Source organism: Cryptosporangium sp. NPDC051539 (assembly GCF_044454545.1).
Classification (GTDB): Bacteria; Actinomycetota; Actinomycetes; order Mycobacteriales; family Cryptosporangiaceae; genus Cryptosporangium.
Map to the genome: position 1 here is coordinate 297,722 of NZ_JBITDV010000005.1, position 57,671 is coordinate 355,392.

A 57,671-nucleotide genomic window follows, 5' to 3' on the forward strand; every position below is an offset into this window, starting at 1 on the left:
GGGGATCTCAGGACCTCCGCCAGCTCGTTGACCGTGAGTTTTCCGTTGCCGGTCTTCTCACTGATCGACCGTTGGGTGAACGTGATGTCGCGCGGGTCGACCATCCGGGCATACGGCTGGGCCAGCGCGATCTTCTCCGGGAGCCGCTCCTCCCGGTTGGCGCGCGGGACGTCGTCGATACCGCCGGGATAGCCGAAGTCGCTCCAGGTGGCCGCACGGGCGCCGACGGTCGCCAGCTCGGCCGAGGTCGCGGGCCGCATCATCCCCGCACCGCCCCGGAGCGACGGCGGTACATCCGCACCGAGGGAGTCGGGCGCGCCGGGCCGATCCCTGTCCGGGGTGGGATCGCCGTCCAGGGGCGGATCCCCGTCCGGGTTGGGATCGTCGTCCGGAGTGGAATCGTCCTCCGGGGCGGGGGCGCCGGCGGGGTCGGGGGCTGGGTTGGCGTCGGCGGGGGACGCGCCGGCCGGGGTGCTCGGGGGCGGTGACGCCGGGAGCCACATCACCGCCTGCCAGTCCGCGTCCATCATCGTCCGACGGCCGATCCAGTCCTGCCCGAGCCCGGACCGCCCAGCGATCGCGATGTCGTTCGGCGACGGGAACCCGCGCCGGCCGAACGACGAGATCGCGGCTCGCCGCAGCAGGTCGTTCGCCGCGTCCCGTTGACTCTCCAGGTCGGCCAGGACGTCCGCCGGCTGCACTCCCGGGTACGCCGCCGCCAGCGCGTTCAGCCGCTCCTCCGACACCGGCTGCCGGTCGAACCACGCCCGCACCAGCGCGATCTGCGCGTTCACGGCGTTCCGCTGGTACGCCAGCCGGTCCAGCAGCAGGTTGGCCGCCGCCGGGGAGCCCCAGTAGAAACCGGCCCGCGCCCACGCGTACGACCCGACCCTCGTCGCGCGCAGCTCGATCCGCGACACCCCGGACTCCACGTACCAGGACTTCAACATCGCGTTGAAGGCGGTCGCGAAGCCGCGGCCCTGCGTGCTCATCCGGATGTCGTCCAGCTTCGCGTGCAGCGACCCGCCGTACCGGCTGACCGAGAAGTGCACGTACCCCGCCGGGCCGCCGGAAGCGTCGGCCACGTTCACGTGCACGGTCAGGTGATCCAGCCCGACGATCACCCGGCTCAGCGAAACCGTGAAACCGGCGTACGACGGCCCCACCAGCCGGTTCTGCACGACGTCGGCGATCGCGTCCTGCAGCCGGGCGGCGTCCACCGCCGACCGCGGAACGAGATCGTCGATCAGTGGCGGACGGCCCTGCAGTTCCCACGCCGGAGCCGTGTCCGCGGCCGTCTCGTCGATCCACGGCTCCGACATCGCCCGGTCGTGGTCCGACACGAACGGCAGGTCGTCCGGTTGCGACGGCCGCTCGGGCAGCTGGTCGACATCGACCCCCCGTGTGCGCAGGTCGCTGTTCAGGTCGCTCAGCTCCTGCGTGAGGAACTGGTACGACACGATGCTGTCGGCGCTGCCGAGCGTCCGGATGAGGTAACGGCGCTCGGCCAGCCGCCCCTCGGCCACCGGATGACCCTGCTGCTGCAGGGTCCAGGCGATCTCGTGCACCCAGGCGCGGGTCAGGTGCTCCCCCGCGACGCGCGCGTTGACCGAAGTCAGGTGCGGGTCGCCCGAGGTGCCCGCGCGCAGCGCGGTGCCGGAGACGTCGGTCATCCCGTTCCCGACGTGCGCTTCGAACACGACCGGTGACCCGTCGGTCAGCTCGACCGTGACCGACGTGCCGTCGATCCGGATGCCCGCGACGCCCGGTCCGAAGTCCTCGGCCCGCAGCCGTTCGGCTGCCGCCACCAGCTCTCCCGGCACCAGGTCGGGCAGGTGCGCGCCCCGCCCGTCGGGCGTGAAGGTCGAGTGCGCGACCGACGGCGCTGCCGGGTCCAATGCGGGAGACGCCAATGCTGGGGACGTGGAGTCTGGGGACGTGGAGTCGGGTGCGGCCGCGGGCTGGGCGGCGGACGGGTTGAGCGGGTTGCCGTCGGGGTCGAGCGCGACCGACCAGACGCCGTCGGTGGTGCCGACGTAGAGCGGGTCGGTGGAGACCTCGCCGACCTGGGCGTCGACCCAGTAGATCGTGCCGTTGTGGTTGACCGCGTTCCAGGCGTGCGAGCCGCCGCCCTGCGACGGGTCGGTGCTGGTGATGATCGCCGCGGAGGCGCCGTGACCGGCGTTGCGGAGCTGGTCGGCGATCTGGTTGAACGCGTCGGTCGCGGTGGCGCCGTTGTACCGGAACGTCGCGCCGAGGGTCTCCTCGGCGCGCTGCCGGCCGTTCGACTCCCCGGCCGTCGAGGGGGTTCCGTCCGGGCCGGAATCGGGCGTGCGCGGCGCCGAGACCTGCGGATCACCGCGCCACGTGCGCAGAAAGCTCAGCGCGGTGTCGAGGCAGTTGTTGGCCCGCGACGGTGTCGCCGACGGACCGCCGTCGTTGACCAGCCCGAGCCATTTGGCCAGCGGATGCGGGAACCGCTCGGGGCGTCCGTCGCTGCCCGTGGGCACGGCGTCGGCCAGGGCCGCCTGATCCGAAGGATCCGGCTGGTCCAACCCACCCGGCTCCCCGTAGGGCCGCCCACCAGCAGGCGTCTCGGGTGCGGGCGGCGCCTGGGGGATCGCGCTGTCCCCGGAGGGAGTCGCCGTACCGTTGCCGTCGGATCTGTCCGTCGACGGCGCCGGGCCCGGGTCCACTGGCGTCACGCCCAGATCCGGAACGAGCTTGCTGCAGGTCGCCGGGCACGGGTCCGCGTAGACGCCGGTCCCCTGACCCCATCGGATCTGGACCGGGATCAGCTGACTGCCACGCAACGCTTTGAGCGCGGCCTCACGCGCCGCCTCCGGCGGCCCGTCGTAGTTCGCCTCGAACTCGTACAGAAAGTTCGAGAGGAGGGCCACCTCGGCACACTTGCCGTGACTTCTCGGAACGCCGCTCGGGTAGTTCGCCCTGTCGGCCCGGATAGCGGTCGCGATCGCGTCCAGCCTGGCTTGAATCGCCGGATGGGGGGTCGGCTGGCCGCCGATCATGCTGGTGTGGACGTGGATCGTCCCGTCCGGGGTGATCAACGCGCCCGCCATACCGGGCAGGTACTCACCACGCTGCGCCTTGTTCCAGCCGTTCGCCGTCGTATCGGCGCGGACCTGCGAACGCACCTGTTCGGCCAAGTCGCGGACCGCTGCCGCTGCCTGCGCGACCGGATCGCCGTTCGGGTCGACCTGCTGCGACGGGGCGCTGTAACTGACGCTGTTGCCGACCGCCGGTGCGGAAGAGAACGGCACGCGCGGCTGCGGGTTCGCGTCGGGATTGGACTCGGTCGACGGTGAGCCGGGGTCGGGTGCGGCCTGACCGTCACTCGGCGCGGTGTTGTTCGGCCGGTCGGCGTTCGGATCTGCTGAGGTCGATCCTGGCGACGCTGGAGCCAGCGGCGCTACGGCGAGCGGGACCGGCGTGGGGTTCTGGGTCTGGCCGGGGGACGGGTTGACGGCGGGGGTCGCCGGACCGGGTGCCGGCGCCGGTTGAGGAGTCGGGCCGGCCGGCTTGGTGTCCGGGCGTCCGGCGGTGGGTTGCTGGTTCTGCGGGGTCGACGTCGTGGGGGCGTTCGACGTCGGCGTCGCCGGGTTCTGCTGGGCGTTCGACGCCCCGCTCGGGTTCTGGCCCCCGGTCGGATTCTGGGGCCCGGTCGGATTCTGGGGCCCGGTCGGGTTGGGAGCCGCGGACGGGTTCGGGGTCGGGGCTCCTGCGGGGTTCGGGGCCAGTGGGGCCGCGTTGGGCTGGTAGGCGGGCACGCCACCTACCGGGACTCCGTACTGCGGCGCACTGGGACTCTGGGTCGGGTCCGGCGCCCGCGACTGGTCCAGCGACGGCCCCGCGTGGGACGGCGGCGTAGTCGTCGGCCCGGCCTCGGACGGCGGCGCGTTCGTCGGCCCGGCCTGGGCGGGCGCGCCCTGGTTCGTGTCGACCACAGGCGCGGCCGGAGATGGCGAGGCCGCGCTCGGGCCAGGCTCCGTGCCGAGCGGCGTCGACGTGTCCGTGCCGGGCGGCGGGCCGGTGTCCACGGAGACGGGGGCCGGGGTGCCGGTGCCGGTGCCGTCCGGAGTGAACGTCGACGCCGTCGGGTCGGGCGCGAACGCGGGGGGTGCGGTCGCCGGGCCCGGGTCGGGCGCTGCCGGCGCCGCGGTCGGGTCGCTCGTGGGCGGCGGCGCGAGCGCGGACGAGATCGTTCCTCCGCCGGACGGCGGATTCCCGTCGTTGCCCCCTCCGGTGTTCCCACCGGAGGTCGGATCGGACCCGCCACCGGCCAGCACGGAATCGCCACCGGGCCCACCCGGCCCACTCGGCCCGGAAGACCCCGAAGACCCGGAAGAACCCCCGTCCGAGCCACCCCCGTCCGAGCCACCACCGTCGGAGCCACCGCCGTCGGAGCCACCGCCGTCCGAGCCACCGCCGTCGGAGCCGCCCCCACCCACCACGACGCCGTTGTCCGAACCGCCGTTGTCGCCGCCACCGAAATCCAGGCTGTCGGGCGAAGGCGCGGTCAACGTTCCGCCGTCGGTACCGGCCAACGACAGATCCGGCCCGCCACCGGGATGCGACCCGAGCAACGTCTCCTTGAACCCCGTACCTCCGCCGGTGATCGCCGCCGACGCCAACTGCGGGGGCGAGATCGTGTTCGCCCGGCTCGCACCGGCCAGCGCCGAACTCGCGATCGAGTCGACCGGGTAGTCCCAGTTCCCGTAGACGACGCCGTTCCCGATCCAGCTCGCGGTCGGCGACGTCACGCTGTTGACCAGACCGACCGACACCGCCTGCCCCGGCGTCGCCAGCACGTGCTTGCCCAGCCCACCGACGTTCGTGGACGGCGAGTTGACCCGGGTGATCCCGCGGTTGATCCGGTCGATCGCCGAGTCCGACAGTCGCCCGGTGATCGCCCGCCCGACGCCCTTCTTCGCCCACTGCATCGCGGGCGCGACGCCCATCCCGATCGGCACACCGGCCGTCGCGCCGATCGCCGACGCCGCGGTCTTCCGGAAATCCCAGCTGTCTCGCTTGCCGGTCATCATCTGATAGGCCTGCGCCAGACCGTCGACCAGAACGACCTCTTCGATCAGCTCCTCGACGAGTTCTTCCGCGGCTTCTTTCGCGAGCTTCTTCAGCAGCTCCTTCCGGAGCTCCTTCTCGACGATCTTCCGCGCGATGTTCTTCAGCAGCTGCTTGAACGCCTGTTGGACGGCAAGCCGGCCGCCCATCATGATCGGCTGGATCGCGGCCGTCGAGCCGCCCGCGGTGAAGAACGCCGCCACCAGCGCGATGAAGACGCTGATGATCGTGATGATCACCGTGATCAGCGTCGTCAGCTTGTTGTACTGCAGCTCGAGCGCTGCGTTGTCGCTCATGCCGGCGAGCGACTGCGCCATGTCGGCGACCGCGCCCAGCCCCGACTCCGGCGACTGTCCGAGCGCCTCCCACAACCCGAGGAACGCGTACCCGGAGTCACCGCCCCATGCGTTCAGCAGGTTGTTGACCACCGGGCCGGCATCACCCAGCGCGTCGTTCAACGCCTTGCTGATCTGCCCCCACTCGTCGGCGAGGACCCACAGATCGTCCTCATTGCCTTCCGGCCACGGGTTACCGGCCGAGACTCCACAGATGAAGTCCCAGACGTAGTCGTATTCGCCGAAGTCCGGCTTCCAGACAGGCATGGGCCCCCGTTGCCCCCGGTCAGATCTCGGGCGGCGGAGCCACCGGCTGAGCCGTCAGCTTCTTGATCGCGTCGCCCAGCGCCTGGTCGACGTCGACCGTGCCCTCCACTGCTTTGCTGACCATCGGCCCGACGTCGGTGAGCACGTCGACGTAGCGGGTGGAGGCCTCCAGCGTCTTGCTGGCCGCGCCGTTGCCGCCCTTGTCGTAGTTCTCCACGAACTTGTGGCCGGGATCGTCGTCGCCCCAGACCGCGGCGCCCTTGCCGTGGATCGCCCGGATGCGCCCGACCGACACGCTGATCTTCCGCTCGAGTTCGTCGGCGATCGTCGTGAGCTGCCGCGCGGCCTCGGCCGCTTCCTTCGGACGCAGGAACGTGTTGCCATCGGTCATCGGAACGCGTCTCCGCCCATCACGTCGTTGTCGAGCCGCCGGAAGAACGAATCTAGGTCTCCGTCGAGCTGGGCCCGGACGTCCTGCTCGGGCAGGAACGGACGGCAGAGCTCGGCGGTCCGCTCCGCGACCTGCCGAGCACCCTCCTGGATCGTCTCGGTGATCGCCGCGGCCAGTTTGCGCGAGTTGGTCTCGCGGTAGATCCGCGGATCGAGATCCAGCTGGACGAGTTGACCGCGCGGGCCGACGGTGGCCGTGACCAGCCGGTCCTTGGAGTGCACGACGATCTTGATCGCCTGCAGTTGCTGCTGGAGCTCACCGACACCGGCACGCAGGCGATGGAACTCGTCCATCAGCTCGTCGGCGCGCGCTTGTAAGCCTCGTGGGTCCACGACGTGCTGCCTTCCCTCCGTGCTCGGCCCCTTCGAGACTCTCTCGCGTCCGGCCGACAGTACTGGACCGTTGACATCCGATGGATACGATCCGCCACGAAACGAGCGACGGACGGGGTGACCGGGCATGCGACGGCCGACGGCCTTTGTGCTGGTACTCGCCGCGGTCCTGGCGTCTGTCACGGTGGCTTCGCCTGCGGCCGCGGCGCCCGGCTGCTCCAACCCGGTGCGGCCCGGATCGGTCGTGAGCCAGGTTCCCTGGCAGCAGAAACTGTTCGGGCCCGAGCGCATCTGGCGGTTCAGCCGCGGCGGCGGGGTGACGGTCGCGGTCATCGACTCCGGCAGCGACGACGACCACCCGCAGCTCCGCAACGCGATCGTGCCCGGCCGAGACCTGCTCGATCCGGGTGACGACGGGACGCTGGACTGCGTCTCGCACGGCACCGCGGTCGCCAGCCTGATCGCCGCCCGGCCGGTCGACGGCGTCGGATTCCGCGGGCTGGCTCCGGACGCGAAAGTCATGCCGATCCGCATCACCGACCAGGAGCCGGGCGCCGAACCGGGCAGCGGAAACACGGTGTCCGAGGCCGGACTGGCCGAGGCGATCGACGACGCGGTCCAGGCCGACGTGAAGATCATCAACCTCTCCCTCGTGCTCTACCGGGACGACCGGAACGTACGGGCGGCCATCGAACGGGCCGTGGCCGCGAACATCCTGGTCGTGGCCGCGGCCGGGAACGGCCACAAGGACGGGCAGAACGACCCGACGCCGTACCCCGCCGCGTACGACGGGGTGATCGGGGTCGGTGCGGTCGGTCAGAACGGTCAGCTCCTCGCCGCGTCGCAGGTCGGTCCGTACGTCGACCTCGTCGCACCGGGCGACCAGGTTCTCGCCGCCACCCGGGTGAGCGGTCACGCGGTCGTCAGCGGCACCAGCTTCGCGACGCCGCTGGTCGCCGCCACCGCGGCGCTGGTCTGGGCGGCCTCGCCCCAACTGACCGCCGCGCAGGTCGCCCGCCAAGTCATCACGACCGCCGACCCCGGAGCCGGGGCCCCGGACGCCGGTTACGGCGCCGGTGTCGTCGACCCGTACCGCGCGGTCACCGAGCGCCTGGCCGACAAGAACACCGGCGCGCTCAGCACCCCGCTCTCGCCGCCTCCGCAGCCGACCGGCCGCGGCGACAACCGCGCGTCGACGCCGCCGATCGCATTGTGGATCACGCTCGCCGGCCTCGCGCTGTTGATCGGTCTCGGCGTCGCTGCCGTGGTGATCCCCAAGGGCCGCCGGCGCGGCTGGCGCGCCGAACGGCCTGCTCCCGTGGCGTCCACCAAAGAAAGTACGGAACCGGTGGGCAACCCGGAGGACCTCTTCGGTCCGGTCAGGCGATGACCCGGGGCGCGGACGCGCCCCGGACCGGAACGCGGAACTATGCGCCGCCGCCAAACATGTTGGTGTTCTGCTTCTCGCGGGCGTGCATGATCTCCGCGGACTTGAGGACCGCGCCCTTGATGCCGGTCAGCAGCTGAGCGAGGTCCTGCGACGCGCTGTCCCATTCCCGCTTGCGGGCCATGTAGGCGGCCTTGGCGTCGCCGTCCCACGTCGCGAGCAGCGGCTGGACGCCTTTTTCGAGACCGTCGAGCTCAGCGTTCATCTTGCCGATCGCGCTCTGGATGTCTTCCGCCGCTTTGGTGAGCGAGGCGAAGTTGACCGCGATCTCGTCGGAAGTCGGCATTGGATTTCTCCCCGTTCAGAGCTGCAGCGCAGCGGTGATCGAACCGGCGGAGGCGCCGGCTGCCTGCATCTCGGACTTCATCTCTTCGTCGCTGACCTCGTAGGTGCGACCGGACGTACCGACCGCCTCGGCCAGGGACCGCAGCGAGTGGTTGAGCTTCGCCATGTCCTGGTCGAACCGCTCACGGACCTGCTGGAACGACGTCCCGCCCTGACCGAGCCAAGCCGACTGCAACGGCGTCAGCTCGTTCATCAGCGAGGTCAGCGTGGAGGTGAGCCGGTCAGCGACGCCATCGACGTCCTTTTCGGTCTTCACCATCGTCGCGGTATTCGCGCGCATGTTGCTCATGGAAGCCTCACCCCGTCGGAATGTCCGGTGTCCCGTGCGTCTCGGGACTCTCTTGGCGTCGCTTTCGCAGCGACCGTAACCCCCGGTCGCCAGCCGGACCGAAAGAACGGCGGTAATTCACCGGTCCGCTGTAGCTACACGGCTGCCTGTGGAAATCAGTTCGACGGGACTTGTTTCGTGGCAGCTTTCGGATCGAGTGCGCTGCCGACGGGCAGCCGCGCCACGAGCGAAGAAGGGAGATCGACGGGCCGGACGCCGCCGTAGCCGAGCGTCGCGGCCACCTCGGTGCCGGCCAGCGGATGGGCGCGTCCGTCGTCGGTGACCAGGTAGGACGTTCCGTCGCTCGCCGTCGGCGAAGACAGCGCGCGCACCAGTGCGGCCCGGCCGGGCTCGACATCGATCCGGTCGGCCAGGGCCTCGCCGTCGGTCGAGGCCGGGACGGCTGAGGTCGCCGAGGACTTCAGCGGTTCGCTGCCGACGACGATCGTCGGCGTCTCGTCCGCGCTGCTGAACGTGGCGCAGGTCGCAGACCTCGGGCTGAGGTCGGTTTCGGCCGCGGGGGCGGTGGCCGGAGGGGCGTCGTCGCCACTGTCGACGGGTTTCGGCGCGGGCGCGTCGCTGACCGGGATCTCGAGCGCGGTCGGGGCCCCGTTGCGGTAGGCGGCCCGGGTCGCGTCGTCGGCCAGTTGGATGTCGGCCTGGAGCGAGGTGATCGACTGCAGATCGTCGGCCGTGGCGACGTAGAACGTCGGAGCGGCGTTGTTGGAGGGCTTCGCGACGAAGATCTGACCGATCCGGGCGTCGGGCCTGGCGTTCGAGGAGTTGCCGATGTCGGCGAGGCCGAGCGGTCCGATACCGCCACCGGCGGGGATCGCCCCCAGCCAGGCGCGGGTGACGGGTAGCGGCGTCTGCTGGCCCATGCCGAGCGCGTTCAGGACCACCGCGGACTTGGTGATCGGGTAGCGGTGATCGTTGGTGATCAGCCAGAAGTCACCGGAACCGCGTTCCTTGGCGACGACGGCCTTGCGTGCGAGCGGATGGCCACCGACCGGAGCGACGCCGACCCCGAGGACGCCGGCCGGCACGTCCGCGCCCGCTTTGTCTTTCTGTAACTGCATGCACAGCGACCACGGGCTGCCGAGCATCTGGTCCACGGCCGGGAGGGAGTCGGGCGCGTCGGCGATCCCGAGCCGCGCTCCGCGCGGATAACCGACGAGCGACTGCCGGGAGACCGAGTTCGTCTGCGTGTTGCCTTGGATCAGGACGGCGGACACGTAGTTCGCGACCGGATGCAGAGTGCCGTCGAGCACGACGAACTTGGTGCCGGTCTCCTTCTCGACGACGATCGCCTGACCGTTCTGCCAGGAGGTGTCGCCGCCGGGACGGAAGAGGCCGTAGATGCCGACGCCGGCCAGCGCGAGGACGGCGACCATGATGCTGGCGAACGCCGCGCCCGCGAGCCGCCGGAACGGGACCTGGGCCGGGTCGGTTTCGCGCATGATCAGCGCGGACACGAACCGTTGCACCAGGAACTGGTACGACTGGAGCTGGTCTTTCCTGGAAGCCATCGCCCTTCCCTGCCGGTCTGGCCCGGTGCTTACACCATAGAGATCCGGTGTCTGCACGGGCCGGGGGTGGTTCAGGTTCTGGATACTCGGTGAGTCCACGACGGTGAGGAGTTCGTCATAGTCAGCCGACAGGAAGCAGTGGAGCGGGCGATCCGGTGGCTCGGGGCGCCGGCCGACCGGATCGCGCTGCGGGAATTCGACCACGGGTGGGTGGCCTGGGTGGCCGCGCCGACGAGGGTGGATCCGGCGGTGCCACCGGATCGGGTGGGGGACGCGAGGGTGGTGGTGGATCGCGAGTCCGGCGAGGTGACGAGTTGGCCGCCGCTGCCGGTGGACGAGATCATCGCCCGCAGCACGCCGTCAACCCCCGGCCGCTTCCCCGAAGACGTGACCGCCCACCTGCGAAAAGCCGGCTGGTACCCGGGCCGGCGGATCGCCGAGGCAGACATCGAGCGGTTCGATCAGCGGATCCGGGAGCTCACCCGGGACGACCCTCCGGAGCTGAGGGTTTCGGCCGCCGCGCGACCGATCCTGGAGGAGTTCGGCGGGCTGACGATCGGCGTCCCGGGCAATACTTGGCGGGTGCACCCGATCGACACGGATCCTGACCCGGAACGCTTCGCCGCGATCTCGACCTGGCAGGACGAGCCCGTCACCCCCGTGGCGGAACTCGACCCGCCGGATCCCGGCGATGTCGTCGTCGGTCACGACGGTCGCGTCTTCATCGGCGACTTCAACGGCAGCTACTACCTCGCCGAGGACTTCGACTGGGCCGTCGTGCGCCTGATCCGCGGAGAGGAGCCGCTGCCCTCGGTACGCGCGGGCGCGGAGATTCACTTCACCGACTACGCCGGGCGGCCGATCGACCCGAGTACGACGCGGCGGCCCGAGGCGTAGACCCCGGCTCCCCTCAGCCGCCGAGGCCGCGGACGTAGCCGTAGAGGCCCAGCACCCCGCAGACCAGCGGCACGACCGCCAAAACCAGCACCACGTCCAGCACGTCCGACAGCCGCCCCAGATACGGCGACGGCGGACGGCGGCTGTACGCCAGCCCACCGGCCAGCACCAACGCGGCCACCAGCACCAGCACCGGCGTCACCACGGTCAGCCGCGTCGCCGACCCGCCCAACGACGGCGCGAACGCCATCGCGGTGAGCCCCACCAGCCCCGCGACCAGCAGCGGCACCCGCTGCCGGATCGTCGCCAGCAGCCGCGCCCGCAGCAGCACCGCCGCGGCCACCACGACCACCAGCACCGTCGCGGTGACATCCGCCGCCCGCAGCAGCACCAGCGACCCGAGGCCGAGAGCGACCGACACCCCCAGCAAAGCCCCGGTCAGAACGTCGTCCGACCGGGCGACCGCGGCGTACACCACCCGCCGCGAAGGCATCACCGTCTCGGTCATCAACTCGTCGGCCGACCGCGGCAGCGTCGGCAGCGGCACCCGCCCGAGCCGCATCGCGATCAGCGGCAACGTCGGCACGATCAGCAATGCCAGCCCGACCACCACCGCCGACGCCCCGACCGGCGAAGCCCCCGCGTACGGCAGCAGACCGCCGAGAACCCCCAGCAGCCCGGCCACCACCCCGCCCACGAACACGAACCCGGCGTCGCTCACCGCCAGGTAGCCGATCACCGCGACGAACACCATGCTGACCGACCCGACCAGCACCTGCCCCGCGCCGAACGTCAGCACCCGGGTCGAGTCGGCCAGCACCACCGCGCCGCCCACGAACCCGTACGGCAGCCCGACACCGGCCACCACCGCGCCGGCCACCGAGTCCGACAGCGCCCGCGACAGCACGCCGCCGACCACCGCGAACAGCGCGGCCATCGACAGCAGCACGATCCCCACCGAGCCCGCGGAGAGCCCCGAATACAGCACGGTCGCCAGCCCCAGGAGCAGCAACGCCGCCGTCACCGTGAGTCCGGTCACCCGCGTCGTGGCCGGTGACCACGCCCGGCCCTGCCGACGGGCGCCGGCCGCCACCGCGTCCGCCAGGTCGTCGTAGTCGAGCTCGGGCCATTCCGTGCGGCGGGGCACCAGGTGCAGGACCTCGCCGTCGCGGACGTCCTGGACGGCGAGGGGTTTCTCCGGATCCAGCGGCTCGCCGTCGGCACGCCGCAGCGACCATCCGCCGTGCGCCTGCCCGTCGTCCGCCAGGCCCTCACCCGCGTGCCGCAGCAGCACCGGCAGCAACTCGGCGAGCGGAGGCGCCTCGGGCAACGCGAGGTCCACCCGGCGCCGCGGAGCGGCCAGCGTCACACGCGCAAGGCCATCAGCGCTGGTCGTGGCCACAAACCGCTCCTTTATCCACAGCTGCGTTCGCGATCAGCTCGACCGTAGCGGCTCTTTCCCTACGATGGGCGGCAAGCATCCACGGGGAGGATCGGTTGGGAACGGTCATCGTCAAGCGGCCACCGCGTCGCCCTGCGCCGGACTTCCCGGAGGGCGAGTTGCTGCTCGAGTCACCGCCGACGATCCCCGCGCCCACCGGCCGCGCCTGGGGCCAGATGATGACGATGTTGCCGATGCTGGCGGGCTCGGCGGCGATGGCGCTGATGTTCGCGGGCACCGGAGGCGGCACCCTGCGTTACATCACTGGCGGCCTCTTCGGCTTGTCCGCGGTCGGCATGCTCGGCAGCCAGATGGGCTCCTACTCCGGTCAGCCCAGCAAGCAGGAGATGGCCGCGCAGCGCCGGGAGTACATGCGCCACCTGGCCCAGCTGCGGCGCAAGACCCGCCACACGGTCCGGGCCCAGCGCGAGGCGATGTTCTACCGCCACCCCGAGCCGGCCGCGCTCTGGACCTCCGCGGGCAGCTACCGGCTCTGGGAACGGCGTCCGGCCGACGAAGACTTCGCCGTCGTCCGGATCGGCCTCGGCCCGCAGGATCTCGCGACGCCGATGATCACCCCGCCGGTCCAGACGATGGACGACCTGGAACCGCTCTGCGCCCAGGCGCTCCGCCGTTTCGTCACCACCTACGCGGTGGTTTCCGACATGCCGGTCGCGCTCGCGTTGAACGGTTTCTCCCGCATCTACCTCCGAGGCGACGCCGAGGGCGTCCGCGGGGTGTCCCGCTCGCTGCTGGCTCAGGTCACTACCTTCCATGCTCCGGACGACGTCCGAGTGGTCGTTTGCGCAGCTCCGGAGCGGCTGGCCGCCTGGGAATGGGTCAAGTGGCTGCCCCACGCCCAGCACCCCGAGCGCACCGACGCCCTCGGTCCGGTGCGGCTGGTCGCACCGACCGTGCTGGCGGCCGAGGCGATGCTCGACGACGTGCTGTCCGGGCGCCCGCGGTTCAACCCGACCGGTGCCGGGCAGGAGGTCTCGCCCCACCTGGTGGTGATCCTCGACGGCGCCGACCCGGCCGGTTCCGACCACCTGGTCACCGACGGCGGCATCGAGGGCGTCACGCTGATCGACATCGGCAACCCACCGCCGCGCCTGCTCGACCCGACCTCGCTGGTCCTCGACGTCGATCGGGCCGGCCGGCTGCGCAGCGCCACGATGGACGGCGAGGCCGAGATCGGCACCGCCGACCGGATGGGCATCGTCCAGGCCGAGGCGCTGGCCCGGCAGCTCGCGCCGCTGCGGCTGTCCGCGGCCGGGCGCGGCGAGCGCCCGATGAGCACCGAGCTCGAGCTGGCCGAACTGCTCGGGATGGGCGATCCGCGCCTGCTCGACCCGTCGACGTCGTGGCGCCCGCGGCCCAACCGCGAGCAGCTGCGGGTGCCGATCGGCATCGGTTCCGACGGCAGCCCGGTCGAGCTCGACCTGAAGGAATCCGCGCAGGACGGGATGGGCCCGCACGGCCTGCTGATCGGCGCCACCGGCTCCGGTAAGAGCGAGCTGCTCCGCACGCTCGTCCTCGCGCTGGCCGCGACGCACTCGTCCGAGCTGCTGAACTTCGTGCTGGTCGACTTCAAGGGTGGCGCGACGTTCACCAAGCTCGACCGGCTGCCGCACACCAGCGCGGTGATCACGAACCTGGCCGACGAGTTACCTCTCGTCGACCGGATGACCGACGCGATCAACGGCGAGATCCTGCGCCGCCAGGAACTGCTGCGCAGCGCGGGCAACTACGCGTCCCTGCGCGACTACGAGCGGGCCCGCGCGGCCGGGGCGCCGCTGTCCCCCATGCCGAGCCTGCTGATCGTCTGTGACGAGTTCAGTGAGCTGCTCTCCGCCAAGCCCGACTTCATCGACATGTTCGTCCAGATCGGCCGGGTCGGCCGGTCGCTCGGCGTCCACCTGCTGCTCGCGTCGCAGCGCCTGGAGGAGGGCCGGCTGCGCGGCCTCGACACCCACCTCTCCTACCGGATCGGCCTGCGGACGTTCTCGTCGATGGAGAGCCGCGTCGTCCTCGGTGTGCCGGACGCCTACGAGCTGCCGCGCGCGCCCGGCCACGGGTACCTGAAGTTCGGCACCGAAGAGATGACGCGGTTCCGGGCCGCGTACGTCTCCGGCGTCTACCGCGAGGGCGGCCGGCGGGGCACCGGGCCGGGCGCCGAGCGCACCCCGGTCATGGCGTTCTCCACCACCTACCAGGCCCCCCGGCGTGACGACGAGCCGGCCAAGGAGGCCGCTCCCGACCCGGACGAGGGCATCGGCGAGAGCCTGCTCGACATCATGGTCGAGCGGCTGCAGGGCCGCGGCACACCGGCGCACCAGGTCTGGCTCCCGCCGCTGAAGGAGCCCGCGACGCTCGACCAGCTGCTTCCGCCGCTCACGGTCGAGCCCGGCCGCGGCCTCACGGTCGGCGACCCGGCGTGGCGCAGTTCGCTGCGCGCGGTGGTCGGCCTGGTCGACCGGCCGCTCGAGCAGCGGCGCGATCTGCTGACGCTCGACCTGTCCGGCGGTCTGGGGCACGCGGTCGTCGTCGGCGGCCCGCAGAGCGGTAAGAGCACGGCGCTGCGGTCGGTGGTCACCGCGCTCGCGCTCACCCACACTCCGGTCGAGGCCCAGTTCTACTGCCTCGACTTCGGTGGCGGGTCGCTGGCCGCGCTGCGCGAGCTGCCGCACGTCGGCGGCGTGGCCAGCCGGCTGGAGGCGGGTGAGGTCCGCCGCACGGTCGCCGAGCTGCGCACCCTCCTGCTCGAGCGCGAGCGGCGGTTCTCCCGCAACGCCATCGACGGCATGGCCACCTACCGCCGCCGCAAGGCCCGCGGCGAGTTCGCCGACGACCCGTTCGGTGACGTGTTCCTGGTCGTCGACAACTGGCTGACGCTCCGCAACGAGTTCGAAGAGCTCGAGGCGGGCGTCACCGACCTGGCGAACCGCGGGCTGTCCTACGGCATCCACGTCGTGGTGTCGGCGACCCGGTGGCTCGATCTGCGTCCGGCGCTGCGCGACATCCTCGGTACCCGTCTCGAGCTCCGGCTGGGCGAACCGTCCGACTCGTATCTCGACCGGCGTACCGCGGTGAACGTCCCGGAGAACACGCCGGGCCGGGGCATCACGGTCGACAAGTTCCACTTCCTGACCGCGCTCCCCCGTGCCGACAGCCGGGCCGAGTCCACCGACCTCTCCGACGGGGTCGCGAAACTCGTCCAGGACGTCGCGAACGCCTGGGCCGGGCCGCTGGCGCCGAAGGTCCGGCTGCTGCCGTCGACCGTGCCGTACGCGAACCTCACGGCGTCGGTCGCGGCCCAGGAGGTCCGCCCGGCCGGTGTGCCGATCGGCATCGCGGAGACCGACCTCCAGCCGGTCTTCGTCGACTTCGCCACCGACCCGCACTTCCTGCTGTTCGGCGACTCCGAGTCCGGCAAGACCGGGTTCCTGCGTCAGCTCGCCCGGCGCATCACCGACACGCACGACCCCGACCAGGCCCGGATGATCGTCGTCGACTACCGGCGCAGCCTGCTCGGCGCGGTCTCGCCCGAGCACCTGATCGGCTACGGCACGTCCGCGCCGGTCACCGAACAGATCATCAACGAGGTCGCGAACGTCATGCACAACCGGCTCCCGGGGCCCGACGTCACCCCGGAACAGCTGCGCGATCGCAGCTGGTGGCGCGGTCCCGACCTCTACGTCCTGGTCGACGACTACGACCTGGTCTCCTCCGGATCCACCAACCCGCTCGGCCCGCTGCTCGACGTCCTGGCGCAGGCCCGCGACATCGGCCTGCACCTGATCGTGGCCCGTCGCAGCGGTGGGGCCAGCCGGGCGCTGTACGAGTCGTTCGTCATGCGTCTGCGCGAACTCGGATCACCCGGCCTGGTGATGTCCGGAGACCGGGACGAAGGCGTTCTGCTCGGCAACATCCGGCCGCAGGCACTGCCGCCCGGCCGGGCCTGGATGGTCACCCGGAAGGACGGCGCCCGGCTCGTGCAACTGGGCTGGCTCGACCCGTCGGAGTGAACCCGTCCGGCCGCACAGCCGTGAGTACTCCACGAATGACGAGGAGGGGTAGCAGTTCACAGTTACCTCAATGCGCCCGTTAGCACTAGCGCACCTCGATACCCTTCGCACGAAACGCTCAGCAACCGCAGAAACGGGGAACGCGATGGCTGACCGCGACGGCAACATCCGCGCCAGCTTGCACGCAATTCGCGAGTTCGGCGCGAACGTGAAAGACGTGGGCCACAAAGACCTGGCCACCGGCCTGGGCAAGAACTTCGCCAACGAGATGTCGCAGGGCGCGCTCGCCTTCAGCGGACGGGGCGAAGGCGGCTGGGAGGGCTCGGTCCCTCCGCTCGGCGAAGCGATCTTCTTCGGCAGCCTGATGTCCAGCTACTCGATGGCCGCCGGGCAGTTCGCCGGCGACGCGATCCTCGGCCTGAGCGCACTCGGGTTCGCCGCTGAGGGCATCGCGACCGAATACAACGACGGTGACGCGTTGAGCGGCGCCACGATGGACAACGTCATCGACGCGTTCATCCCTCGGCCGGAAGACCAGCAGCCACCGGCTCCGGAGGCGACGCAGACCGACAACACCGACGAGAAGAGGGGCCCCGGCGGCCAGCCGGGCGACGCGGACGCACCGGCGCCGACCGGCACCGGCGAGCGCCCGACCCGGCCCGGCGGTGGACCCGGTATCCCGGATGCCGACGCCGACGGGTACAAGACCCCGGCATTGCAGATCTGACCAGGCCGTAGCGGAGGAGTACCCATGGGGGACAACTACTACGGCTACACGTGGGAGCCGGGCAGCGTCCGCGTAGCCGAGCACGACACCTACGTACCCGAAGGCCGGTACGCCAGCCTGAACGCGACCAACTGGGGCGACACCGACAACATCGCGCACATCCGCGCGCTGTGGCCGATGATCGCCGGGCTCGACCCGGAGAAGATCGCCAAGCTCGCCCAATCCTGGCGCACGCTGTCGACCCAGCTGACGGCCGCGAAGAACAACCTCAGCCGGCACGGCGGCCGGCTCGCCCCGGAGTGGACCGGCGACGCGGCCAACGCGTTCCTCGAGCGGGTCGGCGGTTCGTTGTACTCGCTCGACCAGTGGATCGAGGCCGCGACGAAGAACGCGGCGACGATCGACCGGATCGCCAACGACATCCGGACGACGAAACCCAAGGTCCAAAAGCTCTACAACGACTGGCTGGCCGAATCGAAGACCGAGAAGGCCAAGCGCGACGCCGACAAGACGTCGTCGAACCAGAGCCAGGACAGCAACGACATCATCGGCTTCCTGGGTAAGCACCACGTCATCCCGGGCAGCCTGGGCGACAAGGCCTACAAGTGGGCCCGCGACGCGGTGCCGCAGGAAGAGATCGACCAGAAGTACACCCAGCAGGCGTTACCGATGGTGAAGAACCTCGCGAACCACTTCACGTCGGCGGCGTCGACCGGGGTGAGCCTGCCCGGCAAGTTCAAGGGGCCGACGACGTTCAAGGTCGTCCAGCCCTCGTACGGCGGTCCGAAGCCCGGAGCGCCGGGCGCCGGCCCGGGTGCGCCGCCACCGGTTCCCGGCGGGACCGCGCCGGCTGCCCCGCCACCGGTCGCCGCGGTCGCGCCACCCCCTCCGCCTCTCCCGCCGGCCGCGAAGCTTCCGGGCACGCCGCCGGGGCCTCCGCCGGTGCAACTGGCCGGTGCGCCTCCGGCGCCGCCGGCGGTGCTGCCCGCACCGGCACCACCGCCGGTCGCGCCTCCGGGCACGCCTCCGATCGCACCCGGCCCACTCCCGGCGCCACTGCCGCCGGGTGCCCGCCGCACGCCGCCGACCCGTCCGACGCTGACTCCTCCCCGGCCGCCGGGCCAGGGCGCGACCGGACGTCCGAACCAGCCGACGCTGCCCGGCCGCACCGCGGGCCGGGGCGGTGGCGGCCCGAACCCGCCGAACACGCCCCGCCTGCCCGGTAACCCGCAGGCCAAGGGCGCCCGCGGCGGCGGGCCGGCCAAGCCGACGCTGCCCGGCCGCACGGGCGCACCCGGGTCGCCGGAAGCCGGCCGCGGTGCCCCCGGACGCTCGGCCGCGAACGGTGCCCGCCCCGGTCTCGACGGCCGCAAGGGCCGGCTGGGCCAGGGCGAGCGTCCCGGGGCGCCCGGTCGTTCCGCATCCGGTCGTCCCGCATCCGGCCGTCCCGGTGCCGGCCGTCCCGGTGCCGGGCAGCCGCGGCTGCCCGGCCGCACCGGCGGGCCGCCGATCCGGCGGTCGTCCGGCGTCACCGAGCCGCCGGAGTTCCGGCGGACGACGCCGAGCACGCTCCCCGACGCCGACGAGCCGCACGTCCGGCCACCGGCCAAGCCGTCGCTCGGCGGACGCCGTCAGCCGGGCGGTCCGACGTCGCACGAGCCTCTGAACGGCGAGCGCAGCCGCACGGTTCGGCAGGAGCTCACCGGCCGCGCCGGGCGGGAGGGCGGTCACCAGCTCGACACCCGCCCGGCCGTCGACGCGCCGCGAGGCCGGGCCGAGGCGGCGGCGGCCGAGGAGATGTTCGCGCCGGTGGAATCGGCGCCCGCCGTGATCGAACGTTCCGACGCGCCGGTCGCGCAGCATCCAGGGCCGGCGCTGGGCCGATCGTGAACCGCGCCGCGCGCGTGCTGGCCGCGGGCTTCCTGCTCGTGGTCAGCGCGCTCGTCGCGGTCGGGACGGCGCCTCCGGCGGCGCGGGCGGACTCGGTCCGGAGTGGCCAGTGGTACCTGTCCACGTTGCACGTCGCCGAGGCGCAACGCCTCACGAAAGGCCAGGGTGTGGTCGTCGCGGTCGTCGACACCGGCGTCGACCCCACCCACCGGGACATCGCCGGCAGCGTGCTGCCCGGCATCGACATCTACACCGGCAAGGCACCGGTCCGGGGCAAGTACTTCACCGATTACCACGGTACGGCGATGGCCGGGCTGATCGCCGGTCACGGCCACGGCGCCGGTGGACGCGACGGCATCCTCGGGATCGCTCCCGGGGCGAAGATCCTGCCGATCAAGGTGTCCCGGTCGACCGGCCTGTCCGGCGGCCGCGAGGTCGCGATCGGGATCGAGTGGGCGGTGAAGCTCGGCGCCGACGTCATCTCGGTCTCACTGCAGACGCCGTCGGACGACCGCCTGCGCGAGTCGGTGCGGGCGGCCTGGGACAAGGGGATTCCGGTCGTGGCGGCCACCGGGAACGACGGCCCCAGCAGCATGATCTTCTACGACGGGGCGCTGCCGGTGACGGCGATCGGCCCGGACGGCAAGTTCGAAGACAGCCTCCAGTGGATGGCCGAGCCGAAAGGTGTCGCGGGACCGGGCGGCGACGTCCCGTCCGCCATCGAGGGCGGGTACGAGACCAGCACCGGCACGAGCAACTGCACGGCGATCGTCGCCGGGGTGATGGCGCTGATCAAGGCGAAGTACCCGAGCGACGACACCGCCGGGCTCTTCCGCCGGATCCGCTGGACCGCCGACGACCGCGGTGAGCCGGGTCAGGACGGGCAGTACGGATACGGCGTCGTGAATCCGGTCGCGGCGCTGACGAAAAACGTGACCGCCTCGCCGTCCGCGACACCGGCGACGACGGCCGCCGCGGAGAAAGAGTCGAAGAGCACGTCGGACGTGCCGGCAGCCGTCGTGGTCGCGGGCGTGGGGTGCCTCGCGGTGCTGCTGCTGGGCGCGATCGTCGGGGGGTTCGTGTTCGTGGCGCGGAAGGTGTGACCAGATCCGGGGTCGGATTTCCGGACGTTCGCGGTCTGTCGGTGGCGTCCTTCGTAGGCTGGGGTGGGACCAGGAGTGAGGAGCGAGCATGACCGTCGATCCGGGAGCGCAGCCCGCTCGGGGCTCCGCCGCGCCCGGGCGGCACCATGCCGCCGGTCAGCCCGCGGAGAACCCGGGTGCCGCCGCGCCCGTTCCCGGCCGCCATGCCGTCCCGCCGGCCGCTCAGTTCCCGCCTGCCTCTCAGGTCCCCCCGGCCGCTCAGGTCCCCCCGGCCGCTCAGGTCCCGCCGGCCGCTCAGGTCCCGCCGGCATCGCAGTTCCCGCCGTACGGCGGCGCGGCGGCTCCTGCTCCGGCCGCCGTCCCGGTGGAAGACGAGGCCCCCGAACGGGTCACGCAGAGCATCCCCCGGGGGGTGATCCGCCCGCCGGGCCAGGCGGTTCCCCCGGCCGCGACCGCGCCGCCGGGTCCGGCGCCCGGCTGGGCCGGCCAGCAGACGCCCGCGCCGGGTGGCGCGACCCGGATCGGCACGGTCGCTCCGGGATGGAACCCGCCGTCACCGGCCGCCGGTCCGGGCAACGTCTTAGGCGGACGCCCGGCCGCGAGCCCGGCGTCCGGACCAGCCGCCGCCCAGGCCGCCGCCGACGCGCTGGCCACGCGGGAAACCGTCCGGATCCAAGCCCCTCCGGCCTCGGCGTCCCCGCCCCGCCCGGCCTGGCCCGCACCGGCACCGGCACCGGCACCGGCACCGGCCCAGCACTCCCAGCCGGCCCAGTCGGCATGGCCCCGGGCCCAGGCCCAGGCCCCGGCCTGGCCGGCGCAGCCCCAGCCCGTCCAGGCCCAGCCCGTCCAGGCCCAGCCCGCGCAGACCCAGCCCGCCCAGGCCCAGCCGGCCCAGGCCCAGCCGGCCCAGGCCCAGCCGGCCCAGGCACAGCCGGCCCAGGCACAGGCCGCCCAGCCCGCCCAGGGCGGGCCCTACCCGGGTGCGCAGGCTCAGGCGGCGGCCGGCCAGAGCTCAGCCGCAACGACCTACGGAACCGCGCCGCTGGGTGCGACCACCTACGGGTCGTCGGCAGCCGCCCGGCCCGCGCCCGCCCCGGGCGGAGCCACCACCTACGGAACGCCCGCCGCAGGCGGAGCCGCCACCTACGGAACGCCCGCCGCAGGCGGTGCCACCACCTACGGCACCGCGCCCTCGACTCACGCCGCCCCGAACTGGCCCCCCGCCACCGCCACACCCGCCGCCACCGCAACACCCCCCGGCGCCGCCACACCGTTCGATGCCGCCGCGCCGCCCGGCACCGCCGCGTTCCGTGGCACCGCCGCGCCCGCTGCCCCGCACCTCGGAGCCCCCACCCCCCACCTCGGAGCCGCGCCGCGTGGAGCGGCGGCCGCCGCTTCCCTCGGCACCCCGGCCCCCTTCGGCACCTCCGCCTCCCTCGGCACCCCGGCCCCCTTCGGCACCTCCGCCTCCCTCGGCACCTCCGCCTCCCTCGCCGCGGGCTCCACCGTCTCCGCCGCAGCACCCGCCGCCTCAGCCGCCTCAGCCTCGGCCGCGGTGGCCTACGCCCAGCCACGCGCCGCCACCGCCACTACCGCGACCCCGGCCGCCGAGCAGTACCGCGCCGCCCAAGCCGCCCCGGACTCCGTCCGCCCCCCGGGCCCGCGCGCCCGCGTTCCGCAGCCGACGCTCCGGCGCCCGGCCGGACGCATCGGCCCGCTCCACCTGGCCCAGGTCGCCTCCTGGCAAGCCGTCGCGGCCGCGATCGCCGCGACGATCGGCCGCGGCACGGTCGCCCTCGGTTCCGCGGCCGCGCTCGCCGTCGTCGTCCTCGCGCTCACCGCCGTCCGCGTCCGCGGCCGCTGGACCTACGAGTGGCTCGGCCTCGCCGCCCGCTACTCGTCCCGGCGACGCCGCTGGAGCGCCCGCACCGACCACGACCCGGCGCTCCTCACCGCGGTCGCCCCCGGCGCCCGCGTCGGCCGCCTGGAACTCGCCGACGGCACCGACGAGACGATCGGCGTGCTGACCCACGAAGCCGGCCTCACCGCGGTCCTCGAGGTCGACCCCGACATCGACGGGCTCCTCGGCGAGGGCAGCACCCCCCTGCCGTCCCCGCTCTCCCTGCTTCCGCTGGGCGAGGCCGGCGAACTCCCGATCACCGCGCAGGCGATCGTCGAGGTCGTCCCGGCCCCGGTCGACGCACTGGCCGGCACCGCGATCGACCGCGCCTACCGCGACCTGTTCGGCACTCCCCCGCCCGCCCGCCGCCAAGGCTGGATCGCGATCCAGGCCGTCCGCACGCTCGACGGCCCGCCGACCGACGTCAAGGAGCTCGGCGCCGCACTCACCAGCGCGGTCCGCCGCACCCAGCGCCGCCTCGCGAAGGCCGGGTTCGCCGCCCACGTCCTGACCCGGGAAGAACTCGCCACCACCGTCGAGGAACTCAGCTTCGACCGCCCCGACCCAGACACCGGCGCGCGCCCGAACGGCGCGATGGCCGAGGAGTGGGCGCACTGGCGCACGCCCACGTCGGCCCAGACCACGCTCTCGGTCTACGGCTGGCCCGACCTGTCCGATCCCGATGCCGCGCTCGCTTTCGACCGTCTCGCCGATGCCGCGAACAGCCCCACCGCGCTCTCGCTCGGCATCCGGCGCACCGACCGCGGCGTCGAGGTCGAGGCGGTCGTGCGTGTCGCCGCGGCCTCCCGCCGCGACGTCGACCAGGCCGTCACCGCGCTGCTGGTACAGGCCGACGCCGACCGTCTGCGGCTGCGCCGCCTCAACGGCGAGCAGGCCAACGGCATGGCCGCGACGCTCCCGCTCGGCGGGTTCCTCCGATGAGCAAGCGCCGCCCTCCGCTGGCCGAGCGGCGATCCGCGATCGCCATCGGTGAGTCCGGCCCGGGCCAGATCCCCTCCCACGTCTTCTCGGTCGATCCGGACGCCACGTCCGGCGTCACCGACCAGTCGGCAGGTCTCGCCGGGGCGCTGCCGCTACGGGTCGGCGGCGAAGGGACCGTGCTCGGCATCGATCCGCACGGCAAGCCGCTGGCCGTCCGGCTGTTCCGGCCCACCCAGACGCGGGTCGTGCTGGTCGGATCCCCGCGCTGCGCCCAGCTGATCGCGTTCCGGTCGCTGGCGTCCGGCGCCCGGGTGACGATCGGTACCGCGCGTCCACAGGTCTGGGCACCGATCACGGCGGCCGCGCCACCCGGCACGGTCGCGATCAGGCCGGTCGACGCCGAGCCCGCCGAGCAACCCGGCACCCGCACCCGGCCGCTGCTCTATCTCGACGACGCCCCGCCGTACGGGGTGCCGCCCGAACTGCCCTCCGGCCGCTGGACCACGGTCCTGACGATCCGGGAAGCCCTCACCCACCGCGAGGCCGAGTTGCTCGAACGCGCGGATCTGGTGGCCGCGCAGCCGCTCGTGCCGGCCGAGGTCGAGGTGCTCTCGTCAGCGCTGAAGGTCCCGGGCATCGACGACCGTCTCAGCCGGCTGCCCGCCGACGTCCTCACGGTTGCCCACCCCCGCGGCGTCCGCTTCGGCCGTCTGACCGTCACCCAGACCGAGCAGCACTTCTTCGGCCCCGCCTTACGCCGGTAGTGAGAGCTCGACCTCGTCCATGCCGACGCCGGTGAGTTCGGAGGCCCGGACCCGCACCTGGTAGACACCACGCTCGCCGGCGACGCAACCCACTCGCGCTGCTGCGGCGGCGTCACCGCCGGTGTACTCGAGGTGCGCCCAGCCGCCCTCCTGGGAGCGCAGCAGGAACGGCTCGCCGCGCCACGTCGCGACCGGCCGGAGGTACACCATCCGCTCGACCTCGGACGCCAGCACCACCCGCCGGTGCCGCCCGTCGCGGACCCGGTCGAAGCCGTCCCGGGGGCGCTCGGAGTACAGCCGGACCCACAGCCCCTCCGGCGTCGGCGCCGGGAACGCCTCGAACTCACTCGCGCGCCAGCGAGCCACGTACCCCGCCCGCATCAGGACGGCCCCCGCACCATCAGCCACCGCCGCTGGTCGGCGTCGAACACCGCGATGCGACGTTCCGGCCCGTCCTGGGACAGGTGGAAGATCTCGCTGCCGTGCGGCGGCGCCACCCCGTCGACCTTGTACTCGCGGATCACCAGCTCGGGGCCGGCGACGAACCCGGTACCGCGGAACGGCGGCGCCTCCACGACCCACCCGTCGAGCTCGGCGGCGTAGGGCACCCGGTACAGCTCCGGCCCCACCATCGCCCAGCGCAGCAGGTACACCTCGTCGGTGGCTGCGGGTAGTCCCAACGCGTTCAGCAGCGAGGTCGAGTCGTCCGGCAGCGGAGCGTCGTCGAGCCGGTGGGCGAACCCGCTGATCGCGAAGTGCTCGCCGCCGAGGTACCTGGTCACCAGATCCAGCGAGATGACCTGCTGCAGCACCGGCATCTCGGCCGGGTCGGCCGGCTCGTCCCGGGCGAGGCGCACCACGGTCGCGGCCTCCAGCAACAGCTGCGAGGGCAACCCGGGGTCGACCGCGAGGTACCACTCCGGGTCGGGCCAGAACGCCGCCAGCTGCCGGAACGCCACCGGCCGGGCCACCGCACCCGGTGCCGCACCGACCTGCGAGAACGCGTCTCCGGACGTGAAGGCCAGCAGCCAGGTACGGCCGTTCACGGTCGTCGTGGCCCAGGAGAGCGGCTCGTGCCCGGCCGCCGCCGCCGCGGACACCGGCACCACCAGATCCGCGTCGCGCAACTCCGCGAGCGCGGCCCCGAGGACGCCCGCGTCCACTAGTCGCAGCCCTGCGTGCTGACCTTCTCGTCGGACTGCTTACCCTTCACGATCGCCTCGGAGATCTCGTCGTAGCTGAGCGCGAACCCGGTCTCCTTGTCGTCGACCGCCGCCGCGAACACCACGCCGTAGACCGTGCCGTCGGACGCCAGCAGCGGCCCGCCCGAGTTGCCGCTGCGCACCTCGGCCCGGAGCATCAGCACCTCGCGCTGGACGTCGACCGACCCGTAGATGTTCGGACCCTTGATCTGCCGCTCGTCGCGGATGCGCGCCGGGGTGGCGGTGTACGGCCCGTCCTCGGGGTAGCCGACGACGATCGCGTCGGCACCGGCCGCCGCGCGTGGGTTGAACCGCAGCAGCGGAGCGTTCAGGTTCTCGACGTCGAGCACCGCGATGTCGGTGTTGGGGTCGTACCAGACGACCTTGGCCTGGTACCGCTCGCCGAGCGACTCCACGGCCACCTCTTCGGTGCCGGCGACCACGTGCGCGTTGGTCATGACCCGGCCCTGCGAGAACAGGAAGCCCGTGCCCTCCAGCCGCCGGTCGCAGGACGGCGCCTGTCCGATCACCTTCACGACCGACGCCTGCGCGGCCTTGACCACCTCGGAGTTCGCCAGCGCGGTGTTCGGCGGCGCCACCGGCCGCACCTCGGTCGGCGTCAGCGGCCCCAGAACCTGCGGGAAATCGCCCTGCTCGACGACGTCACCAAAGCGGTCGTAAAGCGAACGAACCGTGTTGGGAACCGCGTTGTTGACGGCGGGGATGATGGCGGAGCGCCGGACCTGGCTGCTCAGCCACGGCGACGAGGAGTTCCCCAGCGGGGTCGCCACCATCCACGCGACCAGCAGCAGCGCGACGACCGACACGATCGAGCCGCCGAAACCGTCGACGACCCGCAGGCCGGACGACCGCATGCTGGCCCGCACCCGGCTGCCGATCGCCACCGCGAGGACCTGACCGATGAGCGCGGCGCCGAACGCGACGCCGAGCGCGATCGCGACCCGGCTGGTTTGGCTGTCGAACTGGTTGGCAATGACCGGAGCTAACTGGACCCCGAACAGAGCTCCGCCGAAGAACCCGACGAACGACAAGGCCCCGACGACGAATCCCTGGCGGTATCCGCTCACTGCGAAGCCCAGGATTCCGACAACGAGAGCGATGTCGAGAAGGCTTCCGTTCACTCGAGGTCCTTCCGGTCATGCGTTGCGGCGCGCTATCTCAACTCACGTCGATCATGCCGACCATGTTCGACGTGAAGTGGAACGTACTGACGAAGTCATAGCGTCCGTGACTGAGCGTGACCTCGGTTGACCATTCGTGTTCGCGGAGGACCCGTGAACACACCGTCACCGTAGCTGGCCGGTACCAACCGCCTGCTAACGGATCGCATCCGGTGGGCGGGTCGGCCGGGCCAGCGCGAGCGCGTCGGCGGGCAGGTCTTCCATCCGGTTGCGGTTCCACGGTTGGGCCCAGCCCCCGAGGTCGAGAACGAACGAGATCAGCCCGGCCGTGAAGCCCCAGACGAACATGTCGCTGACGCCGAACCCGGGCCCGATGACGCCGCTCGGGTGCCGGACGCGGAACCGGTTGCCGGCGTCGGCCAGAGCGGAGATCGGCACCCGCGCCACGGTGGCGACCTCACCGGCGTCGACCGGCCCGACCGGGTGCGGCCGCTCCCACCACCCGAGCACGCCGGTGACGATGAAGCCCGACACCGGGATCAGCACCGGCGGCAGCTCGCCGATCACCCGCACCGAGCCGGGCTCGAGCCCGACCTCCTCGTTGGCCTCCCGCAGCGCGGTGCCGATCGGGCCGTCGTCGCCCGGATCGGTCGCGCCGCCCGGGAACGCCGGCTGGCCGGCGTGGCTGCGCAGCGTCGCCGCGCGCTCGAGCAGCAGCAGGTCGGGGCCGTCGGGGCCGTCGCCGAACAAGATCAGCACCGCGGACGGACGGCCGCTGCCGTCCGGCGGCGGCACGAACCGCGAGATCTGGTCGCTACGGACCTGCGGCAGCGCGCCGACCAGCGTGTGCAGCCAGGACGGCAGGGTTTCGACGCCGGGCTCCGGATGGCCGGCCGGGTTCTCGTTCATGCCACGCGTACTCCGAGATATCGCCCGGCCAGTGCGGACAGAGTCTGGTCGGTGAGAGGGCTGCCGCGGTAAACGTGGACGACTTCGCCGTCGGCCGAGACGAATGCGGTGGCCGGCAGCGTGTTCACCTTCAGGGCGTGCAGGACCTCGCGGGCGCGGTCGTAGACGTTGGCGAACGTGACGCCGACGTCGTCGGCCGCCAGGACCGCGTTCGGGGCGTCGTCGCCGGTGTTCACGCCCACGACCGCGACCCGGGTGCCCGCGGCGGTGGCGAACCGCTCCATCACCGGCATCTCGTCCTTGCAGGGCAGGCACCAGGACGCCCACAGGTTGAGCACCAGCGGACGCCCGATCGGTGCGCCGATCGTCACCCGCGCCCCGGTCGGCTCCATGCACGGCAGCGGCCGGACGCCCTTCAGCGGGCTCTTCGCGGGCACCTGCCCGGTCGGCGCCGGGCAGGTCGCGAACTTGCTCTTCGCGAACGCGCCGGAACTCGGGCCCGGTGTGGGCGCCGCCGCCTCAGGCGTGTCGGTGGTACACCCGGCCAGCAGAACCAGCACGGCCACCACGAGCCCGAAATACTTCATGCCCCTACCAGTGCCGCCAGTTCATCGGCTCGCGGGCCTTTGAGGAGCTTCACCGCGGCCGGCAGGTCGGTCGGCCCGGTGCCGTACGACGGGCAGAGCGCCGACAGCGTGCACGCGCCGCACGCCGGTTTCCGCGCGTGACAGACGCGCCGCCCGTGGAAGATCAGCCGGTGCGAGAGCATCGTCCAGTCTTTGCGATCGAACAGTGCGCCGACCTCGTGCTCGACCTTCACCGGATCTTCTTCCGTGGTCCAGCCGAAGCGGCGGGCCAGGCGGCCGAAGTGCGTGTCGACCGTGATACCCGGGACGCCGAACGCGTTGCCGAGCACGACGTTGGCGGTCTTGCGGCCGATGCCCGGCAGCGTGACCAACTCGTCGAGCGTGCGTGGCAGCTCGCCGTCGAACCGCTCGACCAGCGCCTGCCCGAGCCCGATCAGCGAGCTCGTCTTCGCCCGGAAGAAACCGGTCGGCTTGAGGATGCTCTCCATCTCGGCACGATCGGCCCCGGCGTAGTCTTCCGCCGTCTCGTACTTCGCGAACAGCGTCGGCGTCGTCAGGTTCACCCGGACGTCGGTGGTCTGTGCGGAGAGGATCGTCGCGACCGCCAGCTCGAGCGGCGTCGTGAAGTCGAGCTCGCAGTGGGCGTCGGGATGGGTCTCGGTGAGGATCCGGTGCATCCGGCGGGCCCGTCGTTTCAGCGCGAGCGGGCTCTCCAGGGCGGCGACAGTCACGGGGAAACCCTAGCCCTCCCGTCCGACAGTCGGACGGAGCCGCGGAAGGCGAGCGGTGGGCTGGTCGGCGAGATCGTGGTCGGCGCCAGGAGCGCCCGGGTCCGAGAACCGCTCGGACGCCCGGCCGAGCGCGGACCGCTCGGCCCGCAGCGCGTCCCGGAGCGCACCGGCGGTGGGCAGGCGGTTCTCCGGCTCCCTGGCCATGCCCGCGCGCAAGACGGCGACCACGGACTCCGGTACACCGGGTATCCCCGGGACCGACGCCGAGTGCAGCGCCTCGATCTCGGCGTCGGTCAGGTTCATTTCCCCGGTCGGCCAGCGCGGCGCGCGCCCGGTCAGCAGCGAGTACAGCGTCGCCGAGAGCCCGTAGACGTCGACCGCGGGCGTCGGGCGCCGCGACCAGAACATCTCCGGCGCCGCGTAGGCCGGGGTGAGCAGCTCCAGCGTCTCGGTCGACTCCGTCGTCGGGTCGTACCGGGCGGCCAGACCGAAGTCGGCGAGTTCGGGGTGGCCGTAGCGGTCGTAGAGCACGTTGGCCGGTTTCACGTCGCGGTGGACGACCCCGACCCGGTGCGCGGCTGCCAGCGCGTCGGCGATCGCGACGCCGACGTCGAGCACGTCGACGAGCGGCATCGGACCGTGGCTGCGGAGGTAGTCGGCCAGCGACCCGGCCGGGCACAGCTCCATCACGAGATAGGCGCGTCCGTCGGCGGTGATGCCGGCGTCGTGGATGTCGATCACGTTCGGGTGACCGGAGACCTGGCCGGCGGCCCGCACCTCGGCGAAGAACCGGGCCCGGTCGCCCTCGTCGAGCAGCACGCGGTGGTCGATCTTGAGCGCGACCTCGCGCCCGATCGATTCCTGGAGCGCTCGGTATACCGTGGAGAAACCGCCGCTACCCAGCACGGACAGGATCGGGAAGCCCGGGACCGGGGTACTTTCCGCCACCCCGCCTCCCCCTGTAAGCCGAGCTGTCAGCCTACGATGAAGCGATCTCCGCGCGAGTCGCCGATCGGACAGCCGACGCCCTCGAAACGCCGTTTCCTGGCGTCGGGAGCGGGTCATTGCCCACCCCACCCCACCGGCCCCATAGACTCACCGACAGTCTGCCGCTGCTGGAGGTGGGGTCATGGACGAGGTACTTGCCCGGTCAGGGCTGTTTCAGGGGGTCGAGCCGGAGTCAGCTGAGGCTCTCGCGGCCCACCTGGAGTACCTCGACATCCCGAAGGGTCACACGATTTTCTCCGAGGGAGAACTTGGTGACTCGCTTTATATCGTGATGTCCGGGAAAATTAAGGTCGGTCGGCGCGCTGCCGACGGTCGCGAAAACATGATCGCCGTGATGGGCCCGTCCGACTTGTTCGGCGAGCTCTCGTTGTTCGACCCTGGCCCGCGAACGGCGAGCGCGGTCGCGGTGACCGACGCCAAAGTCGCACGGATGCGGCAGCAGTCGCTCCGGCCGTGGATCACCAACCGGCCCGAGATCGCCGAGCAGCTGCTCCGGGTGCTCGCCCGGCGCCTGCGCCGGACGAACGACGCGCTCGCCGACCTGATCTTCACCGACGTGCCCGGTCGCGTCGCGAAGAACCTGTTGCAGCTCGCCAAGCGGTTCGGGACCCGTGAGGGTAGCGCTCTGCGCCTCACTCACGACCTGACGCAGGAAGAGATCGCGCAGCTCGTCGGGGCTTCCCGGGAGACCGTGAACAAGGCGCTGGCCGACTTCACGTCCCGCGGCTGGCTCCGCCTCGAGGGCAAGAGCGTGGTCCTGATCGACCCCGAGCGTCTGTCCCGCCGGGCCCGCTGACCACGAAATACCACCGTGCGGACGCTGCGCCTGCTGGCGCAACGTCCGCACGGTGCGGTTCGCCCGCTGGTGAACGCTCCCGATGAATCTACTGTGGACCCGGTCGACCGCGACCGCGCCGGGGATCGGACGACCCGGTCGCCGGCCGACGCCTTACGTCACGAAGACCGGGGCCTTCAGCGCGTCGTCGCCCTTGCCGGCCAGGCAGCGGAACTTGTCGCCGCCGTAGGCCGAGACGGACGTGCGCCAGCCGTTGGTCTCCAGGCCGCTCGCGGCCAACACGGCCTGGAGCACGCTGTCCGAGCAGAGGAACTGGACGTTCTTGTCCTTGCGCAGCGCGGAGGAGTCCGCGCCGCTCTCGCTCGAAGACAGCTGGCCGACGACGTACGTCTCCCAGGTGTGTTTGTTCGTGCACCCGCGCGAGCCGTACGAGCCGTCGGACTTGCCGCGCCAGCACTCCGGGCTCGACGGGCACTGGGCGTTGATGCCGGCCCCGGTACCGGCCAGCACCGCCACCTCGCACGGGCTGCCGAACGCGCTCCCGGCCTCGGTACCGGTCGGCAGCCCGTCGAGCGGGAAGCCGGGCAGCTCGCCGCTCTGTGACGGCAGCGGCTGACCCGACGGCGCCTTGGTCGGGGTCGGCTGGGGTCCGGTACTCGGGTCGGCCGTCGTCGGGCCGGACGGCGTCTCGTTGCCGAGGATGCCGACCGCGGCGGCGCCGATACCGCCGAGGACGAGCAGAACCGCCACGACGACGCCGACGATCACCAGGACGCGTTTGCTGCTGTTGCCCGAACCGCCGGGCCGGCCGCTGGGAGGCGCGTTGAAGCTGCTCGGCGGCGGCGGGTACGGCGGCGGGCTCCCGGGCGGCTGGCCTCCGGGCCGCTGGGCGCCGGGCGGGCCGCTCGCGTACGCGTTGGCCGGGAACACCGAGGTCTGGCTCAATGGCGGCCGACCGCTCGACCCCGAGGTCGGGGTCCCGTACACGGTCGGCCCGGACCTGGTCGCCGAGCCGCTCGGAGGCCCGCTGTGCGGGGCCGGAGGCCCGCTGTACAGCGACGGCGGCCCGGTCGTCTGACCGGGAGTGCCGCCGTACGGCGACGTGTGCGGGGAGCTGCCGTACGGTGCGGGCGCGCCTCCGCTCACCGGAGCACTGCCCGAGGCGGACGCGGACGCACTGCCCGACGCCGACGCGGCGCCCCAGACTCCGCCCGACGCGGCGGCGGACCCGTACACGCCACCCCCGGACGACGGCGGGGACGACGGCGGGCCCGACGGTTGACCGGCCGGACCCGGGCTCACCGGCGGCGCGGCTCCGAAACCCGCCGACCGCGACCCGGTGTCGTCGTCCAGATCCAGCGACGACAGAGCGTCGCGCAGTTCCGCCGAGGACGGATACCGATCTTCGGCGTACGGCGCCATCGCCCGGCGCAACACCGCCGACAGCCCCGGCGGCACGCCCGGAATGTCGGGGATCGGATCGTCGAGAATCATGACCATCGTGGCTAGGCTCGGCGTCCCGGTCTCCGGCCACCGCGGCGGACGCCCGGCCAGCAGCGCGTACAGCGACGCCCCGAGCGAGAACTGGTCGCCGAGCGGCGACGGCGCCTCCATCCGGAAGACCTCGGGTGGCGCGTAGGCCGGGGTCAGCGCCTCGATCGTCACCGAGAGCTCCCGGTTCGGATCGGGCAGCGCGGCCAGCCCGAAGTCGGCCAGCCCCGGCACCCCGTACCGGTTGATCAGGATGTTCCCCGGCTTCACGTCCCGGTGCAGGATCCCGTTGTCGTGCGCGGCCTGCAGCGCGTCCGCGATCTTGACGCCGACGTCGCGCACCTCGACCGGCGAGAGCGGGCCGCGCTCCCGCAGCCGCGCCGCGTACGAACCACCGGTGCAGAGCTCCATGACCAGGTAAGGGTGGTTGTCTTGCGTCACGCCCGCGTCGTAGATGTTGACGACGTTCGGGTGCCCCGACATCCGCCCGGCCGCCTCGGCCTCGCGGACGAACCGACGACGGTCGCGCTCGGACTCCAGCGAGCGGGTGTCGATCTTGAGGGCGACCTCGCGTCCGATCGAATCCTGACGGGCGCGGTAAACGGTCGAGTACCCTCCGCGAGCAAGAACGGTCAGATCGGACAGACCAGCCACCGGGGATGCCGGTTGGGCCCCGGACGGCTCACTTCGCACGTGGACGACCGTACCGACTTCGCGCGATCCGTGGGTCTACTCCGGCCGGGCGAGAGCTGCGGCAAGTGCCACTCGGTCACGCACCGTGTCGCTGGCAGCCCGCTCCGAAGCCTGTTCGGACCCGTACGCGAGCGTGACGGCCTCGTTCGCGGCACTCAGCGCCTCGGCCAGCGAGCCGTTGGCGCCCAGCGAGACGGCCAGCACCCGGCGGGCCAGGATCCGGCTGCGGATGTCTTCGGCCGGTACCCGGGACGCCCGCCGTGCCCACTCCAGCGCCTCCTCGACCTTCCCTGCCTCCAGCAGCACACCGGAGTAGTGCGCGAGCGCCTGCCGCCGGGGGAACAGCAACGACGGCCCGCTGGCGTCGTTCACGACCTCGCCCAGCAGCTCCATCGCGCCGTCCCGGTCGCCGAGCAGACGCCGGGCCTGGGCCCGCAGCACGAGCGGCCCCACCCGGGTCGACGGATCGACCTCCAGCGGCGTGATGAGCTCGAGCGTCCGCACCGCGTCCGCCTCCGCCGCGGCGATCTCACCGGTCGCGAGGCGGCAGTAGCCGCGGACGGTCAGCGCGATCCCGGCGGTCAGCGGGTGACCGATCTCGCGGCCGACGACCAGCGCCTCGGTGAGCAGGTCGACGGCCTCGTCCATCCGGTCGTAGCCGCGGGCGATCACGCCCCGCACGGTCAGCGCCAGGCTGGCACCCCAGGGGTCGTCGCCGGCCCGGAACGCGGCGTGTGCCAGGTCGGCCTGGCGGGTCGCGTAGGTGAGCTCGCCCAGTTCCGCGGCCGCGAACGCGTCGACGATGCGCAGCGCGGCGACCGCCCAGCCGTCCGCGATCCGCTCGGCGTACGGGACGAACTTCTCGGCCAGCCGCCTGGCCTCGTGCAGCCGTCCCTCGAGCAGGCGGACGAACGCGGTCGTGCCCCGGACCCAGGAGCGACCGGCCGGGTCGTCCAGCCGCGCGAACACGGCCCTGGCCTCCTCGAGCACGCGGTCGGCCCGGGTGAAATCGCCCCGGGTCGTCGCCGACCAGGCCAGGTGCTGCAGCGCCCAGGCGGTGCCCGGCCCGTCGTCGGACGCGGACGCCACCCGATAGGCGGCGGTGAACCGACGCTCGGCCAGCGGCAGGCGTCCGCCCAGGTAGTCGAGCATCCCGAGTCGCCGGAGCGCCTCGCTCTCGCAGCTCGGTAGCTGCGCGGCCCTGGACTTGCGCAGTGCCGAGCTCCAGGCCGCGATCGCGCCCCGGGAGTCACCGCCCGCGCGCAGGGCCTCGCCCTTGACCAGCAGCGCGGCGACCGCCACCGGCCCGGTACCGGCCGCCACCGCGGACGCCAGCTCCCCGGCGTCCCCTGCGCGCCCGCTGACCAGCAGCGCCCGGGCCCGGAGCAGCCGGAGGTCGTCCGCACGAGCCGCGGACGCGTCGGGAAGCAGCGCGGTGGCTCGATCGAGGAGGTCCAGGGCCCGGCTCGGCTCGCCGAGAGCGATGGCCCGCTCGGCCAGGCGGTACAGCGCGGCGACGCCGATCGGGGCGACCTCCCGGGCCTCGTGCTGGGGCGGCAGCGACATCTGGTTCGCCAGACCCAGCGCCCGCACGACGTGCCGGGCCGTGAACTCGTCCCGCTCGACGTCGGAGAGGCCGCGCACCGGCTCGGCGTCGGCCCAGCGAGCGATGCGGGCGTGCCGGGTCGCCAGGTCGGCCTTGCCGATCGCGCTGTAGGCGGCCTCGCGCATGAGCGCGGTCACGAACGCGAAGCCGCCGCTGGCGGTGCGCCGCAGCATGCGTCGGCTGATCAGATCGGCCAGCGCCCGGTCGAGGTCGGCCGCCGCGGTCGCCGGCGAGTGCCCGGCACCGCGGATCTCCTCCAGCGCTCCCGGCGGCACCCGGTCGCCGACCACGGCGGCGTCCCGGAGCACCGACCGCGGATAGGGCGGCAGCGCGTCGATCCGGGCCGTCAGCACCGCCGCGAGGTCGGAGGAGAGCAGCCGACCGCGGAACCCGCCCGGCGCGAGCCGCCAGCCGTCGGTACCGCCGGTCAGCCGCCCCTGCTCGACCAGCAGCGAGACGAGTTCGGCCAGGTAGAACGGGTTGCCCTGGGCGGTGGCCAGCAGCCGGGTCTCGTCCGCCCGGTCGAGCGGCCCACCGAGGTACGAGCGGAGCAGCCGGGAGACCGCGGCACCGGTCAGCGGCGGCAGCGGCAACGGCTCCGCGGCCGGTAGCCGGGTCAGGAGGCCGCGCGTCCGCACCAGCTCCGGACGGCCCAGCAGCAGCACGAGGACCGCGCTCTCCAGGTGGTCGACGAGCGCCCCGAGCGCGTCCAGCGTGTCCGGCGACGCGTTGTGGACGTCGTCCACCACCACGAGCACGGGTTCGACCGCGGCCAGCCCGTTGAGCAGCGCGGCCAGGACCTGCGGGGTCCGCTCCCGGCGGCCACCCGCGGCCGGCACGCCCGGTACGCCGGGCAGCGCATCCACGTCGGACTCGACGCCGACCAGGTCGAACAGCACCTCGACGCCACCGGGGCCGAGGCCGGGATCGGGGATCGCGGTCGCGACCCGACGGATGCTCTCGGCGATCCGCTCGGGCGAGTCGTCCGGCTCGACGCCGCACGCCTGCCGCACCAGGTCGGCCAGCGCCGCCGAGCCTCCGACCTGGCCGAACGCCGGGCAGCGGGTCGACAGCGCCCGGGCACTGAACGCGTCGCCGACCGCACGGGCCACTTCGGCGCCGAGCCGGGTCTTGCCCGCACCGGCCTCCGCGGTGACGACGACGACCCGCGGCTCGCCCTGCTCGGCCACCTCGGCGAACCGTCCGAGCAGACGTCCGGACTCCACCTCGCGGCCGACGAACGGGGCCTCGTCACCGAGCCCGGGACGGATACCCGGGGCGTCCCGCAGCCCGAGCAACTCGTAGGCCTCGACCGGCTGACGCTTGCCCTTGAGCCGCAGCGGCGGCAGCCGCCGCCAGGCCGCCCGGTCTCGGGTGGCGCGCTGGGTCCGGGCTCCGGCGTAGACCGCGCCCATGCCGGCCGCGTCGGAGAGCCGGGCCGCGGTGTTCACCGTGTCGCCGATGACCGTGTAGGACAGTGCGGCCTGGACGCCGGCGACGACCTCGCCGGTGTTCACCCCGACCCGCAGCCCGAGACGGCGTCCGCCTCCCAGTTCGTCCTCGATGACGCGCTTGACCGCGCGCTGCATGGCCAGCGCGGAACGGACGGCGCGCTCCGGATCGTCCTCATGGGCGACCGGAGCCCCGAAAACGGCCATGATGCCGTCGCCGGTCAGTTTGTCGACGTGGCCGCCGAAGGCGGTGACGGCCTGCGCGCAGGCCGCCAGGACCCGGTCGGTGAGCCGGCCGACGCGTTCCGGGTCGAGGTCCTCCGACCAGGCGGTGAAATCGGTGAGGTCCCCGAACAAGACCGTCACGACCCGTCGTTCGGTCTCGAAGCCGGTCGGTTCGACGTCCGGCAGGCGGGTGCCGCAGTGATGGCAGTACCGCCCGCCGGGAACCGCGACCGTGCCGCAGACCGGGCAGGTCATGGCCGGCCGTTCGCTCGCAAATAGTCCAGCTGGGCCCGCACCGAGAGCGAGGCCGCGGGCCAGACCGACCGGTCGACATCGGCGTAGACGGTCTGGACGACGTCCATCGGCGTGGACGCCCCGGCGGCGACCGCGGCCTCGACCTGCGCCAGCCGCTCGGCGCGGTGCCGCAGGTAGAACGCGGCGACCGCCCCGGCGTCGGGCAGCACCGGCCCGTGCCCGGGGAGCACCGGGATCGAGCCCAGGCCACGGATCCGTTCCAGGCTGGTCAGGTAGTCGCCGAGCGCGCCGTCCGGCCAGGCGACGACCGTGGTGCCCCGGCCCAGGATCGTGTCGCCGGTGAGAACGGCCTCGTCCTCGATGACGAACGAGACCGAGTCGGCGGTGTGCCCTGGCGTCGCGAACGTCCGCAGCGACAGCCCGGCGACCTCCAGCGGCTCGCCGTCGGCGATCAGCGCCTGGCCGCCGACCGCGTGGACCGGATCCGCCGCGAGCACGTCCGAGCCGGTCATCTCGGCGAACCGGGCGGCGCCCTCGGAGTGATCGGGGTGACCGTGCGTGAGCAGCGTGGCCACGACCGGACCGTGGGCGGCGACCCGCTCCAGATGCTCGGGCAGCAGCGGCCCGGGGTCGATCACGACGCACCCGGTCGAGCCCGGCGCCCGGAGGACCCAGGTGTTGGTGCCGTCGAGCGTCATCGGGCCGGGGTTGTCGGCGCGCACGAGCGTCGCCCAGTCCGGAACCCACTCGGGCAGCGTCACGCCTTCGATCCTTCCCCGTCGACCGCCGGTGGACGTCCGTGCCGGGCGATACCGGCCATCAGGCCGGCGATGAACTCCGCGGTGACGCCCGGGGGCAGCAGCTCCCGCACGTCGTCCGGCACCGTGATCCGCGGGCCGTCCGGCGACGGGTGGTAGACCGGCCTGATCGGGCGGATCGGGCGGCCCTCGGCGGCGGCGAACACGTCGGCGAGCGTGCCGAACTCGGTGAGGCCGAGCAACGTGGAGGCGGTCGGCGGCAGCATGCCGAACTCTCCGCGCTCGACCGCGGCCAACGCGTCCGCCGGGCTCATCCACAGCCCGCGGGTGGCCTCGGCGGACGGCTCCTGCGGCTCCTGACCGGCCGGTAGACCGGCGACGAAGAACCGGGTGTCGAAACGGCGTTTCTCGGCTTCGGGAGTGATCCAGTGCGCCCAGGGCCGCACCAGGTCGGTCCGGAGGACCAGCCCGCGCCGCGCGAGCAGATCCGGCAGCGTGGTGTTCCCCGCTTCCAGGGCGGCCCGGTCGTCGGCCAGCTCGTCCGCACCGGGGAACGGCGCCGTGCCGTCCGGCTCCGCGAGCAGGACGCCGATCTCCTCGAACGTCTCCCTGACCGCGGCGGTGACGAGCGCCCTGGACAGACCGGCGTCGGCGGAGAGCGGCCAGTGCGCGGGGTCGGGACCCCGCCAGGCACCCTCCGGGACGTGGTCGCCGGGGTCGACCGAACCACCGGGGAAGACGGTGAGACCGGCGAACGCGCGCAGCGTCGTCGCGCGGACGAGCAGGTAGGCCTCGAGACCGCCGGGCGCGTCCCGCAGGAGGATCGTGGTAGAGGCGTCCCGCATGAGGGCATCGTAAGTCGTCCGGGGTGGTCGTCGACCTGCTGTCGGCGATCTACTGTGCCGTCTCGGCGCATCGGCTGCGTGGAGTACGGTGCCTGCTGTGACGGGGCGCCACCGCGGAGAATACGGAGAGTCGGGCACGGACCTCATGATGTCTACAGGCCCGACGACCGGGAACGGCGACGGCGTCCGGGAACGAACGGTGCTGGAACCGGCGTTACAGGCCGACCTGACCGTGGATCAGCTGGCCGAGCACTGCCGGGTGAGCGTGCGGCTGGTACGTGCACACCAGTCCCGGCGGCTGCTCCACCCGCCGCGCCGGGTCGGGCGCCGCAGCGTCTACGACCACTCGCACATCGACCGGCTCGAGCTGATCCAGCGGCTGCAGCGGGCCGGCTTCTCGCTCGCGGCGATCCGCGCGCTGCTGCAGACCGGTCACAACGCGCCCGAGCTCGCGCTGGCCTGGCACGCCGAGGGCCTGGCCATGCGGTTCCCGTCGCTGGCCGACACGTCCGACCCGTCGCTGCAGGTCGAGCCGGAGGGCGTGGCCGACCTGCACGCCCAGCCCGGTGCCTGGGAGGCACTGGAGTCGTACGGGCTGGTCAGCCGCGACTCGGACGGCAACTGGTACGGGACGCACCCGGTGCTGGTGGCCGTGGGCCGCCGGGCCAGGGAGCTGGGCATGCCCTCCACCGAGATCACCCGGCTGCAGTTGCGGGTGGCGGCGGCCGCACTGGAACTCTCGCGGGAGATCATCGAGTCGTTCAACGGGATCTTCGCGGCCACCGAGGTCGGCGCCGAGCGCACGCTCGAGGACTACGCGAGCATGAGTTCGGTGGCCACGGCCCTGATCACGGCCACGTTCGAGGTGCAGCTCTCCAGGCTGGTGCGGGGCGTCGTCGGTATACCGTCCGACGCCCCGAACGACTAGCGGACCTCGACGATCAGTTCGACCTCGACCGGCGCATCGAGCGGCAGGGCCGCGACGCCGACCGCGCTGCGGGCGTGCTTGCCCGCTTCGCCGAACACCGCGCCGAACAGCTCGCTGGCGCCGTTCACCACGCCCGGTTGCCCGGTGAAGCCCGGCGCGGAGGCGACGAAGCCGACGGCCTTCACGATCCGCACGACATCGTCCAGATCGACGACGGACGCGACCGCGGCCAGCGCGTTCAGGCCGCAGAGACGGGCCTGCTCGTACCCGACCTCGGGGGTGACCTCGGCGCCGAGCAGCCCGGTGACGGTGAGCTTGCCCTCGACGAGCGGGAGCTGACCGGAGGTGTAGACGAACGAGCCGGTGCGCACGGCCGGGACGTAGGCCGCCACCGGGGTGGCCACGGCCGGCAGCGTCAGACCGAGTTCGGCGAGCCGGTCAGCGACGTTGCTCACTGGCCGTCCTTCGGGCGCTTGAGGTACGCGACGAGCTGCTCGGAGTTGGGACCGGGGATGACCGAGACGAGTTCCCATCCGTCTTCGCCCCAGTTGTCCAGGATCTGCTTCGTGGCGTGCACCAGCAGCGGAACCGTCACGTACTCCCACTTCGTCATGGCCAGAACCCTACTGGGAGAGGCGGCTACTCCCCGACCGTGGTTACGCTCGTGGAGTGCCCGAGGAATCGACTTCGTTCCCCCAGGCGCGGCTGCACGTAGTCACCGGAAAGGGCGGAACCGGCAAGACCACGGTCGCCGCCGCGCTGGCGCTCGCGCTGGCCGCCGGAGGCCGCCGCACCCTGCTCGTCGAGGTGGAGGGCCGGCAGGGCATCGCGCCGCTGTTCGGGCTGGATCCGCTTCCGTACAGCGAGCGGCCGGTCGCGGTCGCCCCCGAGGGCGGTGAGGTCCGCGCGCTGGCCGTGGACGCCGAGGAGGCGCTCCTCGACTACCTGGAGATGTTCTACAAGCTCGGCCGGGCCGGCCGGATGCTCAAGAAGCTCGGTGCGATCGACTTCGCCACGACGATCGCGCCCGGTATGCGCGACGTCCTGCTCACCGGCAAGGTCAAGGAGGCGGTGACCCGCGCCGACCGCGGCCGGCGCGTCTACGACGCGGTCGTGATGGACGCGCCGCCGACCGGCCGGGTGGCCCGCTTCCTCAACGTCAACTCCGAGGTCGCCGGGCTCGCGAAGGTCGGTCCGATCAAATCCCAGTCCGACGGTGTGATGGCCGTTCTCCGCTCGCCGATGACCGCCGTCCATCTGGTGACGCTGCTCGAGGAGATGCCGGTCCAGGAGACGACGGACGCGGTGACCGAACTGGCCGGGATCGGGCTGCCGATCGGCGCGGTGCTGGTCAACTCCGTGCGGAGCGCGTCGCTGGTCGACGCGAAGATCACCCAGGCCGAGCTGAAGCGGGGGCTGGCCGCGGCCGGTCTGCCGAGCGACCGGGTGACCGTGAAGGGCCTCGCCGACGAGGTCGGCGACCACGTCCGGCGGGCCGCGCTGGAGCAGCGCCTGCGGTCGGACCTGACCGAGCTCGGGCCGCCGGTCGTCGACCTGCCGTTCCTGCCGGGCGGGATGGACTCGGACGGGCTGTACGAGCTGGCCGACGTGCTACGGAAAGCGGGGGTGCGAGCGCCGTGACGGTACTGGACATCGAGGCGCTGCTGACCGATCCCGCGACGCGGATCATCGTCTGCTGCGGTTCCGGCGGTGTGGGGAAGACCACGACCGCCGCCGCGCTCGGTCTACGGGCCGCTGAGGCCGGTAGAAAGACCGTCGTGCTCACGATCGACCCCGCGCGGCGGCTGGCGCAGTCGATGGGGCTCTCCGAGCTCGACAACGTCCCGCGCCGGGTGAAGGGCGTGGCCGGCGGCGAAGACGGCAGCGGCGGCGAGCTGCACGCGATGATGCTCGACATGAAACGGACGTTCGACGAGGTCGTGCTCGCGCACACCGACCCCGAGCGGGCCGAGGAGATCTTCGCCAACCCCTTCTACCAGGCCATGTCGTCCTCGTTCTCCGGGACGCAGGAGTACATGGCGATGGAGAAGCTGAGCCAGCTGCGGGCCGCCGACGAGTGGGACCTGATCATCGTCGACACGCCGCCGAGCCGGTCGGCACTCGACTTCCTGGACGCTCCGCAGAACCTGGCCCGGTTCCTGGACGGCCGGCTGCTCCGCCTGCTGCTGGCGCCCGCGAAGTCCGGCGGGCGTGGCGTCATGAAGGTGATGTCGGCGTCGTTCTCGCTGTTCAGCCGGGTCATCACGAAGATCCTCGGTGCCCAGCTGCTGAACGACGTCTCGACGTTCGTCGGAGCGCTGGATTCGATGTTCGGCGGGTTCCGGGAGCGGGCGCAGCGCACCTACGACCTGCTGAAGACGCCAGGCACGGCGTTCGTCGTGGTGGCGGCACCGGAGCCGGACGCCGTCCGGGAGGCGTCGTACTTCGCCGATCGCCTGATCGCGGAAGACATGCCGCTGGCCGGCCTGGTGCTCAACCGGGTGCATGCGACCGAGGCACCGGAGCTGTCGGCCGCCGATGCCCAGGCGGGCGCCGAGGAGCTGGACCGTGCCGGCACGTCTCCGTTGACCGCCGAGGTACTGCGCCTGCACGCCGACCTGTCGAGGCTGGTGGAGCGCGAGCGGCGGATCGCGGCGGGGTTCACCACCGCGCACCCGGACGTGCCGGTGGTCGAGGTGCCTGCCGAGGCCGAAGACGTCCACGACCTCGACGGACTCCGCCGAGTCGGCAGCGCGCTAACCGGTGGGTTGTAGCTCGTGCGCCTTTCGGGCCGCCTCGAGCAGCTTCCACCACGAGGTGACGTCTGGACGGCGCCGTAACAACGCGCGCCGCTCACGCTCGGTCATGCCTCCCCAGACACCGAACTCGACCCGATTGTCGAGGGCATCAGCGAGACATTCCGTCCGAACCGGACAACCCATACACACCGTCTTGGCACGGTTTTGCGCCGCACCCTGGACGAAGAGCGAGTCCGGATCGCTGGCACGACAGGCCGCACGTCCAGCCCAGTCAGCGATCATTCCCATCTCCGGCCCCCTTCAGCGTCACGCCGTCCGGCAAGACTCGTCAGGCACGCATATCCGTGTGGGCGACGCCGTGTCGGTCCGGCATGCCTGCCCCAGGACGGTAAGAAAGGGGCAGTGGCAGTTGGCAGCGGCTATTCGGGTGGTCTTTCACCAGTACTAATGGCCAGTGGCCATCCACCGTTCGTACGGGGTATCGCAGCTCAGGGCCGGTGCCCCCTGTCACACCAACTCACGAGTAACCACGCGGCCAGGGATTCTGGAGAACGCTGCGTACTCTGTTGCCCGTGAAGTTGCCTCAGGACCGCACGATCGCCAACGTCGTCTCACTGGTGCTCTGTGGAATCCTCGCCGGTGTGGTGATCGCCGCGGCCGCCTTCCCTGCGGTCGGCGTGTCTGGATTAACCGCTAAGTCGGCTTCGGATTCCTTCAGTGATCTTCCGGCAGACCTCAAGATTCCGCCGGTGCCGCAGAACTCCGTGCTCTACGCGGCCGACGGCAAGAACGTCATCGCGCAGTTCTACGACGAGAACCGGCGGAACGTCGAGCTGACCGACATCGCCCCGGTGATGCGGCAGGCGATCGTCGCGGCTGAGGACAACCGGTTCTACCAGCACCAGGGCGTCGACGGCCGCGGCGTGATCCGTGCGTTCGTCAAGAACCAGGCGAACGGCGACGTGTCGCAGGGCGCCTCGACGCTGACCCAGCAGTACGTGCGTTCGATCCTGAAGTACGGCGCGACCAACTCCGAGGAGTACCGGCTGGCCACTGAAGACACGGCCGGCCGCAAGCTGCGCGAGATGCGGTACGCGATCGCTCTGGAGAAGCAGCTCACGAAAGACCAGATCCTGCAGAACTACCTGAACATCACGTTCTTCGGGAACAGCGGCTACGGCATCTACTCGGCGTCGTACGCGTACTTCAGCAAGCCTCCGTCGCAGCTCACGCTGCCCGAGGCCGCGATGATCGCCGGAATGGCGCAGAACCCGACGCAGTACAACCCGGTCGGCGGCCAGTTCGGCCAGAAGCCGGCGTTGGACCGCCGCGAGTACGTGCTGAACCAGATGGTGAAGCTGAAGTACGTCACCCCGGCCCAGGCCGCCGCGGCGAAGAAGACCGACCTCGGCCTCAAGCCCAAGCCGACGTCGCAGTCGTGCGAGAACGGCAACACGAAGTTCGGTTTCTTCTGCGGCTGGTTCCTCGACTGGTGGAAGTCGAACCCGGCGTTCGGCAAGACCCGCACCGAGCGTGAGGACAACCTCAAAAAGGGCGGCTACAAGATCGTCTCGTCGCTCGACCTGCGGATGCAGACCGCCGCGCAGAAGAACGTCGACGAGGAGCTGAGCGTCAGCAACCCGTTCGCGACCGGCGTCGTGCTGGTCGAACCCGGCACCGGCCGGGTGAAGGCGATGGCGATCAACCGGAAGTACGGCCTCGGCAAGGGCCAGGGGCGGAACACCTACCCGTACACGGTCAACCCGCTGCTGTCGGGTTCGTCGGTCTCCCCGGGTTTCCAGGCCGGGTCGACGTTCAAGATGTTCACCGCGGTCGCCGCGCTGGAGAAGAACATCCCGCTGAGCCACACGATCTTCGCCCAGCCGCGGTACACCTCGCAGTACCCCGGCCCCTGCAAAGAGGGCGGCGACAAGTGGTGTCCGAAGAACGCGGGCAAGAACATGACCGGCCTGCAGACGATGTCCAGTGCGTTCGGCGAGTCGGCGAACACGTACTTCATCCCGCTGGAAGAGCAGGTTTCGGTCAAGTCGGCGATCACCGCGGCCGAGCAGGCCGGCATCGAGCTGCGCGCGAAGCTCGACCTGGAGCAGAAGGCCAGCGCGCAGAAGGACCCGGGCGCGTGGGGCGCGTTCACTCTGGGCGTCGCCCAGGTGTCGCCGCTCGACATGGCGACCGCCTACGCGACGATCGCGGCCCGCGGTAAATACTGCGCGCCGCTGCCGCTGAAGTCGATCACCGACCAGGACGGCAAGCAGCTCACCGACGTCGCCAACCCGAGCTGCAAACAGACGATCCCGCAGCAGGTTGCGGACGCCGCGGCCGACATGGCGCGGTGCCCGGTCGGCGACAATTCGATGGTCGGCGTCGCCTGCACGCACCCCGGCGGCACCCGCACCGCGGCCAGCGTCGGAGGCACCATCGACCGGCCGGTCGCCGGCAAGACCGGTACCACCGACGACAACGCGACCGCGTGGTTCGTCGGTTTCACGCCGAACTTGGCGGCGGCGTCGTTCATCGCCAACCCGGACAGCCCGACCAAGGAAGTCCCGGACACGAACATCCCGATCCACGTCGCCCGCGACACGCTCAACACCGCGGTGTCGAAGCTGCCGGTCAAGCAGTTCGTGGCGCCGACGAACAAGCTGGCGTACGGCGTCCGGGTGACCGTGCCCGACACGACCGGCGACTCGGTGGACGCGGCGACGAGCAAGCTCCGGTACGCCGGCTTCGAGGTTCGGTTGTCTCCGACCAGGGAGAACTCCGAGCAGGGCGAGGGCCGCGTCTCCCGCAGCGAGCCGGCCGGCGGCACCTCGAGCACGAAGGGCGGCGTCGTCACGCTGGTCTTGAGCAACGGCACCCCGAAGGCGCCTGATCCGACGAAGCCCGGCGAGGAAGACGGCAACGGGATGAAGGAACAGATCTGCGCGGCCAACCCCGATCTGCCGTTGTGCCAGAACCAGGACGGCGGCGGCAACTAGCGGCCCACGACGACGGCCCCCGGATCACCGGGGGCCGTTCTCGTGTTCGGGCGGTGCCCGTCCGACGGTGGCGCGTCGCAGATCGTCGAAAAAGATCTAGGCCGACAGCTGGCGCTTGACCTCAGCCGCCACCCGACCGCCGGGCGCGCGCCCGGCGACGGCGGTCTGGACCGCCTTCATGGCCTGACCCATCTGCTTGACGTCGGTGACGCCGGCGTCCGAGAGGGCGGACGCGACGACCGCGGCCAGTTCCTCGTCGGTGAGCTGCTTCGGCAGGTACCGGGCGAGGACCTCGCCCTCGGCACGCTCGCGGTCGGCACGATCGGCCCGTCCACCCGATGCAAAGGCCTCAGCGGCCTCGGTTCGCTTCTTGGCTTCCCGGGTGAGCACCCGGAGCACTTCGTCGTCAGAGAGCTCACGAGCGGCCTTACCGGCCACCTCCTCGGTGCGGATGGCGGTGAGCGCCATCCGCAGCGTCGCGGTGACGAGTTCGTCCCGTGACTTCATCGCAGTCGTGAGGTCGGTCGTGAGGCGGGTCTTCAGGCCGCCTGCAGCAGTGCTCATGGTGGTCGACCGTACTCCCGGCGGGTGGGGTAGCCGGTCGAAATTCGACGGGTACGCTCCTCACCCATGAGGTGGGGTACGCGCGTGTTCCTGGGGATGGTCGGCGCGGGTGCGGCGACGCTGGCCTATTCGGCGTTGTACGAGCGGGTCCACTGGACGCTCCGCCGGTTCGACGTGCCGGTGCTCGCCCAAGAGGCCGAGCCGCTCCGCGTCCTGCACATATCCGACCTGCACATGCTGCCGGGGCAGCACAGCAAGCAGGAGTGGGTCCGCAGCCTGGACGCGCTCGATCCCGACTTCGTGGCGTTGACGGGAGACAACCTGTCGTCGGCAGACGCGGTGCCGTCGGTGCTCGACGCGCTGGGCCCGCTGCTGCGGCGCCCGGGAGCCTTCGTCTTCGGGTCGAACGACTACTACGGGCCGGTCCCGAAGAACCCGTTCAAGTACTTCAACCAGCACCACAAGCGGTCGCACGGCCCGTCGCTGCCGTGGACCGATCTCCGCGACGCGCTGGCCGACTCCGGCTGGACGGATCTCACGAACGCCCGAGGCAGCGTGACCGCCGGCGGCCGGGTCCTCTCCCTGGGCGGGGTGGACGACCCGCACCTGAAACTGGACCGCTACGTGTCCGGACCGCTGGAACCCGCTGATCTCCATCTGGGGCTGGTGCACGCGCCGGAGCCGGACGTGCTGGACATGTTCGCGGCCGACGGATACGACCTGGTGCTGGCCGGCCACACCCACGGCGGGCAGCTCCGGGTGCCGGGGTACGGGGCGCTGGTGACGAACTGTGGCATCGAACGTGATCTCGCTCGCGGTGCGCACCGCTGGAGCGGTGACACGTGGCTGCACGTTTCGGCAGGTATGGGCACGTCGCCGTACGCGCCGATCCGGTTCGCCTGCCCGCCGGAGGTGAGCCTGCTCACGCTGGTGCCGAGGCCCGAGCACGGGGTGCGGGATACCCGTGCGCACGAGTCCGCGGGAGTCGGCTAGTATTTGCTCCGTGCCGCCGGGGTGTGGCGCAGCTTGGTAGCGCGCTTCGTTCGGGACGAAGAGGCCGTGGGTTCGAATCCCGCCACCCCGACCACGTTGGTGCAGCTAGATGGCCAGTTTCCTTTATGGGGAAGCTGGTCATTTTGCTGTTTGACCGTCGTTTGACCGTGGACTGTGCGGCCGTGGTCGTCAGCCATCGGCCTGCCAGGGGTCGATGATCTCCACGCCGGTGGCCGCGAAACCGGACACGTTACGGGTCACGACCGGCATCCCGTGCACGAGTGCGGTCGCCGCGATGAGCGAATCACGGATCGGTTGCGGGTCAGGGACATGAAGCGCGGCGCTACGAAGGGCAACCGTGGTGTCCACCGGCAGGATCCGCTCGGCGAACACCGGCAGAACCTGCGTATCCAGCCAGCGACGCAGCACCACTCCCTGCGCCGCTGCCCGCCGTTCGACCAGGAGAATCCCGATCTCCAGTTCCTGGATCGTGATCGCCGAAATGAACATGCTGCTCGCCGCAGCGCTAGAGGCCCACTCAACGACGTTCTTGTCGGCCTTGCCCGTCTTGGCCTTTCGGAGTTCCGAGACCACGTTCGTGTCGAGCAGAAACATCAGCTGAAGTCCGCCGGCCGAGCGAGGTCACGCGAAGACCTGGTTTCCAGCTCGATGTCCGCCTCGTCCACAGGGACGCCGAGCAAGTCGACGATGCTGTCCTGGCTACCGGTCAACCGCTGATAGTCGTCGAAGGTCAGCAGAACATGCGCCGGGCGACCGCGGTCGGTGATGAAGACCGGACCGCTCCGAGCAGCGTTCTTGGCCCCGCCGGTGTCTTGGTTGAACTCGCGACTCGACAACGTGGTGATGGCCATCGGTACCACCCCTTTCGGCCTGTAGCAATGTTACTACTTTTGGCGGGCTGACGGCTCGGCTTGGTCGCGGGTAAGTTGGAACGATCCCCTACCCGGCTCGGTTGGAGACGCATGACGCCGAACCCCCAGCCCCCGTCCTTCGGGCTGGACGACTTCGGACTGGACGACCGGCTCCGCCTCTTCGGTTACGTCACCGCTGACAACCGCCACGCCTACCTATGGGTGCTGCGCGCCTTCGGCGCAGCCCGCTCCAGCTATCACGTCGTCCTCCACACCACCGAGGTCGGCTCTGCGCTGGCCGGGTTGGCCGCAGCACACGCCGAGTGCCCGGATCCGGCGACGCTGGAGCTCCCGAGGCTGCTGGATGCGTTGGTCGACTGGGGTGTGTTGGATCGCGGCCAAGACGGCACGCGGGCTACCACTGTCGCCGAATATCGCAATCGCCACTCGGTTTACCAATTCACCGAGGCGGGCTACCGCGCACATCGGGCAGTGGAAAGCGTGTTAGCGGCGAACGTGCAGGACAGCACACTCTCCCGCTTGGTCTTCGCCGACCTGCTCGCCGACTTGAAAGCGTTGGCAGCTGCGAACGAGGCCGGTGACGCCGAAGAGGTCTATCGGAAGCTGAACCGGCTCGACCGCGCGCTGGCGGACGTCGCCGAGCGGGCCGCCCGCTTCTACCACATGCTCGGCGATCTGAGCCGCACCCCCGAGGTCCGCCCCGAGGCCTTCCTCTCGCACAAGGACGCCCTCCTAGCGCACCTGCGTGACTTCCACGACGAGTTGCAGCGGTACACCCCGCGGCTACGCGAAGCGGTATTCGAGGTGGAGGCGACCGGCCTGGATCGTCTGATCGAGGCCACCGCGGAGGCGGACGAGCGGCTCTTCTCGACGCCGGCCGAGCGGCTCGCGGACTGGCAGCGACGGTGGGCCGGACTGCGGTCGTGGCTGGCCCCTCCGAGTGCGGACTCGCTCAGCGAGGCCGACCGGCTCTCCGGGGCGACGATGGCCGCGATCGGTGACGTTCTCGCACTCCTGCGGCGGGTCACCGAGGCCCGCCGCGGCGGGGTCAGCCGGGAGTCGCAGCTACGGCACCTGGCGGCCTGGTTCGCGAACGTGGGCTCGGAAGAAGCGGCACACGCCCTGTTCGACGTGGTGTTCAGCCTGGGCGCGCCGCGGCACGTCGGCGTGGCGCACCCGGACCCGGAGGCGATCCCAGGGCGCCTGTCCTGGTGGGATGCACCGGCCGTTGAGCTTTCCCGAACGCTCGTGCAGTCCGGGCGAGCACCGGGCCAGGGCAACGGCCGCCCAGCGCGGGTAGAGCGATCCGAGGCGACGCGGCGGATCCTCCGGGAGCGGCAGGTCGCCGAGGAACGCCGTCAGTCCGAGGCCGCGGGCCGGTTGGTCGACGCGGAGAAGGATCTCGACGAATCGCAGGTCGCCGTGTTGCGGCGGCTGCTGGACATCGCGCTGTCCACGCGGGTCGCCGGACGCCGGGACGTGCCGCTGGCCGCGGCGGCATTCGGCGTGCGTCTGACGTTGACCCCCTGCCCGGGCCAGTTCACCACCGTGCAGACCGAGACCGGCCGGCTGCATCTGGACGGGTACACGCTGTCGGTAGCACCGGCCGCACACGTGAGGGCGACCGCATGAGATTCGCTGCCAACGTGTCGGACCTGGAACTCGGGGACTACCAGCGTGCGCTGCGGTTGCTGCTCCGGCACCCGCTGATCACCACCACCTGGCCGGACGAGAAGGCCCTGCCGCGGATACGCCGGTTCGCCGCAACGCTGCGGGAAGACCTGGCCGAGGCGTTCGGATACCGGTTGGATTTGCATGGCGCGACAGCGCGTCTCGTTCGCACCAGCGATGGCCTGAACCCGGATCGTCCGGCGGTGTCCCGGACCGGCCGGGTGTTCGACCGCCGCCGGTACGCATACCTGTCGCTGTGCCTGGCCGTCCTCGGCCGGGCCGGGATCCAGATCACGCTGTCCGAACTGGCGGACTCGGTCGCCGGCGACGCGAACCGAATCGGTGGTCTGGGCCTTGACCCCGACAACGGAGCGGACCGCCGGGCCTTCGTCGACGCCGTCGCGTGGCTAGAGGAACGTGGTGTGCTGCGGCTGACCGACGGGTCCAGTGCGTCCTGGGCCAGCGACCCCGGGGTGGGAGAGGCGCTGTACGACATCACGCGCGGCGCGATCCTGGCCCTGTTTCAGCCACCCCGGGTACTGCAGCACATCGAGTCGGCCGCCGCGCTGCTGGAACGTCCGGCGACGACCAGTGGTAATGCTCAGCGTCGGGCCGATGCGCAAACCGCTCGCCGAGCCGTGGTGGAGCGGCCGGTGGTCTATTACGCCGACGTGCCCGCCGACGTCGGCAACCATCTGCGTGGTCAGACGCTCCCGGCTGACCTGGCCCGGCTCACCGGCTTGCACGTGGAACGACGCGCGGAGGGTGTGTTGCTGGTGGACACGGCCGGCTGGTCGGCGGAGCGGTTCCCCGGTACGGGTTCAGTCGCCCAGGCTGCGATCCTGCTCGCGGTGGAGGTCGCCGACCGAGTGCTGGACCCGGATGGTCGTCGCGCCCGCCGGATGGCAGTCCCCGATCCTGCCGAAGCGGCTGCCGAGCTGCTGCGGAACGTCGATACGGGCCTGCCCGCCGCCACCCTGGTACTGCCGGAAGACCCGACGGCCCGGCCCGACGAGGCGTCGGACGAGCAGCGGCTCCCGCTGATCACCGAGAGTTTCCTCCGCGAGGCCACCGATGGAATCCTGCGCGAGTACGGTTCCGCGTTCGGAGCCGCCTGGCACGCCGACCCCGAACGGCTGCGGTCCGAGGCCGTGGCGCTGTTGGCCCGGTTCGGCGCGGTCATCGTCGTCCCCGGCGGTGTCCTGGCCCGCCCCCTGATCGGCCGGTACCGCAACACGGTCGCCGAAGTAAAGCAGAGGACGCTCTTCTGATGGCCCGTTTCATGCCCACCCGGGCCGGCATCGTCAACCTGTGGGACTACCGCGACGAGGAGTTCCTGTTCGTCGACGGGTGGCTCGTGCTGCGCGGTCCGAACGGCTCGGGCAAGACCAAGGCGCTGGAGGTCCTGTTTCCGTTCGTGCTGGACGGACGAATCGAGCCTCGCAGATTGAATCCGTTCGCCGGCGAGGACCGGACGATGAAGTCCAATCTGCTTTATCGGGGACAGGAAAGCGCACACGCCTACGTGTGGATGGAGTTCGGCGACGGCACGTCATTCGTGACGATCGGGATCGGGCTGCGCGCGCACCGGCACAACGACCGAGTGACCCGATGGCACTTCGTCGTCGACGGCCGAGTGGGTGTGGACTTCTCCCTGCTGGATGCCGACGACCGGCCGGTACTGCGGAAGGAGCTGATCGAACGGCTGGGCGCGGAAGCAGTCCGTGACTCCGCCGAGGAGTATCGGCACCTGGTCGACGCCCGGCTGTTCGCCCTCGGCCCGGCCCGCTACGAGCAGCTGCTCGACCTGGTCCTGACTCTGCGGAAGCCCCAGTTGGCCAAGGACTTGAATCCGGTGGAGCTGTCCCGGACCCTTCAACGTGGCCTCCGTCCGGTCGACGACCACCTGCTGGTCGAGGCGGCCCGCTCGTTCGACGACATGGAGGCGGTCGCCCGCACTCTCGAAGGGCTGATCGCCGCCGACGCCGCGACCACCGCTTTCCTGTCCGTCTACTCCACGTACCTGCGTACGCACGCACGCGCTGCCGCCGATGCGCTGTCCGCGCGCCGCGTGGCCGTCGCCGAACAGCGCACCACGCGCGACGAGGCCCACGAAGCCGCGACGCGCGCCGCTGCCGCGGTCTCCGAGGCCCGAACCCGGCAGGACGCCGTGGAGGGTGAACCCGGCCGGCTGCGCGCCCACCTCGACCGGCTCAAGGGTTCCGCCGCGTACCGATCGCACGAACAGCTCGCCGACCTTAAACGGCACGTCCACGACCTGGTCGCCGCCGCTCGCCGGGCGCAGGCTGCCGTTGCCGCCGAGCAGGCCACGACCGACCGCCGCCTGGGCGAGAACGACCGGGCGCAGACCGCGGCCGCAGACGCCCGTTCCTCCGTTGCCCGATGCGCCGCCGATGTCACCGCCGAAGCCGGGGCCGCAGGTATCGATTGGCAGACCGAGGATGCCGAACTGGAAGGGCTCCCCCCGCGGCTCACCGCTCGGGCGGAGACCCGCCGCGCCGACGTCACCGCCGTCCGCTCCGCCGCGGACCGCCTCGTCCAAGCCGAACGGGACCACACTCGCGCCGTCGACGAGGACCGCGCCGCCCGGGAGGCCACCGAGGCAGCCGCCGATGCTGAAGGTCGAGCCGCTTCTGCTCTGGTCGAAGTTCGGGAGCAAACCGCCTCGCGGGTGCGGTCCTGGGGTGCCGACCACGCCGACCTTCTGTCCGGACTGGAGCTGGACGGCATTCCGGAGGTTCTCGCCGATTCCCTCGACGCGCCATCGCTGCGGGAACCGTTCGCCGAGGCGGTGGCAGCGCCGGTCGCTACGCGTCGCGACGAGCTGGCCGCGCTCACGGCTCGTCGTGACGGATTGGTGGCCGACCGCCGGGAAGTCACTGCTGAACGGACGCGCATCGCCGCCGAGCACGACGACGCACCACCGCCCTCCGCGACCCGTCCGGCATCCCGGGAGAACCGTCCGGGCGCACCGCTGTGGCAGTTGATCCGCTTCGCCGACGACGTGCCGGACGTCGAAGCCGCCGGTATCGAGGCGGCCCTGCAGGCCGCCGGCATCCTCGATGCCTGGGTTCCCCCTGATGACGAGGACAGCCTCGTCGAGGACGCCTACCTCCGAGCCGGGCCACGGGTCATCGGCGCCAGCCTCGCCGACCTCCTGGTACCCGAGGATCAGGAGCACGTCCCCGCAGCTCGAATCACGGCCGTGCTCGCCGGCATCGCGGTCGGCGACCTGACCGGCCCCGCCGCCGTGACCGAAACCGGCGGATGGGCACAGGGTGCGGGCACCGGACGGTTCGTCAAGGACCACGGCGAGTTCATCGGCGCGACCGCCCGCGCCGCACGCCGGGCGGCGCGGATCGCCGACTGCGACCGCCGCATCGCCGCCCTCGACGCTGAAATCACCCGCGCAGAGGCGTCCCGGCAGACGCTGCGGGATGTGATCGACGCCGTCGGCCGGGCCGGAAACGCGCTGCCACCACTGACCGAGATCCGGAAGGCCGAACGCGACCTGGACCGGGCTGCCGCAGCGCTCCGCATCCGCCGGGAAGCCACTGCCGACGCCGCTCACCGTCTTGACGCGTCCGCCGCCGAACGCGCTGTCGTCGCCGCCACGCTGCGCCGTACCGTCGCCGAGCACCACCTGCCCGTCGACGCGATCTCCGCCACCGCCGCTGCGCTGGACCGGTTCGCCCGCGCGGGCCTGCAACTGGAGCACGCCCACCTCACTGCCCGGCAGACCGACCTTGCGGCCGGACTGTCCTCCGAACGGCTCGCCGAAGCTGAGGCCCGGCGAGAAGAGGCCGTCGAGGCCGCCCACGAGGCGGCGCAACGACACGCGGAGAAGGACGAAGAGCTCCGGACCCTCTCCGCAGCGATCGGCGCCGAGGCCGAAGAGGTGCTGGCCGAGGTCGCCCGCACCGAGCAGGCGGTCACCGAGGCTGAGAACGCACTCGCTTCCGCCCGAGCGGCGCTCACCGAGGCGCGGACGGCCGAGGCCGGAGCACTGGCCCGCGCCGAGGTCGGTGAAGCAAATGTGGATCGCGCGATAACCGAGGCCCGAGCCGATGCCGTCCGGCTGCGCCCGTTCGCCCAGCCCGATCTCCTCGGTCTCATCCGCTGCCCGACCGAGTTGCGCTGGCCCGTCGTCGAACACCGGGAGGGTGATCTCGACCCGGCAGTGATCGCCCTCCACGACGGCATCCTCGCCGCCACCCGAGAACTGACCCCGACCGAGACCTCGCTCAAGCAGAGCGGGACCCGGCTGACCGGCGCGCTCACCGACTTGCAGACCCAGCTGCCTGCCGCCGGTCTCGATCACCGTCCCGAGTGGGACACCGACGAGGGCATCATCGTCGTCCGCGTCGCCGACGAGCAGGGGCTGACCCCCGTGGCGCATTTCGCCGAACGGGTCGCCACCGAACGCCGCGACCAGGAGCAACTGCTCACCGACGCCGAACAGCAGGTCTTCGAGGACGCCCTCCTCGGCCAGCTCGCCGGCCAGATCCACCGCCGCACCATCGAGGCACGCGACCTCGTCGACGCGATGGACACCCAGATGCGTGCCCGGCGCATGTCGTCCGGCCTGACCGTCGGCGTCGGTTGGCGCCTCGCCGACGACCTTGACTCCGAGCAGCGTGAGGTGTGCCGCCTGCTCGAACGTGACCCCGCTCGCCTCGGCCCCACTCAGCTCACCACGCTTCGCCGACACTTCGCCGCCCGGATCAAGGCCGCCCGCGCCCAGGCGCCGGAGAAGCCCTACCGGGATCTGCTCGCCGAGGTCCTCGACTACCGGCAGTGGCGCACGTTCGCGTTCACCCTGCACCGCCCGGGAGGCGTCACGGAGCCGCTCACCCGCGCCCGGCACAGCCAGCTCTCCGGCGGCGAGCAATCTGTCTCCCTGCACCTTCCCCTCTTCGCCGCCGCCAACGCTCTCTTCGGCTCCGCCAGGTCCGAAGCACCCCGCCTTCTCGGCCTGGACGAGGCCTTCGCCGGCGTGGACGACACCGGCCGCGGCGAGCTGATGTCCCTTGCAAAACAGTTCGATCTGGACCTCTTCATGACCGGATACGACCTGTGGGCCACGCACCCGTCCGTGACCGGTGCTGCCCACTACGACTTGTCCCACTCCACCGAGGAACACACCGTCTCGACAGTGCTGCTGGTCTGGGACGGAACGATGAACATCGCCGATTTCGACGGCACGCTGGCTCGCGCGCTCGGCTCGCCGGAGAGTCGCAGGGCACCCGTCCATGGCTGACCTCTTCGTCGAGCCAGGCTGGCAACGGCTGCTCGCAGCCGCCCGCCGCAGCCTCGAACGCACCGGCGGAAGTCTCGACGGCTCGGTCTCGCTGGCCACCCCCGACGACGCCGAGCGTCTCGTCGTCATCGGCGTGACCGGTGTCCACCGCCCCGTGGGCGTGTCCCGCATCGCCATCCGCCTCGCCGACCTCGACGAGTACCTGCGCGCTGCCCACGGAACCGGCCTGGCGGACGCGGTCGGACCGTTCCGCGACCGCCCCGGGGAACGCAAGAACGACGCCGTCGGACGGGATGCGCTGCTGTCCTTCGCGGGCGACTCCCGACATGCCACCCAGCCATGGTTCGAAGCCTGGCTCGACGGAATGCGCCGCGACGGCACCCTGACCCGCATCGTCCGCGGCGGATTGCCCTTCCCCAACGTCCTGGCAGTCCTCGAGGCACTTCCCGCAGCGGACGAGCCCATGCCCGTCTTTGCCGAGCGGATCCTGTTCGACACGAAGGCCCTGGCCGACGGTCCGGTGCGCGCTCTGGTGCTACGTGCCCTGGCGGTTTGGCACGGCCTGCCCTCGCCGAACGGAGCCGAGCAGGAACGAGCGCTCTGGGAGCTGGCCGGAGTTGTCCCGGACGACCTCGCCAGCCAGGTTCTCGTCCTCAACCTGCCCGCGACAGGTGGCCTTCTCGGCGAGTGGCTCACCTCAGCGGCCGAAGCGCACGTGCCGTTGCGGGTCACCCTGCACCAGCTCCGGCTCGGGCCGCTCGCACTGGGCACCTCCGCCATCTACGTCTGCGAGAACCCTGCCGTGCTCCGCGCCGCCGCCGGACGAGCAACCCGCCCGCTCGTCTGCACCGAGGGCGTACCCTCTGCCGCCGTCCATGCGCTCTTGGCGGGCGCCGGCCCCGACATGGTGATCCATTGGCGCAACGACTTCGACTGGGCCGGCGTTCGGATGACCAGAGCGGCCCTGGCCCGATATCTCCGGGCGTGTCCCTGGCGGATGAGCTCTGGCGATTACCCCTCGGACGGCGACGTCGGCACCCCGTTGTCCGGTAGCCCGGCAGAAACCCCGTGGGACCCGGCGCTCCGGACGCGCATGCAGGAATCAGGCCGTGCGGTAATGGAAGAACGACTACTCAGTGTCCTTCTGAACGATCTGACCTCGGGCCACGCATCTCCCCGAGATTGAACGAACGCTTCGCGGTGAAGAGGTCGAGCGGATCATTCGTCTGGTTTGGCATGCCAGAGCGCGCTGACGGGCATCGCTCGGAGCCGGTCGCCGAACGGCAGGGTCGTCGTGCCCGTGTAGAGAACGATGCCGAGGACGAAGTCGTCGCCGAGTCGTTCCGCGAGTCGGCGTAGGCCGCGGAAGTCGTCAGTGCCGACCGTGGAAGCCGCCTTGACCTCGACGCCGACCACGCGGCCACGACGGTCTTCGAGGACCGCGTCCACTTCGAACCTTGAATGGTCGCGGTAGTGGTAAAGATCGACCATCGTCTCCGACCAGCTACGTTGGCGTGCCAACTCGGAGAGCACGAAGGTCTCCAGCAGCGGCCCGAAGGGGGCGCCGGGACGGAGCAGCGCCCTCGCGTCGACGGACATTTCCTGCGCGGCGATGCCGGAGTCGACGAAGATCATCTTCGGTGAGGCGGTCGCGCGTGTGCCCAGGTTCCGGGACCAGCCAGGGATCCGCTTGACGAGGAAGATCTCCTCAAGGGCCTGCAGATATCGCCCGATCGTAGGCCGGGATAGCCCCAGGTCGGACCTGAGTCGGCCGTCGGCGTGCACGATCGTGCCGGTCCGTGCGGCGAGCAGGCGGATCAGGCGCCTCAGCTCATTCTTGCGCTGGATATCTGCGAGTTGGCTGACGTCTCGATCGATGAGCGACTGCACGTAAGCATCGTGGAAGCGAGCACGTCGGCGCGGGTCGCTGCGGTTCACAGCCTCGGGCAGCCCGCCTCGGACGATCCGGTGGGCGTACTCGGCGCGCGGTATGTCGGACTCGATACGCAGGTCCGCGCCGAGCTCGAAAGCAGCGTCGATGAAGCGGTCCGGGGCTCCGTCGACCTCGCCTTGACTGAACGGCCACAGCTCGATGGTCTCCATCCGGCCGGGCAGTGCATCCGGCGCGGCGGCCATACCGAACAGTTGGGAGGAGCCCGTCAGGAGGTATCGCCCCGGCCGGGGATCTTCATCGACGGCGACCTTGATCGCGAGCAGCAAATCCGGGGCTCGCTGAATCTCGTCGATGACCAGCAAGCCCTCGGTGTCGACGAATCCGACCGGGTCGGTCAGCGCGGCCGCGCGGTCTTGAGGTTTGTCGAGGTCCCGGCGCTCACCGTCACGATCACCGGCCACCACGCGGACCAGGGTGCTCTTGCCGGCTTGGCGTGCCCCGCTGATCAGCACGACTCGGGTGTCGCCAAGCGCCGCAGCGACCTGAGCAGCCGATTTCCTGGGGACCAACCGGGTGCTCACCGCTCGATCATAGCGTTGGAGATGTTCCTCGCGCGACCAGGAAAGCTTACGCTAGCGACGCACTCACTTTACGCTCGCGTCAAGTCATGTTCGAACTCACCCTCGGGACGAAGAGGCCGTGGGTTCGAATCCCGCCACCCCGACCACGTTGTTGCAGGTAAAAGGCCAGTTTCCCTCTGCGGGAAACCGGTCTTGTTCTGTGTTGACCGTCGTTTGACCGTGGACTGTGCGGCCGTGACCGGCACCAACGTGCCCGGAGCCACATTCGGTCACGACGACGTGGAGCGGCGGGGAGGCCGTTTCGGAAGGTTGATCAAGACCTTCTTGCCCAGCTTCTGCTCGATCAGCCAGACCAGATGTTGACCGTCGATCAGCTCCATCCGGCCGTTCTCGCGTGCTTTGCGCTCCGACTGCGGGGTGAACCAGGACGTGGTGACGAGGATGCCCTTCGTGGCCCGCTTCTCCTCGATCGCGCCGGCCAGTTCGCGGATGTGGTTCACGCCGATGGCATTCTTGTAGCGCTTCGACTGGACGATCGTCAGTCCGCCGACCGCGACGGTCTTGTTCATCATCACCGCGTCGACACCGTCGTCGTAGCTGTGCTCGGTGTTCCACCCCTCCAAGCCGAGCGCCTCGAACACCTGTCGCGTCAGGTGTTCGAAGTAGTCCGGGTTCATCTCCATGAGGTCCGGCCGAGAGTCGAGGGTCGCCACTGCGTCGATCGACTCGGCGCGCCGGTACTTCTTCAGGTCGAAGTCCAGGATCGGCTCGACACCCTCAAGTTCGTACGGATGCTTCGAGACGATGGCGTGCAGATCCTGCACGCACCTGTACGGAGTGACCCGATCCAGCACCAGCGCTTCGAACTCCGCTCGGGAGACGTCCAGACTGATGAGGTAACGATCCTCGTCACGGCCCGTGGCCGGGTTGATCGCCGGTACGCGCCCGTTGAATGCCACGGACTCGAGCCGAGGATCGGCCGCGAACACGTCGCGGATGGCCAATAGCGCGACCTGGCTGATCACCGACCGGTATAGCTCAACCGTCTCCCGGATCGGCCGCGCTATCACCTTCTCCTCGTCGCGTGCCGCGATGTACTGGTACTGGCGCACAGTCGGGGCAACTTCCTGACCCGGGAGTTGGAGCTTGATGCCGGCTTGCTCGGCCTGCGCGTCGAAGTACACGTCGGCTTGCCGTGGGAAGCCCTCAGGCAGGGGTAACGCCGCGAGGACCCGGTTGAGGTAGCGTTCGACGGCTTGATGATCACGATCGATCACGCCGGCCAGTTCCCAGTCCAATGCGGCGTTGAAGGTGCGTAGCTGCTCCTCGTGCGCCCGTGCCCGCTGGGCATGGTCCGCTCTGGCAGCAGCCACGCGGCGCTGCCGCTCAGCCTCCGCGGCCTCCCAGCCCTGCTAAGCCTGGGCGAACTCCGCTTCGGCCACCTGCACAGTTCGCCGATGCCGCTCCTGGCCACCGAAAAGCCCACCGAAGACGCCTGGAGCCGTCGGGGCGAACTGGTCCCATGTTGGGCGCGAAGCCGGTGTCGCCAAGACCCCAAGATTCAGCGGCGGCGGCCGGTCGGC

General features: G+C 71.5%; 44 protein-coding genes and 1 tRNA gene (1 of these 45 cut by a window edge). 19 read left to right on the plus strand and 26 right to left on the minus strand.

Annotated features, from left to right (window positions below):
- The 3 genes in view from ACIBZJ_RS17810 to ACIBZJ_RS17820 are tightly spaced (at most 19 nt apart) and all read right to left on the minus strand, a layout consistent with a single transcriptional unit that may run on beyond the window.
- Positions 1–5,702: the 5' end (the start) of a toxin glutamine deamidase domain-containing protein gene (locus ACIBZJ_RS17810; RefSeq protein ID WP_395930715.1), read on the minus strand. 15,490 nt of this gene lie to the left of the window's left edge; only the first 5,702 of its 21,192 coding nucleotides appear in the window; its start codon is at positions 5,700–5,702; its stop codon lies off the left edge, out of view.
- A 19-nt stretch (positions 5,703–5,721) separates the two neighbouring features.
- The gene (locus ACIBZJ_RS17815) at positions 5,722–6,093 is read right to left on the minus strand and encodes a hypothetical protein (RefSeq protein ID WP_395930717.1); all 372 of its coding nucleotides are present in this window, start codon (positions 6,091–6,093) and stop codon (positions 5,722–5,724) included.
- On the minus strand, positions 6,090–6,485 hold the full coding sequence (locus ACIBZJ_RS17820; protein ID WP_395930719.1) for a YbaB/EbfC family nucleoid-associated protein: 396 nt from the start codon (positions 6,483–6,485) through the stop codon (positions 6,090–6,092). Before ACIBZJ_RS17820 ends, ACIBZJ_RS17815 begins: the two co-directional genes overlap by 4 nt.
- Positions 6,486–6,729: 244 nt before the next feature.
- Between ACIBZJ_RS17820 and mycP the strand changes: the two genes are divergently transcribed.
- A complete protein-coding gene (gene mycP / locus ACIBZJ_RS17825) occupies positions 6,730–7,875 on the plus strand; it encodes a type VII secretion-associated serine protease mycosin (RefSeq protein ID WP_395930721.1) in 1,146 nt (381 codons plus the stop codon).
- A 37-nt stretch (positions 7,876–7,912) separates the two neighbouring features.
- Here mycP and ACIBZJ_RS17830 read toward each other — a convergent pair whose 3' ends face one another.
- The 3 genes from ACIBZJ_RS17830 to eccB all read right to left on the minus strand — a co-directional run bounded on the left by ACIBZJ_RS17830 (position 7,913) and on the right by eccB (position 10,191).
- Positions 7,913–8,218 carry a WXG100 family type VII secretion target gene (locus tag ACIBZJ_RS17830; protein ID WP_395930723.1) on the minus strand — a complete coding sequence of 102 codons (306 nt, stop codon included), beginning with the start codon at positions 8,216–8,218 and terminating at the stop codon, positions 7,913–7,915.
- A 15-nt stretch (positions 8,219–8,233) separates the two neighbouring features.
- Positions 8,234–8,557, minus strand: coding sequence for a WXG100 family type VII secretion target (locus ACIBZJ_RS17835; RefSeq protein ID WP_395931254.1), 324 nt, complete (start codon positions 8,555–8,557; stop codon positions 8,234–8,236).
- A gap of 164 nt (positions 8,558–8,721) precedes the next feature.
- The gene (gene eccB / locus ACIBZJ_RS17840) at positions 8,722–10,191 is read right to left on the minus strand and encodes a type VII secretion protein EccB (protein ID WP_395930725.1); all 1,470 of its coding nucleotides are present in this window, start codon (positions 10,189–10,191) and stop codon (positions 8,722–8,724) included.
- A gap of 81 nt (positions 10,192–10,272) precedes the next feature.
- On the opposite strand from eccB, the gene ACIBZJ_RS17845 reads away from it, so the two are divergent.
- Positions 10,273–11,031 carry an SUKH-3 domain-containing protein gene (locus ACIBZJ_RS17845; RefSeq protein ID WP_395930727.1) on the plus strand — a complete coding sequence of 253 codons (759 nt, stop codon included), beginning with the start codon at positions 10,273–10,275 and terminating at the stop codon, positions 11,029–11,031.
- Between the two features lie 13 nt (positions 11,032–11,044).
- Here the strand turns inward: ACIBZJ_RS17845 and eccD are convergent, their stop codons facing one another.
- Entirely contained in the window at positions 11,045–12,433 is a 1,389-nt protein-coding gene (gene eccD / locus ACIBZJ_RS17850; protein WP_395930729.1) for a type VII secretion integral membrane protein EccD, read from the minus strand.
- Positions 12,434–12,528: 95 nt separating this feature from the next.
- Between eccD and eccCa the strand changes: the two genes are divergently transcribed.
- The 6 genes from eccCa (at position 12,529) to ACIBZJ_RS17880 (ending at position 23,826) form a co-directional block, all read left to right on the plus strand.
- Positions 12,529–16,500, plus strand: coding sequence for a type VII secretion protein EccCa (gene eccCa, locus ACIBZJ_RS17855; protein WP_395930731.1), 3,972 nt, complete (start codon positions 12,529–12,531; stop codon positions 16,498–16,500).
- A 145-nt stretch (positions 16,501–16,645) separates the two neighbouring features.
- Complete coding sequence (locus ACIBZJ_RS17860) at positions 16,646–17,227, plus strand: hypothetical protein (RefSeq protein WP_395930733.1); 582 nt, start codon at positions 16,646–16,648, stop codon at positions 17,225–17,227.
- A gap of 24 nt (positions 17,228–17,251) precedes the next feature.
- Complete coding sequence (locus tag ACIBZJ_RS17865) at positions 17,252–19,117, plus strand: hypothetical protein (protein WP_395930735.1); 1,866 nt, start codon at positions 17,252–17,254, stop codon at positions 19,115–19,117.
- Positions 19,114–20,220, plus strand: a complete 1,107-nt coding sequence (locus tag ACIBZJ_RS17870) for a S8 family serine peptidase (RefSeq protein WP_395930737.1) — start codon at positions 19,114–19,116, stop codon at positions 20,218–20,220. The genes ACIBZJ_RS17865 and ACIBZJ_RS17870 overlap by 4 nt, the downstream gene beginning before the upstream one ends.
- Before the next feature lie 88 nt (positions 20,221–20,308).
- Positions 20,309–23,062, plus strand: a complete 2,754-nt coding sequence (locus ACIBZJ_RS17875; protein ID WP_395930739.1) for a type VII secretion protein EccE — start codon at positions 20,309–20,311, stop codon at positions 23,060–23,062.
- The gene (locus ACIBZJ_RS17880; protein ID WP_395930741.1) at positions 23,059–23,826 is read left to right on the plus strand and encodes a hypothetical protein; all 768 of its coding nucleotides are present in this window, start codon (positions 23,059–23,061) and stop codon (positions 23,824–23,826) included. The genes ACIBZJ_RS17875 and ACIBZJ_RS17880 overlap by 4 nt, the downstream gene beginning before the upstream one ends.
- On the opposite strand, the gene ACIBZJ_RS17885 is transcribed toward ACIBZJ_RS17880, so the two are convergent.
- From ACIBZJ_RS17885 to ACIBZJ_RS17915, 7 genes are all read right to left on the minus strand, one after another.
- The gene (locus ACIBZJ_RS17885; RefSeq protein WP_395930743.1) at positions 23,815–24,234 is read right to left on the minus strand and encodes a hypothetical protein; all 420 of its coding nucleotides are present in this window, start codon (positions 24,232–24,234) and stop codon (positions 23,815–23,817) included. The genes ACIBZJ_RS17880 and ACIBZJ_RS17885 overlap by 12 nt on opposite strands.
- Entirely contained in the window at positions 24,207–24,989 is a 783-nt protein-coding gene (locus ACIBZJ_RS17890) for an SseB family protein (protein WP_395930745.1), read from the minus strand. Before ACIBZJ_RS17890 ends, ACIBZJ_RS17885 begins: the two co-directional genes overlap by 28 nt.
- Positions 24,989–26,170: a MarP family serine protease gene (locus ACIBZJ_RS17895; RefSeq protein ID WP_395930747.1), complete on the minus strand. Its 1,182-nt coding sequence runs from the start codon at positions 26,168–26,170 to the stop codon at positions 24,989–24,991. The genes ACIBZJ_RS17890 and ACIBZJ_RS17895 overlap by 1 nt, the downstream gene beginning before the upstream one ends.
- 195 nt (positions 26,171–26,365) lie before the next feature.
- Positions 26,366–27,079, minus strand: a complete 714-nt coding sequence (locus tag ACIBZJ_RS17900; protein WP_395930749.1) for an NUDIX hydrolase — start codon at positions 27,077–27,079, stop codon at positions 26,366–26,368.
- Positions 27,076–27,666, minus strand: a complete 591-nt coding sequence (locus tag ACIBZJ_RS17905; RefSeq protein ID WP_395930751.1) for a TlpA disulfide reductase family protein — start codon at positions 27,664–27,666, stop codon at positions 27,076–27,078. The genes ACIBZJ_RS17900 and ACIBZJ_RS17905 overlap by 4 nt, the downstream gene beginning before the upstream one ends.
- Entirely contained in the window at positions 27,663–28,397 is a 735-nt protein-coding gene (gene nth, locus ACIBZJ_RS17910) for an endonuclease III (RefSeq protein ID WP_395930753.1), read from the minus strand. The genes ACIBZJ_RS17905 and nth overlap by 4 nt, the downstream gene beginning before the upstream one ends.
- A 9-nt stretch (positions 28,398–28,406) precedes the next feature.
- Entirely contained in the window at positions 28,407–29,345 is a 939-nt protein-coding gene (locus tag ACIBZJ_RS17915; RefSeq protein WP_395930755.1) for a serine/threonine-protein kinase, read from the minus strand.
- Between the two features lie 181 nt (positions 29,346–29,526).
- Between ACIBZJ_RS17915 and ACIBZJ_RS17920 the strand changes: the two genes are divergently transcribed.
- Entirely contained in the window at positions 29,527–30,201 is a 675-nt protein-coding gene (locus ACIBZJ_RS17920; RefSeq protein ID WP_395930757.1) for a Crp/Fnr family transcriptional regulator, read from the plus strand.
- 153 nt (positions 30,202–30,354) lie between these two features.
- Here the strand turns inward: ACIBZJ_RS17920 and ACIBZJ_RS17925 are convergent, their stop codons facing one another.
- The 4 genes from ACIBZJ_RS17925 to ACIBZJ_RS17940 are packed head-to-tail and all read right to left on the minus strand — an operon-like array spanning position 30,355 to position 37,525.
- The gene (locus ACIBZJ_RS17925) at positions 30,355–32,385 is read right to left on the minus strand and encodes a protein kinase (RefSeq protein ID WP_395930759.1); all 2,031 of its coding nucleotides are present in this window, start codon (positions 32,383–32,385) and stop codon (positions 30,355–30,357) included.
- Positions 32,386–32,421: 36 nt separating this feature from the next.
- Positions 32,422–35,922: an AAA family ATPase gene (locus ACIBZJ_RS17930; protein ID WP_395930761.1), complete on the minus strand. Its 3,501-nt coding sequence runs from the start codon at positions 35,920–35,922 to the stop codon at positions 32,422–32,424.
- Positions 35,919–36,683, minus strand: a complete 765-nt coding sequence (locus ACIBZJ_RS17935) for an MBL fold metallo-hydrolase (protein ID WP_395930763.1) — start codon at positions 36,681–36,683, stop codon at positions 35,919–35,921. The genes ACIBZJ_RS17930 and ACIBZJ_RS17935 overlap by 4 nt, the downstream gene beginning before the upstream one ends.
- Complete coding sequence (locus ACIBZJ_RS17940) at positions 36,680–37,525, minus strand: NUDIX hydrolase (RefSeq protein ID WP_395930765.1); 846 nt, start codon at positions 37,523–37,525, stop codon at positions 36,680–36,682. Before ACIBZJ_RS17940 ends, ACIBZJ_RS17935 begins: the two co-directional genes overlap by 4 nt.
- 148 nt (positions 37,526–37,673) lie before the next feature.
- Here ACIBZJ_RS17940 and ACIBZJ_RS17945 point away from each other — a divergent pair, with 148 nt between their 5' ends.
- Positions 37,674–38,453 carry a MerR family transcriptional regulator gene (locus tag ACIBZJ_RS17945; protein WP_395930767.1) on the plus strand — a complete coding sequence of 260 codons (780 nt, stop codon included), beginning with the start codon at positions 37,674–37,676 and terminating at the stop codon, positions 38,451–38,453.
- Here ACIBZJ_RS17945 and ACIBZJ_RS17950 read toward each other — a convergent pair.
- The gene (locus ACIBZJ_RS17950) at positions 38,450–38,908 is read right to left on the minus strand and encodes a RidA family protein (RefSeq protein WP_395930769.1); all 459 of its coding nucleotides are present in this window, start codon (positions 38,906–38,908) and stop codon (positions 38,450–38,452) included. The two genes, ACIBZJ_RS17945 and ACIBZJ_RS17950, sit on opposite strands and share 4 nt — an antisense overlap.
- A complete protein-coding gene (locus ACIBZJ_RS17955; RefSeq protein ID WP_395930771.1) occupies positions 38,905–39,066 on the minus strand; it encodes a hypothetical protein in 162 nt (53 codons plus the stop codon). Before ACIBZJ_RS17955 ends, ACIBZJ_RS17950 begins: the two co-directional genes overlap by 4 nt.
- 56 nt (positions 39,067–39,122) lie before the next feature.
- On the opposite strand from ACIBZJ_RS17955, the gene ACIBZJ_RS17960 reads away from it, so the two are divergent.
- Positions 39,123–40,094, plus strand: a complete 972-nt coding sequence (locus ACIBZJ_RS17960; protein WP_395930773.1) for an ArsA-related P-loop ATPase — start codon at positions 39,123–39,125, stop codon at positions 40,092–40,094.
- Entirely contained in the window at positions 40,091–41,227 is a 1,137-nt protein-coding gene (locus ACIBZJ_RS17965) for an ArsA family ATPase (RefSeq protein ID WP_395930775.1), read from the plus strand. Before ACIBZJ_RS17960 ends, ACIBZJ_RS17965 begins: the two co-directional genes overlap by 4 nt.
- Here the strand turns inward: ACIBZJ_RS17965 and ACIBZJ_RS17970 are convergent.
- Positions 41,210–41,500 carry a WhiB family transcriptional regulator gene (locus ACIBZJ_RS17970; RefSeq protein WP_395930777.1) on the minus strand — a complete coding sequence of 97 codons (291 nt, stop codon included), beginning with the start codon at positions 41,498–41,500 and terminating at the stop codon, positions 41,210–41,212. The two genes, ACIBZJ_RS17965 and ACIBZJ_RS17970, sit on opposite strands and share 18 nt — an antisense overlap.
- Before the next feature lie 284 nt (positions 41,501–41,784).
- Here ACIBZJ_RS17970 and ACIBZJ_RS17975 point away from each other — a divergent pair, with 284 nt between their 5' ends.
- Positions 41,785–44,211, plus strand: coding sequence for a penicillin-binding protein (locus ACIBZJ_RS17975; protein WP_395930779.1), 2,427 nt, complete (start codon positions 41,785–41,787; stop codon positions 44,209–44,211).
- Positions 44,212–44,307: 96 nt separating this feature from the next.
- On the opposite strand, the gene ACIBZJ_RS17980 is transcribed toward ACIBZJ_RS17975, so the two are convergent.
- Complete coding sequence (locus tag ACIBZJ_RS17980; protein WP_395930781.1) at positions 44,308–44,775, minus strand: GatB/YqeY domain-containing protein; 468 nt, start codon at positions 44,773–44,775, stop codon at positions 44,308–44,310.
- Between the two features lie 66 nt (positions 44,776–44,841).
- Here ACIBZJ_RS17980 and ACIBZJ_RS17985 point away from each other — a divergent pair, with 66 nt between their 5' ends.
- Together ACIBZJ_RS17985 and ACIBZJ_RS17990 are read left to right on the plus strand one after the other, a co-directional pair.
- Entirely contained in the window at positions 44,842–45,768 is a 927-nt protein-coding gene (locus ACIBZJ_RS17985) for a metallophosphoesterase (RefSeq protein WP_395930783.1), read from the plus strand.
- Positions 45,769–45,785: 17 nt separating this feature from the next.
- Positions 45,786–45,862, plus strand: a tRNA-Pro gene (locus tag ACIBZJ_RS17990).
- A 95-nt stretch (positions 45,863–45,957) separates the two neighbouring features.
- On the opposite strand, the gene ACIBZJ_RS17995 is transcribed toward ACIBZJ_RS17990, so the two are convergent.
- Both ACIBZJ_RS17995 and ACIBZJ_RS18000 read right to left on the minus strand, forming a co-directional pair.
- A complete protein-coding gene (locus ACIBZJ_RS17995; RefSeq protein WP_395930785.1) occupies positions 45,958–46,383 on the minus strand; it encodes a type II toxin-antitoxin system VapC family toxin in 426 nt (141 codons plus the stop codon).
- A complete protein-coding gene (locus tag ACIBZJ_RS18000) occupies positions 46,383–46,640 on the minus strand; it encodes a type II toxin-antitoxin system prevent-host-death family antitoxin (protein ID WP_395930787.1) in 258 nt (85 codons plus the stop codon). Before ACIBZJ_RS18000 ends, ACIBZJ_RS17995 begins: the two co-directional genes overlap by 1 nt.
- A 111-nt stretch (positions 46,641–46,751) precedes the next feature.
- Between ACIBZJ_RS18000 and ACIBZJ_RS18005 the strand changes: the two genes are divergently transcribed.
- From ACIBZJ_RS18005 to ACIBZJ_RS18020, 4 genes are read left to right on the plus strand one after another with little or no spacing between them, the layout of a single operon-like run.
- Positions 46,752–48,293, plus strand: a complete 1,542-nt coding sequence (locus ACIBZJ_RS18005; RefSeq protein WP_395930789.1) for a TIGR02677 family protein — start codon at positions 46,752–46,754, stop codon at positions 48,291–48,293.
- Entirely contained in the window at positions 48,290–49,603 is a 1,314-nt protein-coding gene (locus tag ACIBZJ_RS18010; protein ID WP_395930791.1) for a TIGR02678 family protein, read from the plus strand. The genes ACIBZJ_RS18005 and ACIBZJ_RS18010 overlap by 4 nt, the downstream gene beginning before the upstream one ends.
- The gene (locus ACIBZJ_RS18015; protein WP_395930793.1) at positions 49,603–53,613 is read left to right on the plus strand and encodes a TIGR02680 family protein; all 4,011 of its coding nucleotides are present in this window, start codon (positions 49,603–49,605) and stop codon (positions 53,611–53,613) included. The genes ACIBZJ_RS18010 and ACIBZJ_RS18015 overlap by 1 nt, the downstream gene beginning before the upstream one ends.
- A complete protein-coding gene (locus ACIBZJ_RS18020; RefSeq protein WP_395930795.1) occupies positions 53,606–54,799 on the plus strand; it encodes a TIGR02679 domain-containing protein in 1,194 nt (397 codons plus the stop codon). Before ACIBZJ_RS18015 ends, ACIBZJ_RS18020 begins: the two co-directional genes overlap by 8 nt.
- A gap of 32 nt (positions 54,800–54,831) precedes the next feature.
- Here the strand turns inward: ACIBZJ_RS18020 and ACIBZJ_RS18025 are convergent, their stop codons facing one another.
- Both ACIBZJ_RS18025 and ACIBZJ_RS18030 read right to left on the minus strand, forming a co-directional pair.
- Positions 54,832–56,088 carry an ATP-binding protein gene (locus ACIBZJ_RS18025; protein ID WP_395930797.1) on the minus strand — a complete coding sequence of 419 codons (1,257 nt, stop codon included), beginning with the start codon at positions 56,086–56,088 and terminating at the stop codon, positions 54,832–54,834.
- A 269-nt stretch (positions 56,089–56,357) separates the two neighbouring features.
- Positions 56,358–57,461 (minus strand): restriction endonuclease, encoded by a 1,104-nt coding sequence (locus ACIBZJ_RS18030; protein WP_395930799.1) that lies wholly within the window; start codon positions 57,459–57,461, stop codon positions 56,358–56,360.
- Between the last annotated feature and the right edge of the window lie 210 nt (positions 57,462–57,671).

Excerpts from the sequence above, each read along its gene's own strand:
- ACIBZJ_RS17815 (WP_395930717.1), bottom strand. The coding sequence starts at position 6,093 with ATGACCGATGGCAACACGTTCCTGCGTCCGAAGGAAGCGGCCGAGGCC.
- ACIBZJ_RS17830 (WP_395930723.1), bottom strand. The coding sequence starts at position 8,218 with ATGCCGACTTCCGACGAGATCGCGGTCAACTTCGCCTCGCTCACCAAA.
- ACIBZJ_RS17835 (WP_395931254.1), bottom strand. The coding sequence starts at position 8,557 with ATGCGCGCGAATACCGCGACGATGGTGAAGACCGAAAAGGACGTCGAT.
- ACIBZJ_RS17860 (WP_395930733.1), top strand. The coding sequence starts at position 16,646 with ATGGCTGACCGCGACGGCAACATCCGCGCCAGCTTGCACGCAATTCGC.
- ACIBZJ_RS17865 (WP_395930735.1), top strand. The coding sequence starts at position 17,252 with ATGGGGGACAACTACTACGGCTACACGTGGGAGCCGGGCAGCGTCCGC.
- ACIBZJ_RS17875 (WP_395930739.1), top strand. The coding sequence starts at position 20,309 with ATGACCGTCGATCCGGGAGCGCAGCCCGCTCGGGGCTCCGCCGCGCCC.
- ACIBZJ_RS17880 (WP_395930741.1), top strand. The coding sequence starts at position 23,059 with ATGAGCAAGCGCCGCCCTCCGCTGGCCGAGCGGCGATCCGCGATCGCC.
- ACIBZJ_RS17900 (WP_395930749.1), bottom strand. The coding sequence starts at position 27,079 with ATGAACGAGAACCCGGCCGGCCATCCGGAGCCCGGCGTCGAAACCCTG.
- ACIBZJ_RS17905 (WP_395930751.1), bottom strand. The coding sequence starts at position 27,666 with ATGAAGTATTTCGGGCTCGTGGTGGCCGTGCTGGTTCTGCTGGCCGGG.
- ACIBZJ_RS17920 (WP_395930757.1), top strand. The coding sequence starts at position 29,527 with ATGGACGAGGTACTTGCCCGGTCAGGGCTGTTTCAGGGGGTCGAGCCG.
- ACIBZJ_RS17930 (WP_395930761.1), bottom strand. The coding sequence starts at position 35,922 with ATGACCTGCCCGGTCTGCGGCACGGTCGCGGTTCCCGGCGGGCGGTAC.
- ACIBZJ_RS17940 (WP_395930765.1), bottom strand. The coding sequence starts at position 37,525 with ATGCGGGACGCCTCTACCACGATCCTCCTGCGGGACGCGCCCGGCGGT.
- ACIBZJ_RS17945 (WP_395930767.1), top strand. The coding sequence starts at position 37,674 with ATGTCTACAGGCCCGACGACCGGGAACGGCGACGGCGTCCGGGAACGA.
- ACIBZJ_RS17955 (WP_395930771.1), bottom strand. The coding sequence starts at position 39,066 with ATGACGAAGTGGGAGTACGTGACGGTTCCGCTGCTGGTGCACGCCACG.
- ACIBZJ_RS17970 (WP_395930777.1), bottom strand. The coding sequence starts at position 41,500 with ATGGGAATGATCGCTGACTGGGCTGGACGTGCGGCCTGTCGTGCCAGC.
- ACIBZJ_RS17980 (WP_395930781.1), bottom strand. The coding sequence starts at position 44,775 with ATGAGCACTGCTGCAGGCGGCCTGAAGACCCGCCTCACGACCGACCTC.
- ACIBZJ_RS17985 (WP_395930783.1), top strand. The coding sequence starts at position 44,842 with ATGAGGTGGGGTACGCGCGTGTTCCTGGGGATGGTCGGCGCGGGTGCG.
- ACIBZJ_RS17995 (WP_395930785.1), bottom strand. The coding sequence starts at position 46,383 with ATGTTTCTGCTCGACACGAACGTGGTCTCGGAACTCCGAAAGGCCAAG.
- ACIBZJ_RS18000 (WP_395930787.1), bottom strand. The coding sequence starts at position 46,640 with ATGGCCATCACCACGTTGTCGAGTCGCGAGTTCAACCAAGACACCGGC.
- ACIBZJ_RS18005 (WP_395930789.1), top strand. The coding sequence starts at position 46,752 with ATGACGCCGAACCCCCAGCCCCCGTCCTTCGGGCTGGACGACTTCGGA.
- ACIBZJ_RS18010 (WP_395930791.1), top strand. The coding sequence starts at position 48,290 with ATGAGATTCGCTGCCAACGTGTCGGACCTGGAACTCGGGGACTACCAG.
- ACIBZJ_RS18015 (WP_395930793.1), top strand. The coding sequence starts at position 49,603 with ATGGCCCGTTTCATGCCCACCCGGGCCGGCATCGTCAACCTGTGGGAC.
- ACIBZJ_RS18020 (WP_395930795.1), top strand. The coding sequence starts at position 53,606 with ATGGCTGACCTCTTCGTCGAGCCAGGCTGGCAACGGCTGCTCGCAGCC.